The organism is Phocaeicola coprocola (genome assembly GCF_041333015.1).
In the GTDB taxonomy this organism is placed as follows: Bacteria; Bacteroidota; Bacteroidia; order Bacteroidales; family Bacteroidaceae; genus Phocaeicola; species Phocaeicola coprocola.
This window is the reverse complement of the sequence record NZ_JBGKGM010000004.1, coordinates 173015-230685: the sequence shown is the minus strand read 5'-3', so window position 1 is coordinate 230685 and position 57671 is coordinate 173015. Positions and strand designations below refer to the sequence as shown.

General features: G+C 40.2%; 49 protein-coding genes, 1 tRNA gene and 3 pseudogenes (2 of these 53 running past the window's edge). 26 read left to right on the top strand and 27 right to left on the bottom strand.

What is annotated here, in order from left to right; genetic code table 11:
* From ACDG22_RS11570 to kdsB, 10 genes are all read right to left on the bottom strand, one after another.
* Positions 1-518 carry the 5' portion of an MBL fold metallo-hydrolase gene (locus tag ACDG22_RS11570; RefSeq protein ID WP_022126497.1) on the bottom strand. 301 nt of this gene lie to the left of the window's left edge, so only the first 518 of its 819 coding nucleotides appear in the window; its start codon is at positions 516-518; its stop codon lies beyond the left edge, outside the window.
* A gap of 110 nt (positions 519-628) precedes the next feature.
* A complete protein-coding gene (gene proS, locus ACDG22_RS11565; RefSeq protein WP_007569657.1) occupies positions 629-2119 on the bottom strand; it encodes a proline--tRNA ligase in 1491 nt (496 codons plus the stop codon).
* A 109-nt stretch (positions 2120-2228) separates the two neighbouring features.
* Positions 2229-3380 carry a DUF6057 family protein gene (locus ACDG22_RS11560; protein ID WP_022126496.1) on the bottom strand — a complete coding sequence of 384 codons (1152 nt, stop codon included), beginning with the start codon at positions 3378-3380 and terminating at the stop codon, positions 2229-2231.
* A 5-nt stretch (positions 3381-3385) separates the two neighbouring features.
* A complete protein-coding gene (locus ACDG22_RS11555; protein ID WP_022126495.1) occupies positions 3386-5395 on the bottom strand; it encodes an alpha amylase C-terminal domain-containing protein in 2010 nt (669 codons plus the stop codon).
* Positions 5396-5411: 16 nt separating this feature from the next.
* Entirely contained in the window at positions 5412-5855 is a 444-nt protein-coding gene (locus ACDG22_RS11550; protein WP_007569663.1) for a YhcH/YjgK/YiaL family protein, read from the bottom strand.
* Positions 5856-5898: 43 nt separating this feature from the next.
* Positions 5899-6564, bottom strand: coding sequence for a DUF2461 domain-containing protein (locus ACDG22_RS11545; protein WP_007569665.1), 666 nt, complete (start codon positions 6562-6564; stop codon positions 5899-5901).
* A gap of 68 nt (positions 6565-6632) precedes the next feature.
* Complete coding sequence (locus tag ACDG22_RS11540) at positions 6633-7421, bottom strand: inositol monophosphatase family protein (protein ID WP_178269942.1); 789 nt, start codon at positions 7419-7421, stop codon at positions 6633-6635.
* The gene (locus tag ACDG22_RS11535) at positions 7421-8542 is read right to left on the bottom strand and encodes an MORN repeat-containing protein (protein ID WP_022126493.1); all 1122 of its coding nucleotides are present in this window, start codon (positions 8540-8542) and stop codon (positions 7421-7423) included. Before ACDG22_RS11535 ends, ACDG22_RS11540 begins: the two co-directional genes overlap by 1 nt.
* A 66-nt stretch (positions 8543-8608) precedes the next feature.
* Positions 8609-9898, bottom strand: coding sequence for a M16 family metallopeptidase (locus ACDG22_RS11530; protein WP_007569669.1), 1290 nt, complete (start codon positions 9896-9898; stop codon positions 8609-8611).
* Positions 9898-10659: a 3-deoxy-manno-octulosonate cytidylyltransferase gene (kdsB, locus tag ACDG22_RS11525; RefSeq protein ID WP_022126491.1), complete on the bottom strand. Its 762-nt coding sequence runs from the start codon at positions 10657-10659 to the stop codon at positions 9898-9900. Before kdsB ends, ACDG22_RS11530 begins: the two co-directional genes overlap by 1 nt.
* Before the next feature lie 71 nt (positions 10660-10730).
* Between kdsB and ACDG22_RS11520 the strand changes: the two genes are divergently transcribed.
* Positions 10731-11150, top strand: coding sequence for a 2-amino-4-hydroxy-6-hydroxymethyldihydropteridine diphosphokinase (locus ACDG22_RS11520; RefSeq protein ID WP_178269943.1), 420 nt, complete (start codon positions 10731-10733; stop codon positions 11148-11150).
* Here the strand turns inward: ACDG22_RS11520 and ACDG22_RS11515 are convergent.
* Together ACDG22_RS11515 and ACDG22_RS11510 are read right to left on the bottom strand one after the other, a co-directional pair.
* Complete coding sequence (locus tag ACDG22_RS11515) at positions 11117-11938, bottom strand: exodeoxyribonuclease X C-terminal domain-containing protein (protein WP_007569674.1); 822 nt, start codon at positions 11936-11938, stop codon at positions 11117-11119. The genes ACDG22_RS11520 and ACDG22_RS11515 overlap by 34 nt on opposite strands.
* Positions 11939-12096: 158 nt before the next feature.
* The gene (locus ACDG22_RS11510) at positions 12097-14424 is read right to left on the bottom strand and encodes a transglycosylase domain-containing protein (RefSeq protein WP_178269944.1); all 2328 of its coding nucleotides are present in this window, start codon (positions 14422-14424) and stop codon (positions 12097-12099) included.
* 337 nt (positions 14425-14761) lie between these two features.
* On the opposite strand from ACDG22_RS11510, the gene pyrB reads away from it, so the two are divergent.
* From pyrB to ACDG22_RS11480, 6 genes are all read left to right on the top strand, one after another.
* A complete protein-coding gene (gene pyrB / locus ACDG22_RS11505; protein WP_007569680.1) occupies positions 14762-15703 on the top strand; it encodes an aspartate carbamoyltransferase in 942 nt (313 codons plus the stop codon).
* 34 nt (positions 15704-15737) lie between these two features.
* Positions 15738-16196, top strand: a complete 459-nt coding sequence (gene pyrI, locus ACDG22_RS11500; protein ID WP_007569682.1) for an aspartate carbamoyltransferase regulatory subunit — start codon at positions 15738-15740, stop codon at positions 16194-16196.
* Positions 16197-16205: 9 nt separating this feature from the next.
* A complete protein-coding gene (locus tag ACDG22_RS11495; protein WP_007569684.1) occupies positions 16206-16772 on the top strand; it encodes a flavin reductase family protein in 567 nt (188 codons plus the stop codon).
* An 8-nt stretch (positions 16773-16780) separates the two neighbouring features.
* Positions 16781-17512, top strand: coding sequence for a porin family protein (locus ACDG22_RS11490; protein ID WP_022126488.1), 732 nt, complete (start codon positions 16781-16783; stop codon positions 17510-17512).
* Between the two features lie 32 nt (positions 17513-17544).
* Positions 17545-18825, top strand: coding sequence for a serine hydroxymethyltransferase (glyA, locus tag ACDG22_RS11485; protein ID WP_007569687.1), 1281 nt, complete (start codon positions 17545-17547; stop codon positions 18823-18825).
* Positions 18826-18940: 115 nt separating this feature from the next.
* Positions 18941-19660 carry an OmpA family protein gene (locus ACDG22_RS11480; protein ID WP_007569689.1) on the top strand — a complete coding sequence of 240 codons (720 nt, stop codon included), beginning with the start codon at positions 18941-18943 and terminating at the stop codon, positions 19658-19660.
* Positions 19661-19744: 84 nt separating this feature from the next.
* On the opposite strand, the gene ACDG22_RS11475 is transcribed toward ACDG22_RS11480, so the two are convergent.
* Together ACDG22_RS11475 and ACDG22_RS11470 are read right to left on the bottom strand one after the other, a co-directional pair.
* Positions 19745-20371, bottom strand: a complete 627-nt coding sequence (locus tag ACDG22_RS11475) for a trimeric intracellular cation channel family protein (protein ID WP_007569691.1) — start codon at positions 20369-20371, stop codon at positions 19745-19747.
* A 30-nt stretch (positions 20372-20401) separates the two neighbouring features.
* Positions 20402-21910, bottom strand: coding sequence for a DUF3078 domain-containing protein (locus ACDG22_RS11470; protein ID WP_007569693.1), 1509 nt, complete (start codon positions 21908-21910; stop codon positions 20402-20404).
* Positions 21911-22134: 224 nt separating this feature from the next.
* On the opposite strand from ACDG22_RS11470, the gene ACDG22_RS11465 reads away from it, so the two are divergent.
* Both ACDG22_RS11465 and yidC read left to right on the top strand, forming a co-directional pair.
* A complete protein-coding gene (locus tag ACDG22_RS11465) occupies positions 22135-23733 on the top strand; it encodes a CTP synthase (RefSeq protein ID WP_007569695.1) in 1599 nt (532 codons plus the stop codon).
* A gap of 27 nt (positions 23734-23760) precedes the next feature.
* Positions 23761-25614, top strand: coding sequence for a membrane protein insertase YidC (yidC, locus tag ACDG22_RS11460; protein WP_007569697.1), 1854 nt, complete (start codon positions 23761-23763; stop codon positions 25612-25614).
* Between the two features lie 89 nt (positions 25615-25703).
* Here the strand turns inward: yidC and ACDG22_RS11455 are convergent, their stop codons facing one another.
* Both ACDG22_RS11455 and uxaC read right to left on the bottom strand, forming a co-directional pair.
* Positions 25704-26513, bottom strand: a complete 810-nt coding sequence (locus ACDG22_RS11455) for an MBL fold metallo-hydrolase (protein WP_007569699.1) — start codon at positions 26511-26513, stop codon at positions 25704-25706.
* 108 nt (positions 26514-26621) lie between these two features.
* Positions 26622-28028, bottom strand: coding sequence for a glucuronate isomerase (gene uxaC, locus ACDG22_RS11450; protein ID WP_022126482.1), 1407 nt, complete (start codon positions 28026-28028; stop codon positions 26622-26624).
* 319 nt (positions 28029-28347) lie between these two features.
* Here uxaC and ACDG22_RS11445 point away from each other — a divergent pair, with 319 nt between their 5' ends.
* The gene (locus ACDG22_RS11445) at positions 28348-29787 is read left to right on the top strand and encodes a tagaturonate reductase (RefSeq protein ID WP_007569703.1); all 1440 of its coding nucleotides are present in this window, start codon (positions 28348-28350) and stop codon (positions 29785-29787) included.
* 490 nt (positions 29788-30277) lie between these two features.
* Here the strand turns inward: ACDG22_RS11445 and ACDG22_RS11440 are convergent, their stop codons facing one another.
* Together ACDG22_RS11440 and ACDG22_RS11435 are read right to left on the bottom strand one after the other, a co-directional pair.
* Positions 30278-32713 carry a glycoside hydrolase family 2 TIM barrel-domain containing protein gene (locus tag ACDG22_RS11440; protein ID WP_178269945.1) on the bottom strand — a complete coding sequence of 812 codons (2436 nt, stop codon included), beginning with the start codon at positions 32711-32713 and terminating at the stop codon, positions 30278-30280.
* A 213-nt stretch (positions 32714-32926) separates the two neighbouring features.
* Complete coding sequence (locus ACDG22_RS11435) at positions 32927-33748, bottom strand: SDR family oxidoreductase (RefSeq protein WP_178269946.1); 822 nt, start codon at positions 33746-33748, stop codon at positions 32927-32929.
* A gap of 225 nt (positions 33749-33973) precedes the next feature.
* On the opposite strand from ACDG22_RS11435, the gene ACDG22_RS11430 reads away from it, so the two are divergent.
* The 3 genes from ACDG22_RS11430 to ACDG22_RS11420 all read left to right on the top strand — a co-directional run bounded on the left by ACDG22_RS11430 (position 33974) and on the right by ACDG22_RS11420 (position 37880).
* The gene (locus tag ACDG22_RS11430) at positions 33974-34879 is read left to right on the top strand and encodes a helix-turn-helix domain-containing protein (protein WP_007569709.1); all 906 of its coding nucleotides are present in this window, start codon (positions 33974-33976) and stop codon (positions 34877-34879) included.
* 53 nt (positions 34880-34932) lie between these two features.
* Entirely contained in the window at positions 34933-35772 is an 840-nt protein-coding gene (locus tag ACDG22_RS11425) for a winged helix-turn-helix domain-containing protein (RefSeq protein WP_007569711.1), read from the top strand.
* A 98-nt stretch (positions 35773-35870) separates the two neighbouring features.
* On the top strand, positions 35871-37880 hold the full coding sequence (locus tag ACDG22_RS11420; protein ID WP_370858889.1) for a TonB-dependent receptor: 2010 nt from the start codon (positions 35871-35873) through the stop codon (positions 37878-37880).
* A gap of 215 nt (positions 37881-38095) precedes the next feature.
* Here ACDG22_RS11420 and ACDG22_RS11415 read toward each other — a convergent pair whose 3' ends face one another.
* Positions 38096-38311, bottom strand: coding sequence for a hypothetical protein (locus tag ACDG22_RS11415; RefSeq protein ID WP_007751500.1), 216 nt, complete (start codon positions 38309-38311; stop codon positions 38096-38098).
* A gap of 115 nt (positions 38312-38426) precedes the next feature.
* Here ACDG22_RS11415 and ACDG22_RS11410 point away from each other — a divergent pair, with 115 nt between their 5' ends.
* Positions 38427-39131 (top strand): S24 family peptidase, encoded by a 705-nt coding sequence (locus ACDG22_RS11410; protein WP_007758935.1) that lies wholly within the window; start codon positions 38427-38429, stop codon positions 39129-39131.
* Between the two features lie 408 nt (positions 39132-39539).
* On the opposite strand, the gene ACDG22_RS11405 is transcribed toward ACDG22_RS11410, so the two are convergent.
* On the bottom strand, positions 39540-39782 hold the full coding sequence (locus ACDG22_RS11405) for a hypothetical protein (RefSeq protein ID WP_007751495.1): 243 nt from the start codon (positions 39780-39782) through the stop codon (positions 39540-39542).
* Between the two features lie 385 nt (positions 39783-40167).
* On the opposite strand from ACDG22_RS11405, the gene ACDG22_RS11400 reads away from it, so the two are divergent.
* Together ACDG22_RS11400 and ACDG22_RS11395 are read left to right on the top strand one after the other, a co-directional pair.
* Positions 40168-40440, top strand: coding sequence for a hypothetical protein (locus ACDG22_RS11400; protein WP_370858888.1), 273 nt, complete (start codon positions 40168-40170; stop codon positions 40438-40440).
* Positions 40437-41042, top strand: coding sequence for a DUF4112 domain-containing protein (locus ACDG22_RS11395; protein WP_270230874.1), 606 nt, complete (start codon positions 40437-40439; stop codon positions 41040-41042). The genes ACDG22_RS11400 and ACDG22_RS11395 overlap by 4 nt, the downstream gene beginning before the upstream one ends.
* A 185-nt stretch (positions 41043-41227) precedes the next feature.
* On the opposite strand, the gene ACDG22_RS11390 is transcribed toward ACDG22_RS11395, so the two are convergent.
* Complete coding sequence (locus tag ACDG22_RS11390; RefSeq protein ID WP_007569721.1) at positions 41228-42538, bottom strand: anaerobic C4-dicarboxylate transporter family protein; 1311 nt, start codon at positions 42536-42538, stop codon at positions 41228-41230.
* 31 nt (positions 42539-42569) lie between these two features.
* Positions 42570-43337: an SDR family oxidoreductase gene (locus ACDG22_RS11385; RefSeq protein ID WP_270230875.1), complete on the bottom strand. Its 768-nt coding sequence runs from the start codon at positions 43335-43337 to the stop codon at positions 42570-42572.
* 85 nt (positions 43338-43422) lie between these two features.
* On the opposite strand from ACDG22_RS11385, the gene ACDG22_RS11380 reads away from it, so the two are divergent.
* The gene (locus tag ACDG22_RS11380; protein ID WP_022126444.1) at positions 43423-44769 is read left to right on the top strand and encodes a cobyrinate a,c-diamide synthase; all 1347 of its coding nucleotides are present in this window, start codon (positions 43423-43425) and stop codon (positions 44767-44769) included.
* A gap of 7 nt (positions 44770-44776) precedes the next feature.
* Here ACDG22_RS11380 and ACDG22_RS11375 read toward each other — a convergent pair.
* Positions 44777-46627, bottom strand: a pseudogene (locus tag ACDG22_RS11375) (TonB-dependent receptor).
* A gap of 290 nt (positions 46628-46917) precedes the next feature.
* On the opposite strand from ACDG22_RS11375, the gene ACDG22_RS11370 reads away from it, so the two are divergent.
* The 8 genes and pseudogenes from ACDG22_RS11370 to ACDG22_RS11335 form a co-directional block, all read left to right on the top strand.
* Positions 46918-48045, top strand: a complete 1128-nt coding sequence (locus tag ACDG22_RS11370) for an HU domain-containing protein (RefSeq protein ID WP_022126441.1) — start codon at positions 46918-46920, stop codon at positions 48043-48045.
* Between the two features lie 18 nt (positions 48046-48063).
* Entirely contained in the window at positions 48064-48594 is a 531-nt protein-coding gene (locus tag ACDG22_RS11365; RefSeq protein WP_007569730.1) for an FHA domain-containing protein, read from the top strand.
* Between the two features lie 59 nt (positions 48595-48653).
* Complete coding sequence (locus ACDG22_RS11360; protein WP_022126440.1) at positions 48654-50126, top strand: 4Fe-4S dicluster domain-containing protein; 1473 nt, start codon at positions 48654-48656, stop codon at positions 50124-50126.
* A 15-nt stretch (positions 50127-50141) separates the two neighbouring features.
* A complete protein-coding gene (gene hydE, locus ACDG22_RS11355) occupies positions 50142-51176 on the top strand; it encodes a [FeFe] hydrogenase H-cluster radical SAM maturase HydE (RefSeq protein ID WP_022126439.1) in 1035 nt (344 codons plus the stop codon).
* A gap of 32 nt (positions 51177-51208) precedes the next feature.
* On the top strand, positions 51209-52627 hold the full coding sequence (gene hydG, locus ACDG22_RS11350; RefSeq protein ID WP_022126438.1) for a [FeFe] hydrogenase H-cluster radical SAM maturase HydG: 1419 nt from the start codon (positions 51209-51211) through the stop codon (positions 52625-52627).
* A gap of 19 nt (positions 52628-52646) precedes the next feature.
* Positions 52647-53831 (top strand): [FeFe] hydrogenase H-cluster maturation GTPase HydF, encoded by a 1185-nt coding sequence (gene hydF, locus ACDG22_RS11345; protein WP_007569741.1) that lies wholly within the window; start codon positions 52647-52649, stop codon positions 53829-53831.
* Between the two features lie 69 nt (positions 53832-53900).
* Positions 53901-53973 (top strand) — tRNA-Gly (locus tag ACDG22_RS11340).
* Between the two features lie 129 nt (positions 53974-54102).
* Positions 54103-54444, top strand: a pseudogene (locus tag ACDG22_RS11335) (Arm DNA-binding domain-containing protein); the annotation flags it as partial.
* Here ACDG22_RS11335 and ACDG22_RS11330 read toward each other — a convergent pair.
* The 4 genes and pseudogenes from ACDG22_RS11330 to ACDG22_RS11315 all read right to left on the bottom strand — a co-directional run.
* Positions 54432-54671, bottom strand: a pseudogene (locus ACDG22_RS11330) (IS66 family transposase); the annotation flags it as partial. The pseudogenes ACDG22_RS11335 and ACDG22_RS11330 sit on opposite strands and share 13 nt — an antisense overlap.
* A gap of 91 nt (positions 54672-54762) precedes the next feature.
* Positions 54763-55095, bottom strand: coding sequence for an IS66 family insertion sequence element accessory protein TnpB (tnpB, locus tag ACDG22_RS11325; protein ID WP_148330882.1), 333 nt, complete (start codon positions 55093-55095; stop codon positions 54763-54765).
* Positions 55089-55454, bottom strand: a complete 366-nt coding sequence (locus ACDG22_RS11320; protein ID WP_007570789.1) for a hypothetical protein — start codon at positions 55452-55454, stop codon at positions 55089-55091. Before ACDG22_RS11320 ends, tnpB begins: the two co-directional genes overlap by 7 nt.
* A gap of 698 nt (positions 55455-56152) precedes the next feature.
* Positions 56153-56902, bottom strand: a complete 750-nt coding sequence (locus tag ACDG22_RS11315; protein WP_007565120.1) for an ATP-binding protein — start codon at positions 56900-56902, stop codon at positions 56153-56155.
* A 148-nt stretch (positions 56903-57050) separates the two neighbouring features.
* Here ACDG22_RS11315 and ACDG22_RS11310 point away from each other — a divergent pair, with 148 nt between their 5' ends.
* Positions 57051-57671, top strand: partial view of a tetratricopeptide repeat protein gene (locus ACDG22_RS11310; protein ID WP_270230972.1) — the 5' end (the start) only. Its footprint extends 792 nt past the window's final position; the window shows 621 of its 1413 coding nt (coding positions 1-621); it begins with the start codon at positions 57051-57053; its stop codon lies beyond the right edge, outside the window.

Sequence of the window (57671 nt, the reverse complement as noted above, 5' to 3'; positions counted from 1 at the left end):
CATACCAGTTTTTTCCCATCGGGAAGTATTGTACTGAAACCATATTGTTTTTCTTTGGTTGAGGCTATGTCGAAGCACTGCAGGGTGAAGCCTCCGGCTTCGAAACACATTCCGTTGTCGACGATATGTAGTTCGATGCCATTTCCCAGCCGGGCTACAATTTTGGCAGGAAGTGTCATGCGGCAAATCCAGTCGAGTACTTGTATGGCTTTGTCGTGTCCATATACGTGGAACGTACCATCATATTTTCCAGCCTGCATAAGCTGAGCGACGACACGTACCACCCATACAGCTCCTAATATATGATCGGTATGTGCATGGGTAATGAACATGGCATGAATATCGGTCAGTGGTATGCCTGCTTTCTCTAGTTGGATAAGTATTCCGTTTCCTCCTCCGGCATCGACCAGCAGGGTTTTATTCGGATGACGCAAGGCAAAGCAGGTATTATAGCACTGGGTAACCGCAGCATTTCCCGTTCCCAGCATGACAAGTTCCGTTGTTTCATTTGTTTCCATAAGCTTCTTGACAGTTGATTATGATAAAAAAAGAGCAACAAATATCGGCTTTCTTCCGTCAGCCTAGATACTTGTTGCTCCGAATTATAATAAGGTTGAATTACCTGAAATTAATATGCACGTGCAAACAATACGCGGCGAGCCGACGGTTTGCCTGTTACCATATCTACGCCCGGAGTAAGACTTTCTTCGTCTGCTTCGAACGGAAGACAGCGGATAGTAGCTTTGGTTTCTTCCTTGATACGTTCTTCTGTTTCAGTTGTACCATCCCAGTGAGCCAGAATGAATCCACCCTTTTCAATTTGTTCCTTAAACTCATCGTAAGTGTTTACTTTTACGATGTGTTCGTTGCGGTACTTCAATGCTTTCTGGTAAATATTTTCCTGTATTTCTTCAAGCAGGTTCTTTACATATTCTTCGATACCATCGCAAGAACGAGTTTCTTTTTCCAGTGTATCGCGGCGCATGATTTCCATTGTATTGTTTTCCAGATCACGTCCTCCCATGACAAGACGTACAGGAACACCTTTCAGTTCGTAATCAGCAAACTTGAATCCCGGACGTTTGTTGTCAGCATTATCGTACTTAACAGAGATTCCCATTTCACGCAACTTGGTTACGATACCTTCTACTTTCGCATCGATTTGTTTCAGTTGTTCGTCGTTCTTGTAGATAGGAACGATGACTACCTGTATCGGAGCCAAATGCGGAGGAAGAACCAGACCGTTATCGTCAGAGTGAGTCATAATCAGTGCACCCATCAGACGAGTAGAAACTCCCCATGAAGTAGCCCATACATAATCCAGCTTGTTGTTTTTGTCGACAAACTGTACATTGAATGCTTTAGCAAAGTTCTGTCCGAGGAAGTGAGAAGTACCACACTGAAGTGCTTTTCCGTCTTGCATCAAACCTTCGATAGTGTAAGTATCAAGTGCTCCGGCAAAACGTTCATTAGCCGATTTAACACCTTTGATAACAGGTACTGCCATGTATTTTTCTGCGAAATCACCATATACATGCAACATTTTCTGTGCTTCAGCTTCAGCTTCTTCACGAGTAGCATGTGCTGTGTGACCTTCCTGCCACAAGAATTCGGCAGTACGCAGGAACAGACGTGTACGCATTTCCCAGCGCATTACGTTTGCCCACTGGTTGCACAAGATAGGCAGGTCACGGTATGAGTTAATCCAGTTTTTATATGTACTCCAGATGATTGTTTCTGAAGTCGGACGGATAATCAGTTCTTCTTCCAGTTTAGCTGCAGGGTCGACAATAACTCCAGAACCATCTTCTGCGTTTTTCAAACGGTAGTGAGTTACTACGGCACACTCTTTGGCAAAACCTTCTACATGTTCTGCTTCACGGCTCAGGTATGATTTCGGGATAAGCAACGGAAAGTATGCATTTACGTGTCCGGTTGCTTTGAACATATCGTCCAATATGCGTTGCATTTTTTCCCAGATGGCGTATCCGTAAGGTTTGATGACCATACATCCACGTACTGGTGACTGCTCTGCCAAATCGGCTTTTACTACCAAATCATTGTACCATTGTGAATAGTTCTCACTTCTTTTGGTGAGGTCTTTTAATTCTTTTGCCATAATTTATGTTGTTATTATCTTTTATATCGCTTTTCAGAGATGCAAAATTAGTAAAAAAGACATTGATAGCCTACAAAAACTATTATTCATTTAAATAATCAGGGCGTTTTTAGTTCTGATAATCGAAATACCACCAGTATGTATCACCAAATTCTCTACGCATCAGGTTACTTCCCTGGACGAGTGGACCAGATTCCTTACGGCGGATTTTGTAGTCAGTGTAACGCTGGATCATTGCACTGTCTGTAATCTGAATCTGATAATCGGGGTGACTGTCCTTATATATAAGTATAGCTTCTTTATAGTATCGGGCAAATTCTTCATCAGATTCACAGAAATCGGTAATGGCAGTTGCAAAAGTGTCAAGTCGTTTTTCAAGAAGTAAAGCCGATAGAAAATAATCGAGTGAAGTCGATTTCCCTGTGCCTTTGTAGCAAATGTTATGCAGGAACTCCATGCGGTCTTCACCGTTATACGGACGCACTCCCAGCAAATAGTAAATAGAGTCGTTTGTATAGCGGAGAACAGAAGACGAATCGTTTGCAAAGAACAATCCGTCGGTTTTATAATATTGCGGATACTCAAAGAGCTTTTCTCCCAAAGTTCCGGCATGCGACATTGCAATGCTACGCAATACGGTAAGTGTCCGGCTTGCTTCTGTAGAATGTTGGCCTATTTTCAGCACTTCATTGTATTGATGATTACGAAGATAATGTTCGGCTTCCAGTTCACGATGAAAAGTGCGGTTGCTGTTGCCTATTAGTATAGTCATGATAATAAACACCAACAGTATAATCAGATTGCTGTTCATCAGCGTCATCGGACTACTTTCTACATTCAATTGTACACGGAAAACCCTTCGTAACCAGAAAGTAACTAAAAAATATATCAGTAATATCAGAGGCAGCAGCCATCCCCATGAAGTATGGTAGTCGGACATGTAAACAGTTCTTCCTACATCAGTAAGAACTCCCAATATAAGGCAAGAAGGAAAATACGACAAAGCACGGACCTCTCCTTTCAAGCCTAACAGGCTATTGACTCCCCAGCGTAATAATAGTAAAATCAGGGTAATGATTATGGCACTGGGTAAAGGGGCAAAATGAGTTTTGCCGTGTGCCAGTGAGAAGTGTAAAGCCTCTAATACATCACACTGAAATACATAAAGATAGATAAAACTGAAAATAGAAAAAAGAAAGCCGCACACGACGGTTTGTATGCGTGCGGCTTTCTTATAGTTCTTATGGATATATTCATTCATAAACGTTACTTCTGGCGTTTCAACACTACTGCCGAACGGGCAGGTATATACAGCTTAAGCCATTCTTTCTTTTCTTTAGCATATAATGGATCGGCACACGTAAAGTGGGCTACTGAATCGTCTGCAAACCCAAATCCGCCGAACTCTTTACTGTCTGTGTTCAATACTACATGGTACTCACCTCGTGGAACAAGGAAACCGTAGTCTGTAAACGAACGGGTAGGATTAAAGTTGAATACAAATACTAAGTCTTTACGGCGATATGCCAGAATCTGATCTCCGTCATTGTGCCATATTTCTACGACATCGCTCTTCTGTATGTTCTTGACTCCTTCGATAAGATGAACCATTGCTTCGTCAAAGTCACCCAGGTAGTGATAACACAATTCTTTATTGTCTACCAGATTCCATTGGCGGCGAGCGTATTTATACGACCATCCGTTACCTTCACGCGGGAAGTCGATCCATTCCGGATGACCGAATTCATTTCCCATAAAGTTCAGATAACCGCCGTTGATAGTAGAAGCTGTGAGCAGACGAATCATTTTGTGCAATGCTATACCGCGCTGTACGACTCCATTTTCATCACCTTTCTTGAAGTGCCAGTACATATCCGCATCAATCAGACGGAAAATGATAGTCTTGTCGCCTACCAGAGCCTGGTCGTGACTTTCGCAGTAAGAGATTGTTTTTTCGTCTTTACGGCGATTGGTTACTTCCCAGAACAGGCTAGAAGGCTTCCAGTCTTCATCACGACGTTCCTTGATAATTTTTATCCAATAATCAGGAATGTTCATCGCCATACGATAGTCGAAGCCGTAACCTCCGTCGTTGAAAGGTGCGGCAAGTCCCGGCATACCTGAAACTTCTTCGGCAATTGTGATGGCACGAGGATTAACCTGGTGTATCAGCTTGTTGGCAAGTGTCAGATAGCAAATAGCATTGTCATCTTGATGACCATTAAAGTAATCGCCATAGTTACAGAATGCTTCTCCCAATCCGTGGCTGTAATAAAGCATAGATGTTACACCATCGAAACGGAAACCATCGAAGTGGAATTCTTCCAACCAGTATTTACAGTTAGAGAGTAAGAAATGAATAACTTCGTTCTTACCGTAATCGAAACACAATGAATCCCATGCCGGATGTTCACGGCGATCTCCCTGATAGAAATATTGGCAAGGATCACCAGCCAGGTTACCTAAACCTTCCATTTCGTTCTTTACCGCATGCGAATGAACGATGTCCATAATTACGGCAATTCCCATCTGATGAGCTGTATCAATAAGCTGTTTCAGCTCTTCGGGCGTACCAAATCTGGATGATGGAGCAAAGAAGCTTGATACATGATAACCGAAACTTCCATAATAGGGATGCTCTTGAATAGCCATAATCTGAATGCAGTTATAGCCGTCCTTGGCTATGCGTGGAAGGATGTTTTCACGGAATTCGTTGTAAGTCCCCACTTTTTCGGCATCCTGCGCCATACCAATATGACACTCATAAATCATTAAAGGTGACACATTCGGTACAAAAACTTTTTTCTTGAATTTGTAAGGTTTATCAGGATTCCAGACCTGTGCACTGAAAATTTTAGTCTGGTCGTCTTGAACGACACGTGTTGCCCATGCAGGAATACGTTCTCCGCAACCTCCTTCCCAATAAACTTTCAGCTTATATAAATCTCCATGCTTTATCGCATTTTCCCGAAGATTGATTTCCCAGTTACCTGTATTCTTGACTCTTTTCAATTTATACTTGGCTTGTTCCTGCCATCCATTGAAATCACCTATCAGATAAATTTCAGTAGCATTAGGAGCCCATTCACGGAAAGTCCAACCTTTTTCTGTGCGATGCATGCCAAAATAAAGATGTCCGGTAGCAAAGCCGGACAGTGTTTTCTTGCCGATTAATTCTTTTTCCTTATTAATTGCATGCTGATGTCTGCCTGTAATAGCCTCTTTGTAAGGCTCAAGCCAAGGATCATTTTTAATGATATTCAATACTTCATCCATAGTATTAGAGTTTATATTAATATGCCCGAACTTTTACTATGACTTTTTTCACGCCGTCTGGAGTTACGCCAGGAGCGTGTCCGTCTTGTGGAAAGAATATGGCAAACATACCCGGTGTAATAGTCAGATAATCTTTTGCAAATCCTTTGTAGAAAGTGATGTCTTTTTCTGCATTGTATTCTTCTTCCGGAAGGTCTGTGCGCGGAGTATATCCCATTGTTTCAACTCCCGACAAAGGAATCTGAATATCTATGAAGTTATTATGAGTTTCAAGTTTTGCTTCTTCCTTAGTTTTGGGTCGTGCTTGAGCAAAATTAACGATAAGCTCACCCTCTTTTAAGACGACCTTACCTATTTCGTGTGCGTTTAAGTCTGTAGTTTTCAAAAATTCCACAGCCTGTGCAAATAGTGGATTCAGAGAAACATATTTCTCAAGATTTTCTAATTTATCTATTACCATAGTAGTAACAATTTTGTGGTTTTAATTTATATGAAAATGTTTGTTATTCAAAATCATCGATTGTATAATTTGTAAAATCGGCAAAACGCTTCAGTTGCCTGAATACGTTTATAATTTCTTCTATAAAACAAGGATCATCAAAAAAAGAATCAGGAATGGAATAAGCAACAGTGTAATCTTTACATTTTATATATTCCGGATAAGGAAAATCTTTTGGGAATCCTTTAGGCAAGGTTTTTAAGTGTTCCTCTCCTATTACCGGAAAATATTTTTTAAAATCAGGATCCTCTACAATAGCACGGTATTCCTCTATGTTATCTACAACCGACTGCCGGACAGCTTTAAGCATATTGGACGGCATACACCAGCTTCCTCCTGCCAGCATACAGTTGCCAGGTTGCAGATGTACGTAATATCCGCAGTGGTTCGATTTTTTCCCACGTGCGTTAATATATCCTCCTATGTGATTCTTATAAGGAGATTTGTCTGCCGAAAAGCGGACATCCCGATAAATACGATATGTACAATCATGAGGACGAACATGAGATATACTTTCATCGAATAATGAAATACGCGCAATGATATCCGCTAATAAATTTTCAAAACTGCTTTGTGCGTTTTGATATTCATTTTTATGTTCCTGAAACCATTCACGGGTATTATTCTCTGACAAGCGTTTCAGAAAATCTAATATTTCTGGTATATTCATGTCCTTCCCTTTTTTGTAACACAAACATACAAAATATATTTTGATAAATCGAATAAAACGTGAGTATTTTATAGATTATCAATTATATTCAACAAATCTCGATGGATTCTTCCGTTTGAAGCCAGAACCTGTGAACCAGAGGAATAAGAATCTCCTCCCTTGAAGTCTGTAATCATACCTCCGGCATTTTGCAGAATAATTGTTCCTGCAGCGATATCCCATGGACCAATAAAAGCTTCGATACGTGCTTCGAACCTTCCTGCTGCAATATAACACAATTCTACAGCCGCAGCTCCCATAAGCCGCAGTCCTGCTACATTCCCGTAGAGTGTATTTACCAAATGGTTGGCCATTGGCTTATATTCTTCTGTTGCATAAGGGAAGCCAAGAGCTATAAACGAGTCATCTAAATTGGATATGGCAGATACATGAATTTCATTGCCATTCAGACAAGAAGGAGCACCTTTATATGTCCAGAAACATTCATTCCGGCAGATTTCATATACGACGCCTAGTAATAATTCTTTTTTACTTCTCAGGGCAATGCTCACGCAATACGGAGCATTGTCATGAATGAAATTGGTTGTTCCGTCCAAAGGATCGACCAGCCAGCAATATTGCTCGTCGTTTAATGTGCCACTGCCTTCTTCTGCTATGAAACCAGCCTCGGGAAGTAATTCTTTTAGACGGGTTACAATCTTTTTTTCCGACTCTTTGTCTACGTATGACACATAGTCGTGTGCATGTTTTTTTTCGATTGCCTCGCGATGGAATTTTTTTCTTTCTTCACGAATAAAATCCCCTGCCTCAATCGCAAGAGCACGTACTTTATCTGTTAGTTCCGATAGGTTTAGCATTATTTTTTCTCCTCTAAAAGTCTGCCACTGCGGAATGTTCCCTGACGAATTATTTTTCCGTTACTGTCTGTTTCGACAAAAGGACCATCCTTTTTTCCTTGCTTGAAGAATCCTTCAAAGCGGACTCCGTCTTTGCTTACGATAGTTCCTTTGCCATCTTCTTTGCCACGAGAAAAATGACCGGTGTAGACAGATCCATCTTGCATACGTAGTACGCCTTCTCCTTCTGCCATATTGTCTTTCCACTGGCCTTCATATTCATCGCCATTTCCCCATTTATAATGGCCTTTGCCCGATCGCTGGTTCTTTACCCATTCGCCTTCATATACAGCTCCGTTCTGCCAGGTAAATGTACCGGTTCCTTCCTGCCATCCGTTTTTGAACTGGCCGACGTATTTATCTCCGTTGGGGTAAACATAGATTCCTTTTCCGGTACGTTCTCCGTCTGCGTAGTCACCTTCATAGCGTTCGCCGTTTTGAAAATAGTAAATACCTTTTCCATGCTGTACATCTTTTACCCAATCTCCGATATATTTATCGCCATTGGTGTAATAAAATGTTCCTTTCCCGTGGCGTTCGCCATTTTTCCATTCTCCTTCGTATTTTGAACCGTCTTCCCATGTCATGACACCTTTGCCATTCTTCAGATCGTTGGTCCATTCACCTTCGTATTTGGCACCTCCTTTCCATGTATATGTTCCATGGCCGTTTCGCTTGTCTTGGTGCCACATGCCTACATATAAATCGCCGTTATAATAGTACATTGTACCCTCACCTTCCTGAAAGTCTTGATACCACATTCCTTCATAACGGTTGTTGTTCATGAAGTAGTAGGTTCCTTGACCGTGTTGCTGGTCCTGATACCAATGTCCTACATATTTTTCTCCATCACTGAATATATATGTACCCTCTCCTTCACGTTTTCCTTTTACATACTCACCTTCGTATGTATCTCCATTCTTAAAAACTGTTTTGCCTTTTCCATTTGGACGACGTCCTTTCAACTCTCCAGTATATTCTGCTCCATCTTTAAATTTGTAATATCCCAATGACATTTGAGCAGAAACGGACAAGCTTCCAAATGTCATCAATGCAAACAATAAATATGTATGTCTAGTCATTATTATCTTTTTCGTTTTATTTGAATGTTCAAAATTAGTGTTTTCTGTAAAGAGAATATAAAATCATTACACTATTTTACCTGCGACAACCGCTATTAAGTTTTCTTTACAGAAATACTTTTGTGCCAGTGCTTGAAGCTCATCCGATGTTACTTCACGGATAGCTTTTAATGTATGATCGAAAAAATCATTTTTCAAACCAGACGTTTCGATGAATATCCAAGCATCTGATAAAGAAAAGGCACTTTCGTATGAACGACACATATCACCCAGCATGTAATTGCGTACCATATCCAGCTCTTCGTCTGAAACTTTCTCTGAACATAAAATATCCATTTCTTTATAGACTTCAGCGATGAGAGGTTCTACATATTCGTTTGCAGCTTCTGTACTGATGCCTAATACACCTGTATTGGGATAATTGACAAGACCGGCGCCGATACCATAGGTATATCCTTTATCTTCACGGATATTCGACATCAGACGGCTACCAAAATACCCTCCGAACAGCGTAACCAGTACACGCAGCTTCAAATAGTCAGGATGTTGTTGGTTTATAGAAAATGTACCTATCTTTATAGAACTTTGCAAAGCATCCTCTTTTTCTACAAAAATGCGTTTGCAATCTTCTGTTGTAGGAACAAAAGTTTCGTTTTTTATTTTTCGGGTAGTGTCTCCCCAATCGCTTTCGCCGAAGTGTTGCTTTATGCAATGTATAACTTCTGGAGAAACTTTACCTGAGACGTAAACAGAGCAGTTGCCTGAATGGTAATACTGATGGTAAAAACCTTTTAATACTTCGCTGTTAATACGATCGTAATCTTCCAGTTCAGCATATCGTCCTAATGGGTGTGACAGTCCGAAAAGTGCACGATTCAGACGTTTGCGAGCCATTACGTCAACACGCTGGGCGTTGACAAGAAACTGTTGTTTGTTTACGTCTACTACAACCGATAATTCTTTTTCCGGAAAGACCGGTTCTTTAACCATCGAGGCTAATATTTCAATTGTTTTTGGGAAATACTTACCTAATGAATATAGTGTCACAAAACCATAGTTTACCGATGATGATAAGTCAAGCCATGCGCCATAATAGTCCAGCTTTTCAGCAATTTGTGATGACGACAAAGACCGAGTTCCTTCGCGCAGCATGCGGTTGGTAAACATAGCCAGTAAAGGTTGTGTCTGATTCCATTGCCCGCCTTTTATGAGCAAATCCAGACGCACAACATCCTCGCTGCCAACTTGAATGATATTCAGTGGCGTTCCGTTTGGCATGATTGTACGTTCGGGAGTAGAAATAGAAAAATGGTCTATCTGGCGTATTGGGGGAGCTATTGTTCTGTCAAGAGTCATTACTTTATTTCTTTATGTTCAAGCAGGAATTTTTCCGCACGAGCTAAATCCTGCGGAGTATCTATTCCAATGGTTTCCACTTCACTGATACCGACTTTGATAGTATAACCATTTTCCAGCCAGCGTAATTGTTCTAATGACTCTGCTTGTTCCAGAGAAGACTGTGGCAGAGCTGTAATTTCTTTCAGAACAGCAGCCCGGTATGCATATAGACCGATATGTTTGTAATAGGTATGTCCTTGCAGCCATTCTGCCTTTTCTTTGTTACGTTGATATGGAATAATAGAACGGCTGAAATACAGTGCATTCATATTTTTATCGACTACAACCTTCGGAGAATTGACATTTTCTAATGCTTCAAATCCGTCATCAACGGTAAAGGGTTTTACCAAGGTTGCAATCTGTGTAGATTCATCATTAAAACATGCTTTGACAGCTTCCAGTTGCGAGCGCTGTATGAAAGGTTCGTCACCCTGAATGTTTACAATAACATCGTAACCGCTGCCTACTTTGCAATAGGCTTCATAACAGCGGTCTGTACCACTTTTATGATTGACAGAAGTCATAACAACTTTGCCACCAAAAGCTTTGACGGCACTTTCTATTCGCTCATCATCGGTCGCTACGTATGCTTCATCCAGAATTCCAGATACTTGTTCATAGACTCTTTGAATTACAGTTTTCCCTCCTAGCATAGCCAATGGCTTTGCTGGAAAACGTGTAGAAGCATATCTAGCAGGAATTATTCCAATAAATTTCATGGTATTTGTACTTTTTATTAGTACGCAAATTTACAAAAAAAATCTATTTTTGTAGTCAAAACTTCATAAATATGAAAACTAAGCATCGTTGCATCATTTGTTTGGGGTCGAATACAGAGAGTGAATATCATATGAATTGGGCGGAGGAAATCCTGATAGATTTATTCCCTGAGATGCGGTGGGGAGAAATAGTAGAAACTGCTCCGGAAGGTACAGAAACGACAACTTCTTATTTGAACCGGGCCGCTGTCGTTGAAACAGATATGGGCTTCGAGGATATAAAAATATTATTTAAGGACATAGAAAAGAAATGTGGCAGAACCCCAGAAGGCAAACAGAAGGGAATCATTCCTCTGGATATCGATCTGCTTGTGTTTGACATGGAGGTTATAAAACCTGCTGACATGGAGAAAAACTATGTGAAACAAGCCTTGAACACTCTGTCGGAACAGGCCGATTATACCAGTTTTACATATCCCAGTCGTGTGTAATGCACACCCTTGCTTTCGTAATGTGACATGACCTTTGCTGATGCTAGATGCAGTACTTCGTGCTGAGTTATTTTGCGACTGTGACAACTTAATGCTTTAGGTGTCTGGCTACGTCCGCCAGCTTTTATGAAAAATGTAAAACGGTTTCCGTCACGGTCGGCAGCCAATACGTTTTGGTCTACGTAAAAGTCAGCTTTGTATGTATCAACCTGTAAACGAACATTCAAGACTGTGAGGAACATATCTTTCAACTTTTCTCCTATCTCACCGATATAATGGCTTACCGAAGAAATATGTCTTTTCTGTACGGTCAGTTCAAAATGTACTTTGGCAAATTTTTTAGCCAATAATACTAATGGTTCATACCGTTTTGTTTCTACAGTAAATTTATTTGCTAACCAAAGGATGTAAGATGGGTCCACATAGAAGATTTCAGCTAAACGTTTGCCACGATACTTGCCAAATGGAATAATGTCGTCTGATTGTCCGTAGTAACTTTCAAAAACGCTGTTGTCTTGTACGTCAAGAGGTATATTACAGTTTTGGAGTAAGGCGAAGGCTCGTTCTGCTGCTGCGTCGAATGTTACAGCAAGTGTACGTACGAATAGTGGGGTTTTATCATCTGAAAAGATTCGCCAAAATCCATAATAAGGGCGATAAAGAGTCGGCATACTGATTACATATTTACCATCTTTAGGCATTCTTCCACGATTGAAAGATTCGATCCGATCGAAAACTTTAGCTGCCAGTTCAGGAGATAGTTGGTATAATGTGAGATTACGATCCATGACAATCCTCCTTCTTTTACAAGTTTCTGCAAGATACAGAAAATAATCCGAAAATCCAAAGTTGGAAGACTATAAAAAAACATGCCCATATTAACAAAAAAACATGCTGAAGTTTATCGTAAAACTTCAGCATGTTTTTTTTATTTTTCCTGAAAAAATTATTGGAAGAATACGTCATCCAATCGGCTGGTATTTTCTTCTTCTATTTCAGTCAGTTTGTCTTTGCATGGATCAAAATCCTCGGGTATATCGAAGTGTTCATCTTGAGAATATCCCAACGACTTGTCGGCATAAACTTTTTGCATGTACAATCCCCATACCGGTAATGCCATTGAAGCACCTTGTCCGTCGCGCATTGTATCGAAGTGAATATCGCGTTCTTCACCTCCTACCCAACAACCAGATACCAGTGAAGGAGTGAAGCCCATAAACCATCCGTCTGAGTTACGGTTGGTTGTACCGGTTTTACCACCCATATCAGCCTGTATACCATATAAGCGGCGAACTCGTCCACCAGTACCTTCGTTGATTACAGCACGTAACATGACGAGCATTTTGTATGCACTTGATTCACTTATCACTTCTTCTACTTGTGGCGTGAAAGTTGCGATGACGTTACCTTCATTATCTTCTATGCGGGAAACGAAAAGTGGCGCTGTACGTATACCTCGATTGGCAAATGCTGTATAGGCACTAACCATTTCTCCTACAGAAATTTCACATGGCCCCAGACACAAAGATACGGTTGGCTGTATGTCCTTGTTCAAGACACCAAAAGAATGAATCAATCGAACCAGTGCATATGGGTTGAGCTTGCTCATAAGATAAGCAGATATCCAGTTGTTGGAGTTTGCCAATCCCCATTTCAGTGTTACCATTTCTCCATAATGAGATTTAGAACTGTTTCGGGGAGACCATGCTTTTCCGTTTTCATCGAATAACGTCTGTTCTACATTTCTTACTTCGTCACACGGAGAGAATCCGTTCTCCATAGCTAATGTATATAAGTAAGGCTTAATGGTAGAACCAACTTGTCGGCGTCCAACCATAGCCATATCATATTGGAAGTAATTATAGTTAGGACCTCCTACATAAGCTTTTACATAGCCTGTAATCGGATCCATAGACATAAATCCGGCACGCAGGAAGTGCTTGTAGTAACGGATTGAATCTAACGGTGTCATGATAGTATCCTTTTCTCCTTCCCATGAGAAGACAGACATTTCGTGTTTTGTGTTGAATGTCTTCCGGATTTCTTCTTCAGAACATCCTGCTGCTTTCATTTCACGATAACGGTCAGACTGACGTACGGAACGTTCTAATATCGTATTTACTTCTTCCGGAGTGAGCTCGTTTGTGTATGGCGCAGTTTTACGTCCACGTTTTTCTTTAAAGAAGCGAGGTTGCAAGTATTTTGCTACATGTTCGTATACAGCTTCTTCAGCATATTTCTGCATACGTGAATCAATTGTCGTATAGATTTTTAATCCGTCTGTATAAATATTGTAATTGGTTCCGTCTTTTTTCTTGTTTTTTGCACACCATCCGTATAAAGGATTTGTCTTCCATGCCAAAGAATCTTCGTAATACTGTTGTTGTTGCCATCCTCTGTACTTCGAACGGACTGGTTCTTTGGCTGTCATTATCTTACGCAAATATTCACGGAAGTAAGTTGCCAATCCATCCTTGTGGTCAACCGGCTGAAATTTCAGAGTCAACGGTAAGGCTTGCAGAGAATCACGCTCAGCTTTTGTGAGGTAACCGGCCTTATACATTTGATCAAGCACCGTGTTGCGGCGTCCTCGTGAACGTTCATTGAAACGACGGGGATTATATAATGATGGATTTTTACACATACCGATAAGGGTAGCAGCTTCTTCTATCGACAAGTCTTTAGGATCTTTTGAAAAATAAGTTTTGGCTGCTGTTTTAATACCTACGGCATTATTCAGAAAGTCAAACTTATTAAGGTACATAGTCAGAATTTCTTCTTTTGTATAATAACGTTCCAGCTTGACAGCAATAACCCATTCTATCGGTTTTTGCAACAAGCGTTCCATTACATTGTCTGCTACCGGCGAATAAAATTGTTTTGCCAACTGCTGAGTAATGGTACTTCCTCCACCGGCATGTTTTTGCATGAAAATACCTCTTTTAATAACAGCACGCATAAATGCGCGTGCGTCTATACCAGAATGTTCACTGAAACGAACATCTTCTGTTGCAACGAGTGCATGAACCAGATTAGGTGACAAGTCATTGTAACCTACATAAACGCGGTTTTCTTTACTATACGACCAGGTTCCCAGAAGTTGCCCGTCATCTGAAATTATCTGAGTTGCAAATTTCAAATTCGGATTTTCCAGCTCTTCTACAGGAGGTACATAACCTATCCATCCTTTTGCTATGGCTGTAAAGACAGCAGCCACCGATAAAATTCCTAATATGAGCAAAGCCCATAATACATATATAAATTTCTTCCTCATGATAAATAAAAATTCTTATCTCTGATAATAACTTTTTTCTTATTTAATAAGTTCGCAAAAATAAAGAAAAACACCGGAATAAACGAATAAAATTGCAAGAATGATTGTTTCTGCTATTTTTAGCAGGAATACAACTTTTTACAAGCCTTATTTGATGCTACGTTTCTATTGGTAAATATATTTTTTTGTTGGTTTTTAAAAATGCTTCTGTATTACGCATTTCTGTTATCAGGAAATAAAATAACAGCTTCTTTTTCTAAAAAAAGGATGGTCTTTTTATTTTTTTTGTCTACCTTTGAACTCCGGTATTATAAAAACAATTCATAAAACCGAAAATATGGAAAATAGAAGTTTAGTAACTATTGCCAACCATTCTAAAGAACGTATCCTTTATCTTCTGGAAATGGCAAGAGAGTTTGAAAAGAAGCCTAACCGTCACTTACTGGATGAAAAAATTGTTGCAACTCTTTTCTTTGAACCTTCCACGCGTACTCGTTTAAGTTTTGAAACAGCAGCCAACAGGCTTGGAGCCAAAGTTATAGGATTTACCGATCCTAAGGTTACAAGTTCCTCAAAGGGAGAAACATTGAAAGATACAATTATGATGGTAAGTAATTATGCCGACATTATTGTAATGCGTCATTATCTGGAGGGAGCAGCACGTTATGCTAGCGAAATAGCTCCGGTTCCTATCGTTAATGCTGGTGACGGAGCCAATCAGCATCCTTCTCAGACAATGCTTGACCTCTATTCCATATATAAAACGCAGGGAACTCTGGAAAATCTGAATATTTATTTGGTGGGAGATTTGAAATATGGTCGTACAGTTCATTCTTTGTTGATGGCTATGCGTCATTTCAATCCTACTTTCCACTTTGTTGCTCCGGATGAACTTAAAATGCCGGAAGAATACAAACTATATTGTAAAGAGCACAATATAAAATATGTGGAACATACAGATTTTACGGAGGAAACTATAGCTGATGCAGACATTTTGTATATGACTCGTGTACAGCGTGAACGTTTTACCGATTTGATGGAATACGAACGAGTTAAAGATGTTTATATTCTTCGGAATAAAATGCTTGAACATACTCGTCCAAATCTTCGTATCCTTCATCCTCTGCCTCGTGTAAATGAGATTGCATATGATGTGGATGAAAACGAAAAGGCATATTATTTCCAACAAGCTCAAAACGGACTTTACGCACGTGAAGCTATTTTGTGTGATGTACTTGGCATTACGCTGGATGAAGTCAAGGCGGATACCGAACGATAAATAAACTCTTTAAACAAGTTAATCAAGAAAGATTATGAACGAAAAGAAAGAATTGCAGGTGGCCGCTCTTGAGAATGGAACGGTTATTGACCATATACCTTCAGATAAAGTTTTTACTGTTGTTTCTTTGCTCGATTTGCAAAATACAGACGGTAATATTACAATAGGGAATAACTTTGAAAGTAAAAAATTAGGTAAAAAAGGTATTATCAAGGTTGCCGACAGATTTTTTACAGATGAGGAAGTTAGCCGTTTGTCTGTTGTAGCTCCTAATATAAAGCTCAATATTATCCGTCATTATGAGGTAGTTGAGAAGAAACAGATTGTTATGCCTGATGAGTTGAAAGGTATTGTGAAATGTAATAACCCAAAGTGCATAACCAACAATGAGCCTATGCAGACATGGTTTCATGTTGTCGATAAGGAACTGGGTATTCTGAAGTGTCACTATTGCGAAAAGGAACAGCAGAAAGATAACATAAAATTGATTTAATATATTATTATGAAGCAAGACTGGAAGCCCGGAACGATGATTTATCCGTTGCCTGCAGTGCTGGTCAGCTGTGGTAGCTGCAAAGAAGAGTATAATATTATAACTGTTGCTTGGGTTGGGACGATATGTACAAACCCTCCCATGTGCTATATCTCAGTAAGACCAGAACGCCACTCCTATCCTATTTTGAAGAAGAATATGGAGTTTGTTATCAATCTGACAACAAAGGAGATGGCATATGCTACAGACTGGTGTGGGGTGCGCTCCGGAAAGAATTTTAATAAATTCGAAGAAATGCATCTTACTCCGGGTAAGGCTTCCATTGTACAAGCTCCGATAATTGAAGAATCTCCCTTGTGCATAGAATGTCGGATAAAAGAAATAATTTCACTGGGCTCTCACGATATGTTTATTGCAGATGTGGTGAATGTAAAGGCTGATGAAAAATATTTGGATTCCGATACAGGAAAGTTCGATTTGGCTAAGTCAAACTTATTGGTTTATGCACATGGGGGATATTATGAAATGGGCGAAAAAATCGGTAAATTCGGTTGGTCTGTAGAAAAGAAAAAATAATAAGAAATATGAGGAAAACTGCTTTAATACTCATAACCAGTCTGTTGCTGGCGACAGGCCTTCAAGGTCAGTCACGCAAAAGAGAACGTGATGCAACACGTGATCCGGCTGTTAATGTGGGTATAAAAGCAGGTTTTAATTCTTCTATGTTTTTTATAGATCATTTTTCTATAGGCGGGAAAGAATTGAATGATATCCAGAATAACTATAAGGTTGGTTATTTCGGAGCTTTTTTCTGCCGTTTCAATTTGAAGAAACATCACTATCTTCAGACAGAACTTTCTTACAATGTTTCTAAAGGAAGTATTTCAATAGCCAATACAGTAGAAAATAAAGATATCTTATTCGATAATGCATTGGTTAAAACATCCATACACTCCATCGATCTGCCTGTATTGTATGGGTATAAATTTGTTGATGCCCGTCCGTATGGAATGGCATTTTTTCTAGGACCTAAAGTAGCTTATACGTGGGAAAAGCATACTCAGAATGAATACTCTGGATTTTATCAGCAAAATATAACAGAAAATCTCCGTCCATTATGTTTTAACGCTGTGGTCGGATTGGCCGTTAATGTTTCAAATATATTTTTTGATTTTCGCTATGAAGGAGTTCTTCATAATATGGTAGAATCGGTTTCTTTTGATAAAAGAATAACGGAGTCTCCTTATTGCGATCAGTATATATATATCAAACGTCGTAGAAACGTATTAAGTTTCTCAGTTGGAGTGATTTTTTAAACACATAATATTACCTTTTTAAAAAACTACATATGAAAAGAGATGATTTGATTTTTGACATTATTGAGAAAGAACATCAGCGTCAGCTGAAAGGTATAGAACTGATTGCATCTGAAAATTTCGTAAGCGATCAAGTAATGCAGACCATGGGTTCATGTCTTACAAATAAGTATGCAGAAGGTTATCCTGGTAAGCGTTATTATGGTGGTTGCGAAGTTGTGGATCAGAGTGAACAAATTGCAATCGACCGGTTGAAGCAAATCTTTGGTGCTGAATGGGCAAATGTACAACCTCATTCGGGAGCACAAGCAAATGCTGCTGTTTTTCTGGCAGTGCTGAATCCTGGAGATAAGTTCATGGGATTGAACTTGGCACATGGTGGTCATCTTTCTCATGGTTCGGCTGTAAATACATCTGGTATCATCTATACTCCATGCGAATATAATTTGAATAAGGAAACAGGACGCGTAGATTATGATCAGATGGAAGAAATTGCCTTGCGTGAACATCCTAAGATGATTATTGGTGGTGGATCTGCTTATTCTCGTGAATGGGATTACAAGCGTATGCGTGAAATTGCAGACAAAGTAGGTGCTATTTTTATGGTCGATATGGCACATCCTGCAGGTTTAATTGCAGCAGGACTGCTGGATAATCCTGTGAAATATGCTCATATCGTTACTTCTACTACTCATAAGACATTACGTGGTCCTCGTGGTGGTGTTATTTTAATGGGTAAAGACTTCCCTAACCCTTGGGGTAAAAAGACACCGAAAGGTGAAATCAAGATGATGTCACAGTTACTTGATTCAGCTGTTTTCCCAGGTATCCAAGGTGGTCCGTTGGAACATGTTATTGCTGCTAAAGCTGTTGCATTTGGTGAATGTTTGCAGCCTGAATATAAAGAATATCAAATGCAGGTAAAGAAAAATGCAGCTGTGCTTGCTCAGGCATTAATGGACCGTGGCTTTACAATTGTTTCAGGAGGTACAGATAATCACTCTATGCTGGTTGATTTGCGCAGCAAATATCCTGAACTTACAGGTAAGGTTGCTGAAAAGGCATTGGTTTCTGCCGATATAACAGTAAACAAGAATATGGTTCCGTTTGATACCCGTTCTGCATTCCAGACCTCAGGTATCCGACTGGGTACTCCAGCTATTACAACACGTGGAGCAAAAGAAGATTTGATGTACGAAATTGCAGAAATGATAGAAACTGTTTTGTCAAATGTAGACAATGAAGAGGTTATTGCTTCTGTACGTGCACGTGTAAATGAAACAATGAAGAAATATCCTATTTTTGCATATTAATGGATAAACAATAAGCCTTTGGAGTTCATGTAGAAATACATAATTCCAAAGGTTTATTAAACAAAAGTTGCGATGGATTGTTTCTTCAAAAAGTAACAATATAAATTTGAGAAATATGAAAAAAACGAGTTTTATGGCTATTTTATTAAGCGCATGCTTGGTATTTAGCGGTTGTGGTTCTTTGAACAATACAGCAAAAGGCGGTATGATTGGTGGCGGTAGTGGTGCTGCTTTAGGAGCTTTAATCGGTGGTATTGCCGGTCATGGTAAGGGAGCTGCTATCGGTGCTGCTGTGGGCGCAGCTGTGGGAACAGGAGCTGGTGTCCTGATTGGAAAGAAAATGGATAAAGCTGCCGAACAGGCTGCCCAGATACAAGGTGCTGAAGTTGAGCAAGTAACAGACAACAATGGTTTGCAAGCTGTAAAAGTGACTTTCGATTCTGGTATTTTGTTTAGTACTAGCAGCTCTTCATTAAGTACTTCTGCAAAATCATCATTGAGTAAATTTGCAAACAATGTATTAAATCAAAACCGTGACATGGATGTAGCAATCTATGGATATACGGACAATACAGGATGGAAAAACAGTACTGCAGAACAGAGCGTACAGAAAAATCAGGAGTTGTCTCAGGCACGTGCTCAAAGCGTATCAAGCTATTTGCTAGGATGTGGAGTTTCAGCTTCACAAATTAAGACTGTAGAAGGTATGGGAGAAAGTAATCCGGTTGCCGACAATAGCACAGAAGCAGGACGTAAGGAAAATCGTCGTGTAGAAGTATATATGTATGCAAGTCAGGAAATGATTCAGCAGGCTGAAGCAGGAACTTTGAAATAAAGGATAAAATTTAATATAAAAAATCCGCTAAATCGAATCTTTGTAGAAAGAGGATTTAGCGGATTTTTTTATGTGTTATGTACGTTATTCTTTTGAATTCTCTTCATCACCTTTAAGTATCGGCAATGTAATTTGATATTTTACTGCGAGGATACGGACAATGAAAACAGTCACTCCACCTAGAATTTGTGACATATACGACTCCATGCCTGTTTTAAGACATATCCAATATACCAGCCCGCCGATGACGCATGCCATGGCATAAATTTCTTTTCGGAAGATCAACGGAATTTCATTAATAAAAACATCTCGAATAACACCTCCTGCCGCTCCGGTTATACTACCCATAATGATAGCTACCCAGAAAGGATATCCTAAAGAAATACTTTTCCCAAAACCTACAACAGTAAACAATGCCAGTCCGATACTGTCGAAAAGGAAGAATGTATTATTCAAATGAATAAGATATTTCCCGAAGATAATAACAAAAAACATAGCAAATGCTGTACAAATCAGGTAAATAGAATCTGTCATCCATACAGGAGTAACATTCAGCATGACATCGCGTAACGTTCCTCCACCAATGGCAGTAGCCAGTCCTACAATATATGCACCAAACCAGTCGAAACGTTTGGCTGATGCCAAACGAATTCCACTGATGGCAAAAGCAAATGTTCCTATAAAGTCAAGTATCTGAACAAATGAAGGCATTTTCTTTTCAATTTAAATGAAACAATTAATTTACCAAGTGTAGCTAACTCCAAAACTTAAGAGTTCCTGAAGCTGGAAATAGCTGTCATCCGGTTCTTCTTTAGAAACAGAATCATCAAAACGGGTATGAACAAATAACTTCGTCGAGAAGTACTTGTTGAAAGCAAAAGTGAAGGTGTTTTCCCATTCTGACAAGACTTTTTCATAGTTTGTCGTATAAGAAAAACGTGATTCCCAAGTTAGATTATTAATGATAATCCATTTTAATGTTGCTTCCACACGAGAACCTAGCTGATCCTTCGATTTTTTTCCTGCATCAATGTTGAATTTGGCTGGATCTACTTTATCGCTGGCTACACTGTAACGGGTGTAGTTGAACGGATTGATCAATACAGACAAATTACATATTGCATCTTTCACATATTTATAGTCCATACCGATACCGATATTCAACTCTGAAGGTGAAAGCCATGAAGATACCATCTTATCGGAGTTCGTTTCATAATTAGAGAAGAACTGGGTCTTGAACTCGGCCGAAATGGTATAATACCAGTTTGTGATAGCCTTGTATCCAAATTTTGAACTTAAACGGAGCAAGTCTTCACTTGTCTTATATTGGTGGACTGTATCAGAAGGAGCAGAAATAAAACCAAGCTTCCATTCTATTTTGTTTTCAAATTGAACTTTTTGCTTGTCATCATAGTTGAACTGCAATACAGCTCCTGAAAGTAAAGATACTGTACTCTCTCCTCCTTTATACCAGTTGTCGGATATATAATTCTGTGAGAACTGCGCATATCCGTTTCCGCTGATAGCCCAGAAATTAGGTTTCATTACCAATAAGTCTTTTTCTCTAACCTGGCCTGTTTGAGAGGCAGCTCCTATTAAATAGAAAACTTTTTCTTTCTTTGGTTTTCTTATTTTCATCTTGTCGGATAAAGGTTCTATACCTTTCAGCTCGTTTTCATTTTTAGAAACCAGACTAGGATATTGCAAATAAAAAGCCAGTAATTGCTTGTTTACACCTTTATTTACATCAACCGAATGTGCAAGGTTCGGAACTTGGAAAACAGAATCCTTTATGGCATTTTCTTTCACAAAAGGAATTACTGGTTCCCAATTATCAATAGAGAATGCTTGTGCAATTGGTTCCGAATAATATGTAGCAGGAACAATAAGCTTATAGAAATCCGGGTTCGAACGTATCCATGATGGAGCTTCGGGCAGATAAATATCTTCCCATCTGTCTAGCATTTTCTGATAATCTTGTCGGAAACTATACAAAAAGGATTGGAAGTTTTTCACTGCCGGATTGATTTTCGGAGTATAAGCTTGTTGTATGTTCTTTACTTTAATGGTTTCTATTGTTTTTTTCTGTCGTATGGTATCGACGGCAGAAAATTGTTTCAACGTATCTGCCGGCATCGTATCTTGGGCGGCGATAGTGTCTTTTGTTAAAGTTAAGTCCTGCTGTTCAATTGCCTGAACGGCTTCATTTGTCAGGAGGAACATTGTAATAAACGTACCTAGTGCTTTCATTTTTCTAATTTGCCTATTTTCTATGCAAAGTTACAATTTAATTTAGTCTTATTATAATGATATTATAACAAATTACATCTTAGTTTTTGTTTAGAGCAAATATTGAAGATTTTACTCTTTGCAATGTTTTGTCACTTTCCTTGTGTGTGATTTGGCTTTTTTTTATAATTTTGCAACTTTGAATAGTAGTGTTAGATAATAAATCACTTTAAAATAATCATATTGTGGCAGAAACAAAGTACATTTTCGTAACAGGTGGTGTAGCTTCTTCATTGGGTAAGGGCATTATTTCATCATCTATCGGTAAGTTGCTGCAGGCTAGAGGCTACAGCGTAACTATACAGAAGTTCGACCCGTACATTAACATCGACCCGGGAACACTTAATCCTTATGAACATGGTGAGTGTTACGTAACAGTAGACGGTCATGAAGCCGATCTTGACTTAGGACATTATGAACGTTTTCTCGGTATTCAGACAACAAAAGCGAACAACATTACAACCGGTCGCATTTATAAGAGTGTAATCGACAAGGAACGTCGTGGTGACTATTTGGGAAAAACAATCCAAATCATTCCTCACATTACTGATGAAATCAAACGTAATGTAAAACTGTTAGGGAATAAGTATAAATTCGATTTCGTTATTACAGAAATTGGTGGTACTGTAGGTGATATCGAATCGTTGCCTTATTTGGAAAGTATCCGCCAGCTGAAATGGGAGTTGGGTAGAAATGCTCTATGCGTGCATCTGACTTACGTGCCTTATCTGGCTGCTGCTGGTGAATTGAAGACTAAACCTACTCAGCACTCAGTAAAGGAATTACAGTCTGTGGGTATTCAACCTGATATTCTGGTATTGCGTACCGAACATAACCTTAGCACAAACCTGAAAAAGAAAGTTGCGCTATTCTGTAATGTAGATGAAAGTGCAGTTGTGCAGTCAATGGATATGCCGACAATCTATGAAGTTCCTCTTCGCATGCAGGAACAAAAACTGGATGTAACAATTCTTGAAAAGATGGGATTGCCGGTGGGTGAAACTCCGGAATTAGGTCCATGGAAAGACTTCTTGAACCGTCGTCATAACGCTACAGAAAAGGTTAAAATCGGATTGGTCGGTAAATATGATTTGCAGGATGCTTATAAATCTATATTGGAAGCATTGTCACAGGCTGCAACTTATAACGACCGCAAAGCTGATATTCACTTTATCAATAGCGAAAAGTTGACAGATGAGAATGTAGAAGAAAGCCTGAAAGAAATGGATGGTATTATTATCTGTCCGGGATTTGGCCAGCGTGGTATCGAAGGCAAGTTTGTAGCATTGAAATATTGCCGTACACACAATGTTCCTACATTTGGTATCTGTCTGGGTATGCAATGTATGGCTATAGAGTTCGCTCGTAATGTATTAGGCTATACTGATGCTAATAGCCGTGAGATGGATGAAAAAACTCCACATAATGTAATCGACATTATGGAAGAGCAGAAATCTATCACAAACATGGGAGGTACTATGCGTTTGGGTGCTTACGAATGTGTTCTTGATCCAAATTCAAAAGTATATCAGGCATATCAGACCGAACATATTCAGGAACGTCATCGTCATCGTTATGAGTTCAACAATGACTATAAGGCTGAATTTGAAAAGGCTGGAATGAAATGCGTGGGTATCAATCCTGAATCGGATTTGGTAGAAATAGTAGAAATACCTACTCTGAAATGGTTCATTGGAACTCAGTTCCATCCGGAATATAGCAGTACGGTATTGAAACCCCATCCTCTTTTCTTATCATTCATCAAAGCAGCTATTGATAAATAATAGATATTAATTTGTAAATAAAAAGAAATGGATAAAAACACGTTAGTGGGATTTGCTCTGATTGGTGCGGTTATAGTCGGATTTGGCATATATAATCGCCCCAGTCAGAAGGAAATGGCACGTGCACAGCATTATCAGGATTCGATACAGGCAGTGGCTCAAAAGCAAGAGCAGATGCAGAAAGCTCAAGAAATAGCTGCTTCCTTGCCTGTTGTTCCGGATTCTACTTCTTTATTTTTCCAAGCATCGCAAGGTTCTGAAGAGTTTACAACGTTAGAGAACGATGTACTGCAACTTACTTTTTCTAATAAAGGAGGACGAGTATGCAAGGCTATGCTGAAAGAATATAATGATCAGCAACAGCAGCCTTTGGTTCTGTTCGATGGTAAAGATGCTTCGTTAAGTTTAGGATTTGAAGGTAAAAATGAAAATATTCTGAGCAATCAGATGTATTTTCAGACTACCAATGTAACAGATAGTACGGTAACAATGCGACTAAATGCTGCAAATGGTGGACATTTGGACTTCATCTATAAACTGTTACCAAACTCATACGTTGTAGACTTTACTGTCCAGGCAAGCGGATTGCAAAACTTCTTCTCTCCTTCTGTCAAAACGATGAGTGTTGACTGGAAACAGCGCGCACGACAGATGGAAAAAGGATATACGTTCGAACAACGTTATACTTCGCTTACCTATAAACCGGTAGACGACAGTTTTGATTATTTGAGCGAAACAAAAGACGAAAAAGAAACTATTCCAGAAGTGCTTGATTGGGTTGCATTTAAGAATCAGTATTTCTCATGTGTATTTATGGCAGAGAAAAACTTTGAAAATGCAACGCTTGAATCGAAGATAGAACAGAAAGGAAGCGGTTACATGAAGAACTATACTGCCGAAATGAAAACTGCTTTCGACCCGACAGGTGCGCAACCTAGTCGTTTCCAGTTCTATTTTGGTCCTAATCATTTCAAGACTTTGTTGGCAACTAATGATTTATCTTTCAAGGATAAAGATCAGGAGCTTGAGGATTTGGTATATTTAGGTTGGCCTATCATTCGTCTGATTAACCGCTGGTTTACTATTAATCTTTTCGACTGGTTGTCAAGCTGGGGACTGAGTATGGGTATTGTAATTTTGCTGATGACTATCATTGTCAAGATTCTGGTATTGCCTACTACTTGGAAATCATTTATCTCTTCAGCAAAAATGCGTGCATTAAAGCCTTATGTAGATAAGATTAATGCTAAATACCCGAAGCAGGAAGATGCTTTGAAGAAACAACAAGAAACTATGGCCTTGTATAGCCAATATGGAGTAAGCCCTATGGGAGGATGTTTGCCTATGCTCATCCAGACTCCGGTGTTTATGGCTTTATTCTTCTTTGTGCCTAATGCAATTGAGTTACGTCAGCAGAGTTTCTTGTGGGCAAGCGACCTTTCTGCATACGATGATCTTATAAGCTGGAGTACTCATATTCCTTTGTTGGGAAATCATTTAAGTCTGTTCTGTTTGTTGTTTAGTGTGACAACAGTTCTGAACCAGATTATTATGATGAAACAGCAAGACATGGGTAATAATCCTCAGATGGCTGCCATGAAGTGGATGATGTATATCATGCCTGTAATGTTCTTCTTTATTTTCAACGAATATGCATCAGGTTTGAGCTACTATTATTTCATTTCTGGTTTGATCGGTATTATTACCATGTGGATTATGCGTCGTATGACCGATGAGAAAAAATTATTGGCACAGCTTGAAGCCAATAAGAAAGCTCCTTCAGAAAGAAAGACTAGCGGATTGATGGCTAAGCTTGAAGCGCTGCAAAAAGAGCAAGAACGTCTTCAGAAAGAACGTCAGGAACGTATGAATAAGAAATAATACAATTCCTGTACATAAATAAAAAGATCGCCGGTAAATCGGGATAATTCAATTATCTTCAATTTACCGGCGATCTTTTTTGTTTCGCTTTATTCGAAAGAATACAGCTCTGAAGGAGTAGTTCGTTTCAATGGGATAACTTGTACCCCATTCTCATCAAGAGCGATTCCATGCTGTTTAAAAGCAGTTTCAACCGTCTTATATGCCAGCTCCGGATGATTGTTGTCTTTGCTCAAATGACAAAGCCAGAGATATTTTAAACCAGCCGGAAAATGTTCAGCAAGATAATTAGCCATCTCGCTGTTACTCATATGTCCGTTAGGACTGGCTATACGGGCTTTCAGATGTTGAGGATAAGGTCCCATCTGCAACATGGTTTCATCATAGTTTGCTTCGAGAATCAGATAATTGGAGCGCTCAATATATGCAGCAGCAGTGTCCGTAATATGTCCGATATCGGTTATGAAAGAAAAGGTCTTATCCCCCACGCTGATGCAATATCCTACGTTGTCCGTTGCATCATGAGGCACTTCGAAACAAGTAATGCTGAAATCTTCTATCTGGATAGTTTCTTCCTTGTTGATAAAACGCCGGTGGGCATTATCCAGTTTTTCGGTCATGCAATAACTCCGATTGATGCCTGCGTGCACTTCCGGTGTAGAATAAATGGGTATGCTATGCTTTTTTGCCAAATGTCCGACAGCTTTAATATGATCGGCATGATCGTGGGTAATCAAGACGGCACGTATTGTATCCAGGTTCAGTGCATAATCTTTGAAAATCTTCTTTATGCTTCGTATGCCGATACCTGCATCTATTAGTATCCCACAAGTCTTTGTTGCCAGATAATAACAGTTGCCACTGCTACCACTGCCCAAACTCAGAAATCGTACTTCCATATATGTGTTTCTTATTTTTAAAAAAGGAACACAAAAGTACAAAAAAGAAAGGAGCTTGCCAATATAGCAGGCAAACTCCTTTCCACAAAATGATGCTCTTTATACAAATTAGAATTCGAAGAATTTCTTTGCGTTATTGTAGCAGATATCTTCTACCATTTGCTGTACACGTTCCATTTCGCATGCTGGAATTTCTCCATTTTCAACATCATTACCCAGCAAGTTACACAATGTACGACGGAAATATTCATGACGCGGATAAGACAGGAATGAACGAGAGTCGGTAAGCATACCTACGAAACGGCTCAACAAGCCCAGTAGTGACAATGCGTTCATCTGTTTTTCCATACCATCTTTCTGATCGAGGAACCACCATCCTGAACCGAACTGAATCTTTCCTGGTATAGAACCATCCTGGAAGTTACCCAACATAGTAGCGATAACTTCGTTAGCGCATGGATTCAAGTTGTAAAGGATAGTCTTAGTCAGCTTGCCTGAGGTATTCAGCTTATCCAAGAATTTAGCCATAGCTTTTGCAGTAGTAAATTCACCGATAGAATCGAAACCTGTATCAGGGCCTAAAAGCTTAAACATCTTAGTGTTGTTGTTACGGATAGCACCGTAATGGAATTGCTGAGTCCAGCCGGTTTCCCAATCCATTTCAGCAAATACAATCAGCATAGCCGACTTGAACTTCAGGATTTCTTCTTTTGTCAGTTCAGTACCGCCATATACTTTATTGAAGATAGCTCTGATTTCTGCATCTGTATAATCTTCTGCATAGAACTCTTCGATACCGTGGTCAGACAACTTACATCCTTGTTCAGCAAAGAACTCGTGACGCTTACGCAATGCAGCAACCATATCGTCGAATGAAGAAATTGTTACTCCACTCACTTCAGACAGTTTTTCCATGTAAGCACGGAAATCAGCAGGTACTTCTACTGCCATAGCCTTGTCAGGACGCCATGTAGGCAACATCTTGATTTCGAATCCGCTTTCACGAGTAGCGATATGATATTCCAGTGAGTCAACAGGATCATCAGTAGTACAAACTGTTTCAACGTGATAACGGCGCATCAGGTTGCGGGCAGTATATTCAGGAGTTGCCAGCTTAGCATTGCATTCGTCAAAAATTTCACGAGCTGTAGACGGATTCAAAATCTTGTCAATACCGAAACAAGTTTTCAACTCCAGATGAGTCCAGTGATATAATGGGTTACGGAATGTATAAGGAACTGTTTCAGCCCATTTTTCGAATTTTTCCCAATCGGTAGTATCCTTACCGGTACAATAGCGTTCGTCTACACCGTTGCTACGCATTGCACGCCATTTATAGTGGTCGCCACCCAACCATATTTCTGTAATTGACTTGAACTGGTAATCGTCTGCTACCATTTTCGGAATCAAGTGACAGTGGTAGTCGATAATAGGCATTTTAGCTGCATGGTTGTGGTACAATTCCTGCGCTGTTTCTGTTTTCAGCAGGAAGTTTTCATCCATAAATTTTTTCATAAAGCTTCGTTTTTAGGTTTATGTTTTTTGTTATGTATTTTCATAAAAAGCAAATCCCGCAAAAGGAATTTATGTTGCTTAACATGTATTTCGTTTTATTTGTCGTTATCGAACACGAAAGTAGAAATTTTATTTGGAATAACAAAATATTTCGTATATTTGCAGCGAATATTTAGTAAAATTAATCTCTGAAAAAGAGGAAGAAAACGTTATTTGTAAATATATATTACTATTTTATCAACTAGTTTTTTCACCTTTATACCTTTCTTATAAAGAGAGAAGCAAAATTGTAAAAATACGGAACTTAAAATATACAAGTATGAAAGCATTAAACAAAGAAACTGCAAACAAGACAGTTCGTCCAGAAAGAATCATTCAGTTTGGTGAAGGTAATTTTTTACGTGCATTTGTAGATTGGATAATCTATAATATGGACCAGAAAACAGATTTCAATAGCAGTGTTGTAGTAGTACAGCCTATCGATAAAGGTATGGTAGACATGCTGAATGCACAAGACTGTTTGTATCACGTAAACTTGCAGGGACTCGACAAAGGTGAAACTGTAAACAGCCTGACTATGATCGATGTTATCAGTCGTGCCTTGAATCCTTACACTCAGAACGCTGAATTTATGAAACTGGCAGAACAGCCTGAAATGCGTTTCGTAATCTCAAATACAACCGAAGCAGGTATCGCTTTCGATCCTTCTTGCAAGCTTGAAGATGCTCCTGCTTCTTCATATCCAGGAAAATTGACTCAGTTGCTGTATCACCGTTATAAAACATTCAATGGCGATATGTCAAAAGGTTTGATTATTTTCCCTTGTGAGTTGATCTTCCTGAACGGACACAAGCTGAAAGAAACTATTTACCAGTACATTGAATTGTGGAACTTGGGTGACGATTTCAAGAACTGGTTTGAAAAGGCTTGTGGTGTATATGCTACATTGGTAGACCGTATCGTACCGGGATTCCCACGTAAGGAAATTGCCGAAATCAAAGAAAAACTGCAATACGATGATAACTTGGTAGTTCAGGGAGAAATCTTCCATTTGTGGGTTATCGAAGCTCCGCAGGAAGTTGCTAAGGAATTCCCAGCAGACAAGGCTGGTCTGAATGTATTGTTTGTACCTTCTGAAGCTCCTTACCACGAAAGAAAAGTAACTCTGTTGAACGGTCCTCACACTGTACTTTCACCGGTTGCTTACCTGTCAGGTGTAAACATTGTTCGCGATGCTTGCCAGCATCCGGTTATCGGCAAATATATCAATAAAGTAATGTTTGACGAATTGATGGAAACTTTGAACCTTCCGAAAGAAGAGCTTGAAAAATTTGCTCATGATGTTTTGGAACGCTTCAACAATCCGTTTGTTGACCATCAGGTTACTTCTATCATGCTGAATTCATTCCCTAAATTCCAGACTCGTGACCTTCCAGGTTTGAAAGTGTACTTGGAACGTAAGGGTGAACTTCCGAAGGGACTGGTATTGGGTCTTGCAGCTATCATTACTTACTACAAAGGCGGTGTACGTGAAGATGGCGCAGAAATTGTTCCAAACGATGCACAGGATATTATGGACTTGTTGAAACAGCTTTGGGCTACAGGTGATACTCAGAAAGTAGCTGAAGGAGTTTTGGCTGCCGAATTTATCTGGGGCGAAAACCTGAACAACATCCCGGGACTGACTGCTGCTGTAAAAGCTGACTTGGACAGCATTCAGGCTAAAGGCATGCTGGAAACAGTAAAATCTATTCTGTAATTAATTGTTAGAAATTCCATAAGAGGAGGAAAAATATCCGCTCATGCAACGGATATTCTCCTCCTTTCTTGTTTTTTATAAAGAGCTTTCTCTTTCCCTTACTTCTGCCATAATTCACTTTATATTCTCTTCAGAATAATAAGACTTGTCGAGCAACTATTCAATACTTGCAGTCGCTCAAAAAAACATGCTGAAGAAAAAATTTTTTTCGTACGATTTTTTAAAAAACATCGAGAATAATTTCCTAAAAGATGCTGAAGTTTTTTACTGAAGAATTTGAATGTGGTATTTATAGATTTAAAACTATATTTGGGGCTAAATACTAAGTCTGTAACTTTTTAAATTACTGATGCTTCCATTGATTTTTATAAGTTTCATCCATATACAATTTACCCTCCACATTTTCAACTTATTCTGCCTATATGAATATCAGTACACGCTATCAGTGTGAAAATGTAGAGGGTAAAGTAAGTAACAACTTACGGTAAGCTTATTTTACCGGAATGCGGATAGTCCCGGTTTTTATTCCCTTGGCAGTAGCCTGAAGTTCTATCTCACCAGTTTTTTCTCCTGACTGGACTATAACAGTGAGCATACCTCCGAACGCATGCATTTCCGGCTTGTGAAATAAATCCAGACAAGTAGGATCTCCGTTTGCAGAAGCACGGTACTTACCTGCCCCTTTTACTTTGAAACTTACCAGACGTCCGTCATTCGGGCACAAGTTGCCGTCCTTATCAACAATGCGGAGTGTAACATATGCCAGATCCTTTCCGTCTGCCTGAAGAGAGCTGCGATCTGTAACAAGTTCTATATGATGCGGCTTGCCTGCAGTACGAACAGTCTTTTCTGCAACAGGATTCCCCTGTTCGTCGTATGCCACTACTCTCACCTCGCCCGGCTGATAAACTGCGTCATGCCACATCAGACGATAACGGTTTTCTACTGTTCCGTTCTTGTGTTTAGTCTGACGTCCATAGCTTTTTCCGTTGATAAACAATTCTGCCGAAGGATAGTTTGTATAAACAAAAACAGGAGTCTTTTCACCTTCACGTCCTTCCCAATTCCAGTGCGGCAGGATATGCAGTGTTTCTGCTTCTTTATTCCATACACTTCGGTACAGATAATAACGGTCTTTGGGGATAGATGCCAGATCGATGATACCGAACATTGAACTATGATTCGGCCATGCATTGGTGTCATACGGGCTCGGCTCGCCCAGATAGTCGAATCCAGTCCACACAAACTGTCCGATTGTCCATTCATGATCTTCGGCACGCGCAAAATCAATATCAGGAATGTTAGACCAGTTGCAATATTCCAGATCATATGAAGAAGACTGATGATCATCATACATAGCTCCGGCCTTACGTTCCACCGGGAACTTATATACTCCACGAGAGCTGACAGTAGACGATGTCTCCGAACCTAAAATAATGTTTTGTGGCAAACGTTCGTAAGCTTCATCATATAGGTGAGCACGATAATTCAGTCCCGGAATATCAAGCATTGCAGCAAATCCGTTTGCCAGTACACTTTTCACTTGATCCATACCACAGGTTACCGGACGTGTAGGGTCTTCCCGATGACAGATATCCTGTAAGAACTTTGCTACTTTATATCCTTCCGGACTCCATTGGGTAGGAACCTCGTTGCCGATACTCCACATTACCACACATGGATTGTTCCGATACTGTCGAAGCATGTTTACCATATCCTTTTCCGCCCATTCATTAAAGAAGCGATGGTATCCGTTGTCACACTTGGCGATATCCCATTCGTCGAACGGCTCAAGCATCATCATGAATCCCATTTCGTCGCAAAGTTCAACTAGTTCGGGAGCAGGCATATTATGCGATGTACGGATGGCATCACATCCCATTTCTTTGAGTAATGTCAACTGATGGCGGAGCGCTGCAACGTTAATTGCTGCTCCCAAAGGTCCCAGGTCATGATGATTGCATACTCCCTGAAATTTACGTCGCTTTCCGTTCAGGTAAAAACCTTTGTCGGCTATATATTCAATTGTACGAATACCGAAACGTGTGGAATAAGTATCGAGAAGCGTATCACCTGAATAGATTTTTGATACAGCCTTATATAGGACTGGAGTTTCGGGCGACCAAAGCTTAGGTCGTTCTACGATAAAATTCTGAGTAAAAGGTTGGCCGTGATTGATGACTCCTTTGTTCGTTTTGGTTGAAACCACCTGTCCGTCAGCATCCATAATGTCCGTTACCACAGTCAGCTCTGTTTTTTCCGCATTTAAAATCGTTGTACGAAGACAAACAGAAGCATATTCGTCCTTCACGCACGGAGTAGTAATCTGAGTTCCCCATACCGGAACATGGATTTTTTCTGTAGTTACTACATGTACGTTTCGATAAAGTCCCGCTCCCGGATACCAACGTGATGATTGTGGACGATTTTCCAATCGTACGGCAAGTGTGTTATTTTTACCATCTTCATTTACTAGAGAGGTAACGTCACAATAGAAAGAGTTATAGCCACAGGGCCAGAAACAGGCTTCTTTTCCGTTGACAAACACACGAGCCTCGCTCATTGCTCCGTCAAAGATCAGGGTTGTCTGTTTTCCTGGAGTAGAATGAAATGTTGTACGATACCATCCTATGCCTACGTATGGCAAACCACCCGTACGTCCGGTTTTTAAGCTAGCCTGAGTTTCAAAATTCTGTGTAACAGCTACATTTTGTAAGTCGTTGTTCTTATCGAAAGGTCCGAGAATAGCCCAGTCATGTGGAATGTCTACAGTTTCCCATTTGGCATCATTGAATGCTGGCATTTCAGCATTGCTAACCTCTCCTTTGGTAAATTTCCATCCTTTTTCCAGCAGATATTCGCTTCGCTGTGCATGGAGATTTAGAGCCAGGCAAAATCCCATGGTCATGAGATAAAATGTCTTCATGTGTGTTTTCATTAATATTGCAATGTTAATATTTTTTTGTATCAAAACCCTTATTTATCTAATGGAGGTCAAGTATTTCAGAATACTTATATCTTCCTATCTTTTCCGCCATCAGATTATAAGGATTTAACAAAGATACAATTTCTTGACAGAAGACAAAGTATCGTTTATAGAATATTGTCACAAAAGTTTTACCTCATAGAAATAGAATACTCATTTCTGGCCATAAAAATAAGCAGCTGTGGCTCCTCCATCTACCAAAAAATCAGCTCCGGTAATAAAGGCTCCCCGATTACTCATCAACAATTCGGCAACATTTGCCACTTCGTCTGCTGTTCCCGGACGATGTGCCGGACATTGGGCAAACATCTTCTTATAAAATTCTCCACGTACACCGTTGAACTCATCAAGAGCCAATGGGGTAACAATGATGCCCGGAGAAATAGAATTAATGCGCGCTCCTCTTCTACCCCATTTTACGGCTTCCGACATAACACGTTTTACATTACAACGTTTAGCCAACTGGTATGCATGGAGTGTATCATTGATATGTTGTGGTTGCAAAACTTCGAGATCCAATAGTCTTTCAGTTGGCGTACAAGCCAGCAGCTCATCAGTTTCCGCACCAAGTGCTGGCAGACGATGTCCGGATTGACTGGAAATTGTAACGCCTGTACCTCCCCGCATGATGACTTTTCCGACCTCTTCCAACAATACAGCCGTGCCATACAGGTCGACTTTCAGAATAGTTTCTATTGATGCTTGTGAAGGAGAAACTCCCGCAGCATTGACCAGCATGGCTATTTCTCCATATTGCTGTGCCGTGTCAATCAGATGTAGAATAGACTCGCGGGATGATAAGTCCATCTCCACCGGAAGCACATCAAATCCGGCACGGTTCATCGTATCGGCCACGGACTGTGCATTCTCCATTCGTTTGTCACCGACTACAATCTTCATTCCATATCCCATCCGTCGGGCTATCGCCATACCGATTTGTCCGGCACCTGTAAGTATCATTACTTCTTTTTCCATATCGCATATATTATATTGATTCCTATTGCAAAATTATCCTTTACTATTTTACTGATAGTTATACAAAACACAGAATAATTTCACAGATGGTGTAATTTGTCAGTATTGCAGATTATTGTCAATGATATAAAACACAGATTTACTGCATAGAAACACTGCTTTTCTTTTGTTATATAACGATGGAGTAAGAATCCTTTCTTATATTTGTAATATAAATATCTCCCGATGAAAACAGAATTATTAAATTTCGATACCATAACTGAATATGATGATATGCTTGGTGTAGAAACCTTGCATCCACTAGTAAGTGTGATAAATCTTTCAAAAGCGAAACCGATGCGGCATATGCGACATACTTTCGGTTTTTATGTGGTTTTTCTGAAAGACGAGAAGAACTGTGATTTGATTTATGGCCGACAACGGTATGATTATCAGAAAGGATCGGTTGTCTGTCTTGCACCGGGACAAGTCATTGGAATAGAAGATACAGGTGAAATCTTCCAGCCTCAAGGTTATGCATTGTGTTTTCATCCTGATCTGATTCGCGGAACCAACCTTGGACGTGCCATGAGTGAATATACATTTTTTTCTTATGAAGTGAACGAAGCCTTGCATCTCTCGGAACAAGAGCGTCATACATTTATAGATTGTCTGATAAAGATTCAGGAGGAATTACAACATTCTATCGATCGGATGAGCAAACGGCTGATTGCTAATCATATTGAATTATTGCTAAACTATTGCCTGCGCTTTTACGAACGACAGTTTATCACCCGACAGGATGCTCACCGCGATATTCTGACACGTTTTGAAAACCTCCTCGACCAGTATTTTGCAGGTGACAATGCCATGCAAAAAGGATTGCCTACAGTAAAATATTGTGCAAGCGAGCTTTGTCTTTCGACGAATTATTTTGGTGATCTTATTAAAAAAGAAACAGGAAAAACTGCATTAGAGTATATACAAGATAAAATTGTCGGCATAGCAAAGGTACAATTGCTCATTCCAGCTCATTCAATCAGCCAGGTTGCATACCAACTTGGTTTTCAATATCCTCAGCATTTTACCCGAGTATTTAAAAAAGCTACGGGAATGACACCGAACGAATATCGGAATATAATAGGTGGATGATTCTCGTTTTAGCATAAAATTTGTTACATTTGTCAGAAATAAAATCTGATTTTATGAACAGCAAACTACTATCTGTTGCCGTATTTCTGACACTTATGCTGACTTCTTTGCTGGCTGGCCGTCACAATTATTGTAAGGCCAGGAATGAAATAACAGCCGATTTGAATCAGGCTTTGGCACAAACCCTCAAAGAGAGAAAAGATTATATCATTACCCAAGATACAATCAGGGTGTACAAGCAACTTCGCAAGACTTCAGGAGGACAGGTACTGATTGCTGTTTCCGATGAATGGTTTTGCCGTTACCTGAAAGATAAACGTCTTCAGCAGGCGGCATTTATTACATTCGATGTGGTTGATAGCGATTTTCAGGATAATTCTTTGGATGAACAAGCTGTCTGTAGTGACACGCTGATAGTAAAGGATAAACATGCAGGAGAAACACTTGCCTTAAAAGGATATGCCCGCTTGTCGGTTGCCAGTATATTGAGTATGTCGGATCAGCGCATTCCGGCTGCCTGCATGATTTCGGCTTTCCTTTGGGCGATGCTGTCGTGGCTCTATTTGAGAAAGAAGCAAGAAGGTTCGGAAGCTGTCACCGGTTTTGGAGGACTGGTTTATTCGGAAGTGGACCAGCGGTTTTATACGGCGGCACACACTCCTATCCGCTTTACTCCAATGCAACAGCAGCTCATGTTGTTATTCTGGAATGCTCCGTCACATTCACTGACTAAAGAGGACATTTGCGCAGCACTCTGGCCCAAGAAAGAGGATGCCAATGATACACTTTATACGCTTATCCGCAGGCTGAAGCCGATTGTAGAGGAACATACTAATCTGAAAATCGTAGCAGACAGAGGTCGGAACTATTCACTGGAAATCAATAAGATATAAAACTGACACTGAAATGTCAGACAAATGTCAGTGTTTGTTCTGGCTGTCATTTATCTCTACCCTCTACATTTGTTTCCGAAACATCAAAACAGAAACAAATGGAATGGCTAACAAATCAGTTTCAAGGTAATGCCTCTGTAGAGGATTCCTTGGTATATGGCATTAGTCGGGCTGCCCGAAAAGCCTGCGCCGGTATCACATTTATTCTTTTTTCGTTTGCAGCATCTGCACAGACAGCCGAGCAAAGTATCGAACTGGGAGAAGTGGAAGTAAAAGCTGCACGGATTGTTCATAAAACAGACGGTCTGCTGCTCTACCCTTCCGATGCTCAGAAAGAAGCGTCCAGTTCAGGATATAGTGTCTTGCAGAAACTCAGTCTACCTAATATCCGTATCGATGAAGATGCCCGTAATGTGTCTACTATCGACAATAAAGGAAGCGTACAGCTACGTATCAACGGCATTATTGTAGATCAAGCCGAAATGTTATCACTCGATCCGAAAAGCATCCGTAAGATAGATTTCATTGACAATCCCGGTGTCCGTTATGGTGATGGTGTCGCTTATGTTATCGATATTACGACACGGCGCGCAACCAGTGGATACACAGTCGGCACATTCCTGAGTCAGTCACTGAATGCCGAAAACGGGAACTATACAGTCTATGGTAAGTGGAATACGGGAAAAAGCGAACTTTCGTTGAACTATGATTTCGGATATAAGGATTTTGACGGTAATCGGATGGAGGAAACAGCCTATTATCACTTGAATGATGGATCAGTCTATACCATTCAACGTAACGATATTGCGTCACGCAGCCGGAGATTCAATAATCGTGTGAAGCTGACCTACAATTTAGCTGATTCTACCCGTTATGTATTTCAAGCATCGCTCAGTGGTGATTTCAGTCACGTACCAGGCGATTTCAACCGGAAGAGTGTGATAGATGGAACGGAAGAATATATTGCAATCCAGCAAGACAACAGTCGGACGGGAAGTCCGGTTCTCGACTTATATTATTTCCAGCAGCTTACCCCCAGACAGTCGGTCACGCTGAATGCTGTAGGTACCTATATCGATACAAATTCCTCTACCAGTTACGATGAAGGCTCTCCCTACCGATACAATGTGGACGGAAAGACTTATTCGCTGATGAGTGAAGCTATCTACGAGAATAAGTTGAAACCTTTTACCCTTTCTACTGGTATCAATTACAGTCAGAAATACACGAACAATACGTATACGGGCGATGTTTCTTCGCTTACCCTGATGCACAACAACCGCTTCTATCTGTTTTCCGAGATAAAAGGCTATTGGGGTAAACTACGTTATTCGGTAGGCATAGGTGCAAGCTACCTGCACTACCGCCAACAGGAGCATACGTACGACTACTGGACGTTTTGTCCTAAAGCTGCACTGAGCTATGATTTCACCAATGCACTGCAAGTAAGCTATAATTTCCAGTCGAACGAGCGTACTTCCCGCATAGCCATGATCAGCGATGCCATGATCCGTACCAACAGCATGGAATGGACTGCCGGAAGTCCTGACCTCAAGCCCAACAGAGAAACATATCACACTCTCAGACTATCTTATTCCGAGGGCCGCCTGCAAGCATACATCGAAGGCTTTTATAAGATATGTCATCGCCCGAACATGGCGGTGTACGAACGGACGGCAGACGATCAGTTTATCTATACCCAGCGCAACCAGAAAGAAATAGATGCCTTGCAGACAGCAGGATATGTCAATTATTGGTTGCTGCCCGATAAACTTTCCGTAGCCTTATACGGCGGATTGTTCCGTTGTTTCAACTTCGGATATGTACGCTTTCTTATTTCGATTTACCAACTCTCCGGCCGTGCCTGCCGCCCCTGCCCGTCTTTCCGGGCTGCCAGTTATCCGGCAATCTATTTGCCTTGTTCTTCTATCATCGAAAGGACAACCATCCTGTCTTCATCCCAAAGCGGAAGCCCCAATTCAATGGTCCGTTTCACCACTTCCATCTCACCGACCAGCCCTACCGCTTCTTTGCGGAAATCGGTATCGTCATACGCATGTGCCTTGCCAATCAGAAAATCGGTCAGGTTGTCGATAACTTCCTTTTGACGTTCACATTTCATTTCATAGTTCAGCACTCGCACATGAACATCGCGGATAATCCGGCTGTCCCCATGTTTCTTGAAATCTTTGCAGAACTCATCCTTGTTCATCGAAGTGTTCAGATAAACCGCATGGATGTAATCAAAATCCTCTGCTGTAGGGGTTATCCCCGTCCGTTCCATAAATTCTTGCTGTGTCATAAACTCACTTATTTTATTGTATTATTCTGCATCTTCAATTTTGAAAGAAAAGCACTTATCCGCCAATACTCTTTTTACAAAGTCTAAGTCGTATCTATCAGCTGAAAAGAAAACTGCCTGATAATCTACACTGGGATAAGCCTTGATTGCTGTTGTATCTACCATCTTCTTGACCAGTCCGTAAAGAGCTTCGGCGGTCTCGGCTGTTGCTTGAGCTATAATTACTTTTGCTTTCATTTTCTTTAATCCTTAAAATTCGCTAATCACACGCCTTTTTTGTATATTTGGCGCGCTGTTTACATCTTAAACACGCTGCAAATATATAGAATTATTTCAATACATCAAACTAAATATGGAAGAAAATCAATATAAGGATATGAATTTTATAGAAAGACTTCAATATTTCATGGAGAAAAAGGGCATAAATGACAATCAAATGACTGTTAATGCCGGTCTTTCTGTTGGACTTATTGGGAAAGCAAAGGTGTCTGGCAAAGGCATGAGCTCAATGAATATTGAAAAAATTCTATTAGCCTATCCGGAATTATCTGCCGATTGGTTACTTACTGGTGCAGGAAGCATGTTGAAAGATGATTTGAACGGCATTAAAACAATAGACGAAGCAAATTCTTCGACTCTGCCTACCACATCTATGAACCCATCCATCGGTACACCATACTACGATGTGGACTTTATCGGGGGCTTTGATGAAGTGTTTAATTCACAGGTAAACATACCTGCCACCAACATTGTAATAAGGGGATTCGAAAAAGCCAGCCTTTGGTGCAATGTCACCGGGCACTCCATGGAACCCAAAATAAACCATGGCGACATCATTGCCCTGCACCAATGCACACTCAACGACATCCAATATGGCGAAATCTATGCAGTGGTGTTGGATACCATCCGCACCATTAAAATCCTCCGCAGGTCGCCGGATCCGGACAAGCTGCGCTTCATCCCCATCAACACCAATGACTACGATGAACAGGAATTCGACAAATCACGCATCATCAATGTCTTTGAAGTAATCGGAAGTATCAGCAAGTTCTTCTAAGTGGTACACGCATGCCTCCTACAGAAGGCTAAAAAAGGACGCACGCACACACTTTTGAAGGAATTTACCTGAAGCAAACTCGTAAATACACTGTAAATCAAAGGATTTATTTTATTATAATAAGGTATATCACACAAACAAGTGTCGTTTTTCCTCTCTGAAAACAGAGAAAAACGGCACTTGCTTTCATTTATAACATAGTTTCCTATTTCGGGCGTACCCTCTGAGAACTGAAAAAGTAACCCCTAAAGTAACCCCTAACTTAAAGAAGTAGTAACCCCTAACAGTAACCCCAATAGTAACCCCTAACCAAATAAAACCAACCGTAGGGGCATAAAAAAAGGGAGCCATAAGCTCCCCAATCAGCATTCAAAGAAATAACGCCTACAAGCCTTTCTAACGGCGCTATTATATCGTTCTAACCATTCCCTTACTACCACCCGAGATGAGCGTAGATTGCTTAATTATAGCCTTTTTCGTGCATATTGTGCCGTTACCAGACAGCCCGGCATGAAGCAGGTAATTCTTGGTTGCCCCCACCTGATCTGCCGTCAGAACCGTATAAACAGCCGATATACTGCTGAAATACCAATCTTTCTGCTTCGTCCCGTCTATTTTATGCAGCAAATGCACATGAATCACTTTTGCCATATTCGTTTCTATTATGCTGCAAATATACCAAATAATACTTATTTGGAAGAATTTTAAGGCAACATCTTTAAAAATAGGCACAAAAAAACGGCCACACAGCCGTTCACACCATCATATAACAAAATCCATCAACCCAGCCATAAAACGGCCACACAGCCGAAAATAAAACCCTTCCAGGCCGTTTTAGCCCCATCTGCAAGCCCGATGTAAAGCAATCCCCCGAATATCCGAAGAAAAGCCCCTCAAACGTAAAGCAGATGTAAGCCATGTAAAGAGAAAAACCGCTTCGAAATATTCAGCCCATTTTCCCGATCATGCCTAAACCCTTTGGTTTTCAAAACCTTTCGCCCATTTTTCCCGACCATTGAAAAAACCGCTTCGTTCTATGCCCCATAAAGCCATGAAAGCCCAATGTGCAATTGCAGAAAATAATTATAATCAGGAGCTAACAAAACTACAAAGCCAATTTTACCAGTATCTGGAAAGTTTAAATGGCAGGAGCGATATTTTAATGAAAAGTCTGCAACGCATGAATACAGCTCAAAACCATGAACAACTAAAAAGCGGATTCTTGGCATTGGCTGACAAAAGTCGTAATTTATTTGAAGACGGAGATTGGGAGGACTTTATTAATGGAACTAAAACAATAGAATTATGAGTGAAATGCAAAATAACAGAAGACATCAGGCACAAAAAGAGTTGGGGCTAGACAATACGGAAGAAGAATTGCAGATCGAACAATCCATACAGAAAGAAGAACTACGTCAAATGGAAAAGCAGTTGCGGCGCATGGAAATCGAACAGTCTTCATCTTATAGAACAGTTCTAAGCATAGCCAAATGGATGGATAAATTCTGTCTTGACCCTATAATTGGTTTTTTCATGCCAGGATTTGGTGACGCTCTAACTTCAGTTTTTGCCGTACCATTTATCTATGTTGCCGCATGTAAAGTTCGTTCATTACCATTGACATTAGCGGTTATTTTCAATATACTTCGCGATGTGGCACTTGGTTTAATTCCATTCTATATCGGCGATATTATTGATTTTTGCAATCGTGCTTATTTACAGAACTGCAAACTTATAGTCGGTTTTGTAGAAGATGATCAGGAGGTGATCAATGAAGTCAATCGGAAAGCTGTCTGGACAGGTATAATGATTATTCTTTTTTGTGTTATTATTTATTACTTGGTTAAATTGGTTGTTTATGTTGGCTCTGTGATATCAGATTTTTTTAATGGCTTGTTTGCTGCTTTTTGAAATAATAGGAAATCATTGATTTTTTATCTCCAAAAGAATCTTGTATGTTATTCATTGAATTTCAATCAGCCATTTGAAATATCATAAGTAATAATAGCCCTATCAAACTTTTTTGGTAATGATAGGGCTATTAGCAGAAGAGTAATAAATTAATCTATCTATATGGGATTTAAACTTCATTATAATTACATCATCGAAACCCACACAATACCCAGTACAACCGATACAATGGTGGCTATCAGTCCGGGCATCATAAACGAATGGTTCAGCAGATATTTGCCTATTCGTGTTGTTCCGGTAGTATCAAAGTTTATGGCGGCTATCACTGTCGGATAGTTGGGCAGGAAAAAATAACCGTTCACAGCTGGGAAAAGCGCGATAAGCATATAAGGAGAAATGCCTAGTGCTATGCCGAGCGGTAACAGAGAACGAACGGTAGCTGCCTGACTGAATAACAAGATGGACATCAGGAACAAGGCCACACCAAACAGCCAAGGCATATCGGTAACAAGGCCGAAAATATTCTCTTTCATAACTTCCATGTTTCCTGCGATGAAGGTATCTCCCATCCATGCAATACCAAAAATTGCAACTACGGCCTGCATTCCTGCATTGAAAACAGAACCTTTTGCTGCCTTTATACCATCTGTTTTTGTGAATAGCAAAATGAGTGAGGCGGCAGAAAGCATCAACACTTCGATAATGTGTGACATCTCCATTTGAACTTCACCTTGAGCTGTTGTAAATGTCGGGCGGAGTCCGTCGATAGATCCGAATAAAACAATTCCTATCGTGGCAGCCAAAAAGAGAATGACAGAAGTAAGTGCCTTACCATGACTTGCCACTTCTGTGGTATGATAACCATCACCGGAAATTTCACCAGCTGCCAGTCGTCTTTGATATTCAGGGTCATCTTTCAGTTCTTTGCCGACTTTCATCGAATACAGTGCACCGAGAAGAACTCCAGCCAGCGTACAGGGAATGGAAATCTTCAGGATATCGAACAGCGAAATGTTATATCCGGCAAGCATACTAAGCATAGCAACCGTTGCTGCCGATATCGGGCTGGCAGTAATAGCCTGCTGCGAAGCGATAACTGCGATACCCAGCGGACGTTCCGGACGAATACCTGTATCTTTGGCAACCTCGGCAATAACGGGAAGAACAGAATAAGCTACATGTCCTGTTCCTGCAAAAAAGGTAAAAAAGTAAGTCACAAACGGGCTTAGCAATGTAATATGATGCGGGTTCTTTCGCAAAATCTTCTCTGCCCACTTCACCATCAGGTCCAGTCCACCTGCTGCTTGCATACAACTTGCTGCCGCAATGACAGCAACAATCATAAGCATTACATCTATCGGAGGTGCAGTGGGTTGAAGTCCGAATACAAAGGTCAGCACAGCAAGACCAAGTCCGCCCAATATTCCCAGTCCGATACCGCCTACTCTTGCACCGATAATTATCGCCACAAGGACAAATAATAATTGTAATAGCATAAGAATCTTTATGAAATAATTAATACAAGTTTTATTCTTTTCTCCAGCCGTAGTCGTTGTGATAAACCATCAGCTTACTCATTCCGCCGTCGATGGTCAGGCATTGTCCGTTGATGAAAGAATTGCGTTCGTCGCAGAGAAACTCTACAGCACGGGCGATATCTTCAGGCTCTCCTACCCGTTGTGACGGATGTTGCATGATATCTCCTTCAGTGTAGTCGGGAACATAACTTTCGTCGTGAAACTTACCTGTATCAATCCATCCCGGTGCTATAGCATTGACACGGGCTATACAGGCGAGGCTTACGGCAAGCGCATGGGTCAGTGCGGTAATGCCTCCTTTGGCTGCCGTATAAGCTTCTGTATCGGACTGCGACTGAAACGCACGGGTTGAGGAAAGGTTTACGATGAAACCAACACCGGCAAAATGATGCATGAAGAGCTTGCTAAGCAGATAAGGAGCTGCAACACCGACACGCTGTACATACAAGAAATCATCGTAACTACATCCGCTGAGGATTCCTCCTTTCATCAAGCAAGCATTATTTATCAGGCAATGTATTCCTTGTGGAGTTTCTTCTATCACTCTCGCCGCAAACTTTTGCAATACTTGTTCGTCGGCAATATCTCCTGTAAAGCCATAAACATTCATTTGTTTGGCACATAATTTTTCCGTTACAGTCGCAACGGCATCCGCATCCATATCTATAAAATAGACTGCATTACCTTGCGATGCAAAATACTCTACCAAGCAGCGCCCTATCCCTTTGGCTCCGCCAGTTATAACTATTGTTCTCATTGATTGTTATTTTCTTGTTTGCAAAAATACGGAAATTCATGAGTTCTCCCTATCTTTGTGCCCGATTTTATCAACCGTAACTAGCATGAAACCACAATTATTGATAGCATCTCCTGTATCTGGAAGCGGAAAAACTACTTTTACGCTGGGATTGTTGCGTATTTTGCAGCAAAGGGGATTGCGTACACAAACGTTTAAATGTGGCACTGACTGCATAGATACTCAGTATCATTCCATTGCTGCTGGTTACGATTCTGTAAATCTGGATGCCTGGCTTGCATCCGACAGTCATATCCAGTCTGTTTATAATAAATATGCAGAAAAGGCTGATGTATGTATAACTGAGGGGAGTATGGGACTCTTTGATGGCTATAATCGTATGCAAGGGAGTAATGCTCATATTGCGCGATTATTGAAGATACCCGTAATATTAGTGGTCAACGCACGTGCAACTGCATATTCAGTAGCGCCTGTATTGTATGGATTCAAACATTTCGAGAATTTGGTTCATGTAGCAGGTGTTATTTTTAATCAGGTTGCTTCATCCGTTCATTTAAATTTGTTGCGTGAAGCTTGCGTCGATGCAGGTGTAGAATGTCTGGGATATTTACCTATAATAGATGATTTTAAATTGCCTTCCCGCCATTCTGGCTTGACACTGACAGCCAGGCGTTCTATAGACGAACAAATAGACCAGATCGCTTCTCTAGTGGACAAATATGTGAATGTAGATAAGTTGTTAAGTTTATGTGAACGCATTTTCCCCTGTCAGCATATTCTTCCTTACACATCTGATTCGGAGTTAGAAAACAGACCAATAACAAACAGTAAAAAGTTACGTATAGCTATCGCACGCGATCCGGCCTTTTGTTTTTTATCGCGTGAAACGATTGATTCCTTGTCACGAAACGGGCAAATTACCTATTTTAGTCCTATATATGGCAGTGACCTTCCGGAAGCTGATCTGGTTTATATTCCAGGAGGATATCCGGAACTGTTTGCACGTCAGCTATATCGCCGGAAACGATTATTCGGACAGCTTCGCAACTATATTGAGAATGGGGGCAAACTGCTGGCCGAATGTGGGGGAATGCTCCTGCTTTCACACTCTATAACCGCACGTCGTGGGGGAACTGCCTATGAAATGGCTGATATCTTTCCTTTTAATTTTACAGTGACCGATTCGCGAGTATGTACTGGCTATCGTCAAATGAATTACCGGAAACTGATGCTGCGTGGTTATGAATCTCATTATACAGAACAGCTTATAACGTCTGAAAATTTAATTCCGGCAGCATCAGTTTATACAATGCGTGGTAATACGGTACCATCTTCGTTCTATCGGCATAATAATGCTTATGCCAGTCTTGTACGCTGGTATTGGGGAGTAAATGATATGCTGGATTTATGGAGTGATGAAGATCTTTTATAGTCGGTCTTTAAAAACTGATATTTATTCCAGCCATAACTGTTGCCCGTGGCATCGGATATCCTGCATTAATCTCATATTTTTGCGCCAGCAAGTTCTCACCGCGTGCCCAGATATTCAACCAACGGCAAGCTTGATATGAAGCCCGTATGTTCCATAAAACAAATTCTTCTGTTTTAATTGGATCGGTTTGTGTATAAAGTCCGGAGATATATTGTATGCCAGTAGATATATCCCAATGTCTATAGTTAAAGTTGACTCCGGTATAAAGCTTGTGCTTTGGGGCTGCCAAAACAGGATTCTTCATATGCAGATAACTATAATTCCCGTCGACAGACCAATATTGACTGATACGCCAGGCTGCTTGTAGTTCTATTCCGGAATTTTCTATTTCGCCGGAATTCTGATTTAGCATACCACTACCATTGGGATTGGGAAGAGTTTCAATAAGATTTTTCCCGTCAATGTAAAACAAGTTTACTCCATAAGTAAATCTGCCGTTCAGCAATTGTTGCGAAAAAGCCAATTCATAATTCCACATGGATTCCGGTTGTAAATCGGGGTTCTGTGGCGGAAACATATACATCTCCCGTAGAATTGGGTAACGGAAGCCCTTCGATGCAGAAGCTTTCATTTCAATCGTATGGGGCAAATGAAAAGCCAGTCCTGCTTGTGGCACCCATTCCAATCCAACACGTGAATGATGATCTGCGCGAAGTCCGGCATTGAAAGTCAGCCAAGTTCCTATATTTTGGCGCAGATCAACATAGCCAGCCAATCCGTTTTCATGCTTGTTTACCAGATCTGATGTTGTACCTATATGCTCTCCACTTACATATTCATTCCAAGCCTTACCTCTGTATCGAAACCAGTCAATCCCTGCTGTTATTCGGTTTCCCTTAAAAAACTGCATACTCTGATAGAGTGAAACTCCCATCATATTATCCCGTGAGTTAAAACGCCCATCCTGAGGTTTCTTTTCTTTCGAAGGTGTATATCCATCGTTAATCCAATGTTTTCCCCAATTGTAAAAAAAACTCAGACCTCCGGATGTCTGTTCATAGTTGTTTTCAATAGCGAATGAAGTTACCCCTCTCGTAATACGCTGGTCACCGTCGAGCAACGGAGCCGTTATCGGTCCCGGATATGATGCATTGAAATGGGTTATGTTTATATCTCCTCGCAAATTCCAGTTGCCGGTCATTTCATAGCCTAATTTTGCATATCCTCCGTATTGTTCAAACTCCATATTATTACGATGCCCGTCTGTACGATTATACGACCCTGACACTACACTGGAAAAACGTCCTTTACGAATACGGCTGGTGAATTCTGATTCCAATGTGTTGTAAGAACCATATCCCATGTGAATATTAGTATTTACACCGTTATCATGCATTTTGCGGGTGACAATATTTATTACGCCACCCATTGCATTGGAGCCATAGAGTACAGATGCCGGACCTCTTAGAACTTCTACCCTATCGGCAAGAAATGATTGGTAAGCATCTGCTATAGGGTGACCGAATATACCGGCATATTATGGATGACCGTCAATCATAACCATTAATCTGCCTGTCCCGCCACTTAGACCACGCAGCGAAATACCTCCGGCAGCACCAGTTGAAACCCCATATCCCATGATACCTCTTGAGGTGACAAACAGTCCCGGAATTTGTTCGGTAAGCACAGGTAATAAAGAGGGTTGCATGGCATGTTCTATGTCGATGCGGTTGATTACGGAAACTGTTTGTGAAAGATGGCGCACATCTGTCTCGTTACGGCTTCCTGTAACCACTACCTCTCCTATTTCATAAACTTTGCTTGCACGAATTGTATCATGTTTTTGTTCTTGCGATATCCCTGGAGTACAGATCAGGTTCAAAAAGCCTGCAAAAACAATTGTTTTTCTTAATATTGGTTATTCTATCCATTACTGATTTTGATTTTGATGGCAAAGATACCCTATTTCAGGATATAATACTTACCTCGATTACTGATTATGTTTACTTTATTACGGTTTCTTAGATAAGAAGTGATATGTTTTTATAAGCAGTTTATTAGTTTATATAGATTGTACACGCATTTCTTTTCAGACAAAATACAAGAAAAGTAATGTAAATATTAGAGAAAAAATCATATCTTTGCATTATGATTGAATTAGCAAAACATATTGAAGTATTACTCCTGGAGAACGATTGCGTGATTGTTCCTGGTCTGGGAGGCTTTATAGCTCACTATCGTTCGTGTGTATACAACGAAGATACGGGAGAGTTTTGTCCGCCGGCACGTACAATCGGCTTTAATCCTCAACTTGTCATGAATGACGGTTTGCTTGTACAGTCTTATATGCAAGCATATAATACGGATTTTCCTGATGCAACCCGCAAGATAGAAAAGCTCGTACAGAAACAGAAAGAAGATATTTACCGATACGGACATATATATTTGAACAATGTAGGTACGCTGTATTATAATATGAACGGAGTATATGAATTTGAACCGGAAGCAAATGGTTTCTTTACTCCTTCATTATATGGACTTCAAGGATTCACATTTCCAAAGTTGTCACCAGAGAATGTACCTCAGGAGAAACCTTTGGTCGAATATGCTATGCCCCGCACGGTAAAGACCAGTACACGCCGTTCGTCCTTTCATTATCGCAGATGGAGTAAGAACATAGTAGCAATAGCAGCTGCAATATTGTTGTTTTTCTTGTTTTCTATTCCAGTGGAAAACACCTACTTGGATGATGCTGAATATGCTTCTTTAGGTTCGACTGGATTATTTGATGCTATTAAAAATCATTCTATGGCATCAAGTATTATTACGGTCTCTCCTTCTGTTCAGCAACAGGAAAAGAAACAAAAAACAGTAAAAAAGCAATCTGTAAAGAATAATATCAATACACTGAAACCGGTTGCTGTGAAAATAGAAAAAGTTGCAGCTCCATCGGCAAAGCCGGCAGCACATGTTGTAAAGGATGTGAAGCAACCTGTAGAAAAAAAGACTCCTGCAGCTAATAAAGTGCCTCAAAAAGCGACTACAAAAGCTGACAGTTATATTATAGTTGCAAGTCTGGCAACAAATAGTGACGCAATGCAAGTCGTAAAACAAATGCAGCAAAAAGGTTATAAGGAAGCGCAAATTCTGGAATCGGACGGACGTTTCCGTGTTGCAATCAACCGATATACTAATCAGACTGATGCATATAAACAGATTAAAGAATTGAAGGAAAATGCAGATTTTGCGTCAGCATGGGTGCTTACAACTAAATAAACCGAGAATAATCACATTATGAAAAGAGTCAGATGTCCGAAGTGTGACAACTACATACAATTTGATGAAACAAAATACGAAGAAGGTCAGTCATTGGTTTTCGTATGCGATAATTGTAAAAAACAGTTTGGTATCCGTATTGGAAAATCCAAACTGAGTGCAGGTTCCCGTCGTGAAGAAGTCGTTGATGAGAGAGAAGGAACGCAAGATTTTGGCAACGTGATAGCTATAGAAAATGTTTTCGGCTATAAACAAGTGCTCCCTTTGCATGAAGGTGATAATATAATAGGTCGCCGTAGTAAAGGGAATGAAATTGATATTCCTGTAGAAACAAATGATCCAAGCATGGATCGCCGGCATTGCGTGCTGAATGTAAAGCAAAACAAACAAGGGAAAATCGTATATACCCTACGGGATAATGACAGCATAACGGGAACCTTCCTGATGAATGAACTTTTAGGTCCCAAAGATCGTGTACGTATAGAAGACGGAGCCATTTTTACTCTTGGAGCAACTACGCTCATTTTACGAGCAGCAGAAGAAAAATAAATTTTTATATATTAAGGATAACTAAACTAAATAACCTAACTTTTTAACCTAACTTTGTTATGGCATCAAACAACGTAATGATTGTACGCCACAAGCTATTGGAAAAACTGGTCGCTTTGTGGAAGGAAAACCAGCTAGTTGAAAAAATAGATCGTGTTCCTTTGGAATTCAGTCCTCGCCGTTCTCAACCTGTAGGACGCTGCTGTATTCATAAAGAACGCGCCGTAACGAAATATAAGTCACTTCCGTTGCTGGGCTGGGATATGTCTGATGAAACGGATGAACTGACTCCTCTATCGGAATATGCCCGTCAGGCATTGGATCGTAGAAACAAACTTAAAGAAAATATTCTGTGTGTTATAGATGAAGCATGCTCTTCTTGTGTACAGGTTAATTACGAAGTAAGTAATCTGTGCCGTGGTTGTGTGGCCAGAAGCTGCTATATGAACTGCCCGAAAGGAGCTGTACATTTCGACAAGAAAACAGGACAGGCACATATTGATCATGATACTTGTATCAGCTGTGGTATTTGTCATAAAAGTTGTCCTTATCATGCGATTGTATATATTCCGGTACCTTGTGAAGAAGCATGTCCGGTAAAAGCAATCAGCAAAGATGAAAATAATATAGAGCACATAGACGAAAGCAAATGTATTTATTGCGGAAAGTGTTTGAATGCATGTCCGTTTGGCGCAATTTTCGAGATATCTCAGGTATTCGATGTGTTGGAAGCAATACGCCGTGGTGAACAGGTTGTTGCAATTCTGGCTCCTTCTGTACTGGGACAGTTCGATGCAACTATCGACCAGGTTTACGGAGCTTTGAAAGAGGTAGGCTTTGCTGATGTAATAGAAGTTGCCGAAGGAGCTATGCAGACAACAAGCAATGAGGCACACGAATTACTTGAAAAGCTGGAGGAAGGACAAAAGTTTATGACAACCTCATGCTGTCCTTCATATATTGAGCTAGTAAACAAGCATATTCCTGCTATGAAGCCTTATGTGTCAGGTACAGGCTCTCCTATGTATTATGCTTCACGTATTGCCAAAAAGAAATATCCGGAAGCAAAAGTTGTTTTTATAGGTCCGTGTATTGCAAAGCGTAAAGAAGCACAGCGTGATGAGTGTGTAGACTACGTAATGACATTCGAAGAATTACACTCAGTATTCCGTGGATTAGGTATTGAACTGGCTCAAGCCAATCCGTATAAGGTTGCCTATGAATCTGTTTGTGAAGCCCATGGCTTTGCACAAGCTGGTGGTGTTGCAGGAGCAGTTAAGTCATATTTGGGTCCTAAGGCAGATGGTATAAAGATGCTGCAGTTCTCAGACTTCAACAAGAAGAGTATCGGACAGATGCGTGCATGGGCTAAGACAGGAAAAGTGGATGCCCAATTCATCGAAATGATGGCATGCGAAGGAGGATGTGTAACAGGACCAAGTGCTTATAATGATTCTGTTTCAGGAAAACGCCAGTTGAATCAAGATTTGCTGAAGCGTACGCTGAAATATGAAAATTATAAAGAAGAATAATCTCTTCTCTACCTTATGAGAAGTTTAATAGAACGTCTTCATCGGGAGCATACACTGGCTCCCGATGAATTTCGTATCTTATTGAGTCAGTGTAATGATAAGGACTTATCCTATATCAATGCTCTTGCTAGAGAAGTTTCACATGCTAGCTTTGGAAACCGGATTTTTATCCGGGGACTTATTGAAGTTGGCAACCGATGTAAGAATGACTGCTACTATTGTGGTATCCGGCGTAGTAATCATCTGATAGAACGCTATCATTTGGATGAAGAAACAATTCTGGCGTGTTGCCGACATGGTTATGAACTGGGATTCCGGACGTTTGTTCTTCAGGGAGGAGAAATGAATGATGATAAAATGATTATACGTACTGTATCCTCTATTCGAAAAGAGTTTCCAGACGTAGCAATTACACTTTCATTAGGAGAAAAAGAAACATCTGTATACGAACGTTTTTTCCAGGCTGGAGCTAACAGATATTTACTTCGTCACGAAACGCATAACGAGCTTCATTATCGCAAGCTTCACCCTGAAGCTATGTCTTTGTCCAACCGTCTGAGGTGTCTGGCAGACTTGAAGCGTATTGGTTTCCAGACTGGAACAGGGATTATGGTAGGAAGCCCATATCAGACTATTGATAATTTGATAGAAGATATCCTTTATATCGAAAACTTTCAACCAGAAATGATCGGTATTGGACCGTTTCTTCCACATCATGATACTCCTTTTGCAATGATGCCTTCGGGAAGTTTGAACCAGACACTGCTCCTACTCTCCATTTTCCGTCTGATGCATCCTCATGCTTTAATTCCTTCTACAACAGCACTTGCTACCCTTTCTCCAGAAGGACGAGAAAAAGGCATATTGGCAGGAGCCAATGTGGTAATGCCTAACCTCTCTCCCGTCATACAACGGAGCAAATATTCCTTATATGATAATAAGGCTTCTCTAGGTGCTGAAGCAGCCGAAGGGCTTCTTCTGTTGGAACAGCGACTGAAAGTAATAGGATATGTCATAGATAAAGGCCGAGGAGATTACAACGCATACTAAACATCGTTTTATTATTAAATATAAAGTCAATTATGTATAAAATAGATTCACCTCATGCAGAAGAATTCATCAATCACGATGAAATCATGGCTACACTGGATTATGCAAAAGCCAACAAAGACAATCGTGAGTTGATTCGTTCTATCATAGATAAAGCTCGCGACTGTAAAGGACTTTCTCATCGTGAAGCCGCCGTTCTGTTGGAATGTGACGACAATGATTTGTTGGAAGAAATATATGCACTGGCACGCAAGATCAAACAGCGCTTTTACGGTAACCGTATTGTTATGTTTGCTCCGCTTTATTTGTCAAACTACTGTGTAAACAGTTGCGTATACTGTCCTTACCACATCAAAAACAAGTCGATTGCCCGCAAGAAGCTTACTCAGGATGAGATTCGCCAGGAAGTCATTGCATTGCAAGATATGGGACATAAACGTCTTGCTATCGAGGCTGGTGAAGATCCGCTGCATAATCCGATAGAATATATCCTGGAATCTATAAAGACCATTTACAGCATTAAGCATAAAAATGGAGCTATCCGGCGTGTGAATGTAAATATAGCTGCAACAACAGTCGAAAATTACCGTCGTTTGCACGATGCAGGAATTGGAACTTATATTTTGTTTCAGGAAACTTATCATAAAGAGAACTACGAAAAACTTCATCCACGCGGACCCAAAAGTAATTATGCATATCATACAGAGGCAATGGACCGCGCTATGCAGGGAGGTATCGATGATGTAGGAATAGGAGTACTATTCGGACTTAATACATATCGGTACGATTTTGTTGGTATGTTGATGCATGCTGAACACTTAGAAGCTACATACGGAGTAGGACCTCATACTATTAGTGTTCCGCGTATCTGTTCGGCCGATGACATCAATGCATCCGATTTTGAAAATGCTATTTCAGATGAGATCTTCCAGAAAATTGTGGCTGTGATCCGTATCAGCGTTCCTTATACTGGTATGATTGTTTCTACTCGCGAATCTCAACGCTCACGAGAAAAAGTATTGGCATTAGGAGTTTCTCAACTTAGTGGAGGTTCACGTACAAGTGTTGGTGGATATGTACACGAAGAAACTCCCGAAGAAAATTCGGCACAGTTTGATGTAAGCGATCGCCGTACTCTTGATGAAATAGTATCCTGGCTGTTGAGATTAGGGTATATCCCCAGCTTCTGTACAGCGTGTTATCGAGAAGGTCGTACGGGAGACCGTTTCATGTCGCTGGTAAAAACCGGACAAATAGCCAATTGTTGTGCTCCAAATGCGCTGATGACACTACAGGAATATTTGGAAGATTATGCTTCTCCAGAAACGCGTGAATTGGGTGTGAAAATGATCCGTGAACAGATGGAACAGATTCCTAATCCTGCTATCCGTCGTCGTGCTTTGGAAAATCTGGAACGTATTTCCGAGGGACAACGAGATTTCAGATTCTAATTAATAAAGTTTGAATTTTATGCAAGAAACACCTCGTGCCAACCGCCTGCATATCGGGCTATTTGGCAAACGCAATAGTGGAAAGTCATCGCTGATTAATGCCCTTACTAATCAGGAAGTAGCTCTGGTTTCGGACATAGCAGGAACAACCACTGATCCTGTATATAAAGCAATGGAAATACATGGAATAGGTCCGTGTGTTTTCATTGATACCGCAGGACTTGATGATGACGGTGAACTGGGAGCACTTCGTATCCAGCAGACTATGCGTGCTATGGATCGCACTGACATTGCATTATTAGTGTGCACAGGAGATGATATAGAGAAAGAACTTGAATGGAGTCGTTTGTTGAAAGAGAAAAATATTCCAGTAGTATGGATATTGAATAAAGCAGATTTGCTGACAGACGTTACTTCTACAATTCGTTCGATAGAAAAAAAATGTGGACAGGTTCCCCTTGGGGTAAGTGCCTGCACTAAACAAGGAATGGAAGATATCCGTCGTAGTCTGATTGCTAAATTACCTGATGAAACAATGTCGCGAGGGATTGTTGGCAAACTGGTGGAAGAAGGAGATACGGTAATGCTCGTTATGCCACAAGATATTCAGGCTCCTAAAGGCAGACTAATCCTTCCTCAAGTCCAGACAATTCGTGAATTACTTGACAGGAAGTGCCTCGTAATGAGTTGTACGACAGATCAAATAGATCGTATGCTTCAAGCATTAGTACATCCTCCAAAACTCATCATTACAGATTCCCAAGTTTTCAAGACTGTATATGAAAAGAAGCCTTCTGCAAGTAGATTGACTTCTTTCTCTGTCCTCTTTGCCCAATATAAAGGTGACATTGATTATTTCATAGAGGGAGCAAATGCTATTGGAAGACTGACAGAAAATTCTCGTGTCTTGATCGCAGAAGCGTGTACTCATGCCCCACTAACTGAAGATATCGGAAGGGTAAAAATACCCAATATGCTTCGTAAAAAGTTTGGATCAGGATTGCTGATTGAACATGTCTCTGGAACAGATTTTCCTGAGGATTTAAGTAAATATGATCTCATCATTCATTGTGGAGCTTGCATGTTTAATCGTAAATATGTGCTAAGCCGTGTAGAACAAGCACGTAAGCAGAATATCCCGATGACAAACTATGGAGTAACTATAGCATATCTGGCAGGAATTTTAGATAAAATAGATTATTGATGAAAAAAAAGTAGGTTTTATTATTGCTTATTTGTATAATAAGACCTACTTTTGTTCGACAATTCATCTGCGGTAGTAGCTCAGTTGGTAGAGCATTAGCTTCCCAAGCTAAGGGTCACGGGTTCGAATCCCGCTTACCGCTCATAATGAAAGCCTTGATAGTTAATAGATTAGCTATCGAGGTTTTCTGCTTTTAGCAGGTTACGGAAAGTCTATTTTCGGGTGGTTTCAGAGGGTGCATGTAAACCAAGATGTAAACCGAAAATTTATTATGAATGCCTGTGTTTCAGTAGTTTGTTACAAATCTAAGACATTATCCAATGGTGAAAATCCATTGATGCTCCAAGTATCTAAAGGAGGAAAGCGTAAATACCAAAGTTTAGGCATATCCATCAATCCTAAATATTGGGACTTCACACGAAACAAACCTAAGCCTAACTGCCCTAATAAAGAATATATCCAAAAGATTATCTTGGATAAACAAAGGGAACTACAACAGCGAATGTTGGAACTGAATAGCGAACAAAAAGAATACACTACCACCACTTTACTCAATAATGAGAATACAAAGTTTGAGCTAAAAACAGTCAGTATGTTCTACAAGGAATCAATCTTACGGTTGGATTCCTTCAGGTCTTTTCCTATTTCATCAAGTCGTGCTATCATTTCATCAAGCTGCCTGCTCTTTTTCTGATTCTCCTCAAACAGGAACAGGGCGAACCTCTTTATCTGCTCATTATCCATACCTTCAAGGGGTGTATGCTCCTTTTCGGGTCTGCCCATCATCTCTTCAAGATGCTTGCGTCTGAGTGTATTTCCTATGAGTTCTTCCAGTTCCATGTTCTCTAATATTTTATGTAAAGATACTCATTTTCAATGAGATATACAAATACTTAGAGGGCTTTTATCACTGATTGTCAGAGTTTTATCTTTAAATTCTTATACTCGTTATTACTGGAGTTTCAAGTATCGTGACCAGGTCTTTCCAGTCTATTTTATATACTGTCACATCGTCCTTGCGCTCTATTTTCATGAACTTATAGCCCTTAATGAAAGACTTCTCATGAAGGTAGTAGGCATTGCGCTCATAGTGTATCATACGAACCTTGCGCTGGTCTTTAGACATGAACATGTAAACATCACCATTCAATGGATCACGGTGGTATCGACCTCGGATTATCTCGCATATACGCTGAGCCTTGCATCTCATATCGTGAAGCTCAGGAAGGTAGTAGAAGTTGTGAAGACCGTTGATGCTCAGCATAAGCCCTCCAGTTTCCCTACCAGTGTTTTCAGCCCCTGATAGTCTAAGCCTTTCTTCTGTATGCACAAGCCCTCACGAGTTCTTATCGTCACCATAATGCTTCCTTTATGGGGAGTTGTACGTTTGGGCTTGTCTTTAGCAACCTCCTGCCGTTCTTCATTACCTGTCCGAATCAGCTCTTCCGGAATTCCTTCAACTTCTACAGGTACAACCTTTTTCTGTGTCTTCTTGAACCAGTCATAGAATGCCGTGTATGGAATATTGTTGCCAATGCAGAACGAGTTGATGGAAACTCCATTGGGCTCACCCTCGGTTTTGTAGAGGAACCACAGTCTTTCAAAATCTTTTTCGCTAAACATAATCTTTCGAGTTTTAAGTTTAGCACGAAGGTATGCGAAAGAGACATGCTAGTCAATACGCCAATTTTGGAAGCTTACGATTTTTTTCACTTTTCCTAACTGCCTGTACTATCCTTTTGAACGGGGTACGAAACCGGAAGATTGTTTTTGACGGTTGCTGAAAAGAAAAATCAAAGGTGTTTTGCATGTTCCGTAAAAAATCGTACCTTTGCATAAAGTGAGTTGCACATCAACGCAATTGATGCAAGTATGTAGAAACCAGAACGGCTGCCAACTCGTTACCTCGTTTTTTGATGATCCGCATAAACTTTTTATTCTTAGCGGATTATGTGATTCTTCCAAAAATAGTAAATAAATAAAGCTGCTTTTCATCTTATTATATTTATGGTTCTTGGATATTAAAGCTAACACATGATATAGGGAATTATCCCCCATATTCCAATTAAAAATGGTTATACTAAAATAAACAAAAAACGAATATAAAATGTTCTATAAAGCTGTATAATTCCGCCTTAAAAGTAGATATCAGCAGGTATTGATGAATCATAAAGAATCTTCTCAAAAAAACATCAAGATATTTACTTGTTTTTTTGTACAATTTTTAAAAAAAGATGATGATATTTTTTCAGAAATATGCTGAATTTTTTGACGACATATCATAATCATTTAGCCTTTGGAAGATAAATCCAATTAAGATGCTATAAATCAACCTCTTCCGGAAGAAGATCAGTCTGAATATTATTCATGCTTCCCCATAAACTATACCGAGCTTCAGGATTCATGCGCTCCAGCGTACGGAGCACTTCTTTCATATCCGAGCGATGAGAATCTTTTTCGTACGGGCAATTTTTGATCTGTTTACGATAACCTTTCGCCTGAGCCATTTCTATCAGATCGGCCTCATGTACCAGACACATCGGACGGATAATGGTCATATCAAACTTTCGCATTACCAGACGCGGAGGCATCGTACTGAATGCTCCCTGAAATGCCATATTCATAAGCAACGTTTCCAGTATATCATCCATGTGGTGTCCCAAGGCTATCTTATTACATCCCTGTTCTTTTGCTACTGTAAAAAGAGCTTTACGGCGATTCCACGAACAGAGGAAGCATGGCGACTTGCGGGTATCAGTAGAAGGATCGAAAGACGTTTCGTAGCGTACGAACGGCACTCCCAGATTTTCGGCAAAGGAACGAAGGTAATCCATGTCCGATTCGTAAGCTATATTCGTCATCACGACATGTGCAGCAACGACTGAAAAACGAGGCTTGTAAATACGCGAACGGCGGGCAAGTAGTTCCAGTAAAGCAAGTGAATCTTTTCCTCCCGACAACCCTACCAGTATCTTATCACCATCTTCTATTAGTCCATATTGCACTACACCTTTGTTAAAGCGTTTTTCTATGCGTCGCATCAATTTATCTTCTTCTGTCAATTTTCCCATTTCTTCCGATAATCTTAAAAACGGGGTAAAATTACACCAAAAGAACGATTCTCGAAAGATTTTGAAAAATTAGAATGCCGAAATAATCAAAATTTCAAAGAAACTTTGTATTTTTGAAAATAACATCATCGAAACAACACGAAAAATTATGAATAAGAAATATACGCTAGCACTTATCGCTTTATGCAGCATGGGAGGAACTTTCGCCCAATCACTCACTCAGGCAAAACAATGGTTTGAAGAAGGCAAGTTTGCCGAAGCCAAACCCGTTTTCCAGAAATTAGTAAAACAGGCTCCATCGAATGCAAATTACAATTTCTGGTACGGAGCATGCTGCTATGAAACCGGTGAATTACAGGAATCACAACCCTACCTTGAAAAAAGTGCTGCACGCAAAGTAATAAATGCTTATCTATATTTGGGAAAACTATATTATGTAATGTATCGCTTTGATGAAGCGACCGAAAATATTGAAGAGCATATCCAATGGCTGGAAAAAAAGAAGCGTGATACTTCTGCAGCAGAGAAAGAATTAGACCGTTGCCGTCAGGCTGCACGCATGTTAAGAGGAACTGAGAATGTAGCTGTAATTGACAGCTTTGTAGTAGATAAAAATAATTTTCTTTCGGCATATAAATTAAGTAAGGAGTCGGGAAACATTTCTCTTACCGAAGATGGCTCAGGAACTTCATTTACAAATGAGCTGGGTGATAAAATGATTTTTACACAAGCGTCTGAAGACGGAGAAACGAGTTTATACTCACGCTTC

What these genes read in the sequence shown, in the direction of transcription:
- proS (WP_007569657.1), bottom strand. Translation starts at nt 2,119, where the DNA reads ATGGCAAAAGAATTAAAAGACCTCACCAAAAGAAGTGAGAACTATTCA.
- ACDG22_RS11560 (WP_022126496.1), bottom strand. Translation starts at nt 3,380, where the DNA reads ATGAATGAATATATCCATAAGAACTATAAGAAAGCCGCACGCATACAA.
- ACDG22_RS11555 (WP_022126495.1), bottom strand. Translation starts at nt 5,395, where the DNA reads ATGGATGAAGTATTGAATATCATTAAAAATGATCCTTGGCTTGAGCCT.
- ACDG22_RS11550 (WP_007569663.1), bottom strand. Translation starts at nt 5,855, where the DNA reads ATGGTAATAGATAAATTAGAAAATCTTGAGAAATATGTTTCTCTGAAT.
- ACDG22_RS11545 (WP_007569665.1), bottom strand. Translation starts at nt 6,564, where the DNA reads ATGAATATACCAGAAATATTAGATTTTCTGAAACGCTTGTCAGAGAAT.
- ACDG22_RS11540 (WP_178269942.1), bottom strand. Translation starts at nt 7,421, where the DNA reads ATGCTAAACCTATCGGAACTAACAGATAAAGTACGTGCTCTTGCGATT.
- ACDG22_RS11535 (WP_022126493.1), bottom strand. Translation starts at nt 8,542, where the DNA reads ATGACTAGACATACATATTTATTGTTTGCATTGATGACATTTGGAAGC.
- ACDG22_RS11530 (WP_007569669.1), bottom strand. Translation starts at nt 9,898, where the DNA reads ATGACTCTTGACAGAACAATAGCTCCCCCAATACGCCAGATAGACCAT.
- kdsB (WP_022126491.1), bottom strand. Translation starts at nt 10,659, where the DNA reads ATGAAATTTATTGGAATAATTCCTGCTAGATATGCTTCTACACGTTTT.
- ACDG22_RS11520 (WP_178269943.1), top strand. Translation starts at nt 10,731, where the DNA reads ATGAAAACTAAGCATCGTTGCATCATTTGTTTGGGGTCGAATACAGAG.
- ACDG22_RS11515 (WP_007569674.1), bottom strand. Translation starts at nt 11,938, where the DNA reads ATGGATCGTAATCTCACATTATACCAACTATCTCCTGAACTGGCAGCT.
- ACDG22_RS11510 (WP_178269944.1), bottom strand. Translation starts at nt 14,424, where the DNA reads ATGAGGAAGAAATTTATATATGTATTATGGGCTTTGCTCATATTAGGA.
- pyrB (WP_007569680.1), top strand. Translation starts at nt 14,762, where the DNA reads ATGGAAAATAGAAGTTTAGTAACTATTGCCAACCATTCTAAAGAACGT.
- pyrI (WP_007569682.1), top strand. Translation starts at nt 15,738, where the DNA reads ATGAACGAAAAGAAAGAATTGCAGGTGGCCGCTCTTGAGAATGGAACG.
- ACDG22_RS11495 (WP_007569684.1), top strand. Translation starts at nt 16,206, where the DNA reads ATGAAGCAAGACTGGAAGCCCGGAACGATGATTTATCCGTTGCCTGCA.
- ACDG22_RS11490 (WP_022126488.1), top strand. Translation starts at nt 16,781, where the DNA reads ATGAGGAAAACTGCTTTAATACTCATAACCAGTCTGTTGCTGGCGACA.
- glyA (WP_007569687.1), top strand. Translation starts at nt 17,545, where the DNA reads ATGAAAAGAGATGATTTGATTTTTGACATTATTGAGAAAGAACATCAG.
- ACDG22_RS11480 (WP_007569689.1), top strand. Translation starts at nt 18,941, where the DNA reads ATGAAAAAAACGAGTTTTATGGCTATTTTATTAAGCGCATGCTTGGTA.
- ACDG22_RS11475 (WP_007569691.1), bottom strand. Translation starts at nt 20,371, where the DNA reads ATGCCTTCATTTGTTCAGATACTTGACTTTATAGGAACATTTGCTTTT.
- ACDG22_RS11470 (WP_007569693.1), bottom strand. Translation starts at nt 21,910, where the DNA reads ATGAAAGCACTAGGTACGTTTATTACAATGTTCCTCCTGACAAATGAA.
- yidC (WP_007569697.1), top strand. Translation starts at nt 23,761, where the DNA reads ATGGATAAAAACACGTTAGTGGGATTTGCTCTGATTGGTGCGGTTATA.
- ACDG22_RS11455 (WP_007569699.1), bottom strand. Translation starts at nt 26,513, where the DNA reads ATGGAAGTACGATTTCTGAGTTTGGGCAGTGGTAGCAGTGGCAACTGT.
- uxaC (WP_022126482.1), bottom strand. Translation starts at nt 28,028, where the DNA reads ATGAAAAAATTTATGGATGAAAACTTCCTGCTGAAAACAGAAACAGCG.
- ACDG22_RS11445 (WP_007569703.1), top strand. Translation starts at nt 28,348, where the DNA reads ATGAAAGCATTAAACAAAGAAACTGCAAACAAGACAGTTCGTCCAGAA.
- ACDG22_RS11440 (WP_178269945.1), bottom strand. Translation starts at nt 32,713, where the DNA reads ATGAAGACATTTTATCTCATGACCATGGGATTTTGCCTGGCTCTAAAT.
- ACDG22_RS11435 (WP_178269946.1), bottom strand. Translation starts at nt 33,748, where the DNA reads ATGGAAAAAGAAGTAATGATACTTACAGGTGCCGGACAAATCGGTATG.
- ACDG22_RS11430 (WP_007569709.1), top strand. Translation starts at nt 33,974, where the DNA reads ATGAAAACAGAATTATTAAATTTCGATACCATAACTGAATATGATGAT.
- ACDG22_RS11425 (WP_007569711.1), top strand. Translation starts at nt 34,933, where the DNA reads ATGAACAGCAAACTACTATCTGTTGCCGTATTTCTGACACTTATGCTG.
- ACDG22_RS11420 (WP_370858889.1), top strand. Translation starts at nt 35,871, where the DNA reads ATGGAATGGCTAACAAATCAGTTTCAAGGTAATGCCTCTGTAGAGGAT.
- ACDG22_RS11415 (WP_007751500.1), bottom strand. Translation starts at nt 38,311, where the DNA reads ATGAAAGCAAAAGTAATTATAGCTCAAGCAACAGCCGAGACCGCCGAA.
- ACDG22_RS11410 (WP_007758935.1), top strand. Translation starts at nt 38,427, where the DNA reads ATGGAAGAAAATCAATATAAGGATATGAATTTTATAGAAAGACTTCAA.
- ACDG22_RS11405 (WP_007751495.1), bottom strand. Translation starts at nt 39,782, where the DNA reads ATGGCAAAAGTGATTCATGTGCATTTGCTGCATAAAATAGACGGGACG.
- ACDG22_RS11400 (WP_370858888.1), top strand. Translation starts at nt 40,168, where the DNA reads ATGCCCCATAAAGCCATGAAAGCCCAATGTGCAATTGCAGAAAATAAT.
- ACDG22_RS11395 (WP_270230874.1), top strand. Translation starts at nt 40,437, where the DNA reads ATGAGTGAAATGCAAAATAACAGAAGACATCAGGCACAAAAAGAGTTG.
- ACDG22_RS11390 (WP_007569721.1), bottom strand. Translation starts at nt 42,538, where the DNA reads ATGCTATTACAATTATTATTTGTCCTTGTGGCGATAATTATCGGTGCA.
- ACDG22_RS11385 (WP_270230875.1), bottom strand. Translation starts at nt 43,337, where the DNA reads ATGAGAACAATAGTTATAACTGGCGGAGCCAAAGGGATAGGGCGCTGC.
- ACDG22_RS11380 (WP_022126444.1), top strand. Translation starts at nt 43,423, where the DNA reads ATGAAACCACAATTATTGATAGCATCTCCTGTATCTGGAAGCGGAAAA.
- ACDG22_RS11370 (WP_022126441.1), top strand. Translation starts at nt 46,918, where the DNA reads ATGATTGAATTAGCAAAACATATTGAAGTATTACTCCTGGAGAACGAT.
- ACDG22_RS11365 (WP_007569730.1), top strand. Translation starts at nt 48,064, where the DNA reads ATGAAAAGAGTCAGATGTCCGAAGTGTGACAACTACATACAATTTGAT.
- ACDG22_RS11360 (WP_022126440.1), top strand. Translation starts at nt 48,654, where the DNA reads ATGGCATCAAACAACGTAATGATTGTACGCCACAAGCTATTGGAAAAA.
- hydE (WP_022126439.1), top strand. Translation starts at nt 50,142, where the DNA reads ATGAGAAGTTTAATAGAACGTCTTCATCGGGAGCATACACTGGCTCCC.
- hydG (WP_022126438.1), top strand. Translation starts at nt 51,209, where the DNA reads ATGTATAAAATAGATTCACCTCATGCAGAAGAATTCATCAATCACGAT.
- hydF (WP_007569741.1), top strand. Translation starts at nt 52,647, where the DNA reads ATGCAAGAAACACCTCGTGCCAACCGCCTGCATATCGGGCTATTTGGC.
- tnpB (WP_148330882.1), bottom strand. Translation starts at nt 55,095, where the DNA reads ATGCTGAGCATCAACGGTCTTCACAACTTCTACTACCTTCCTGAGCTT.
- ACDG22_RS11320 (WP_007570789.1), bottom strand. Translation starts at nt 55,454, where the DNA reads ATGTTTAGCGAAAAAGATTTTGAAAGACTGTGGTTCCTCTACAAAACC.
- ACDG22_RS11315 (WP_007565120.1), bottom strand. Translation starts at nt 56,902, where the DNA reads ATGGGAAAATTGACAGAAGAAGATAAATTGATGCGACGCATAGAAAAA.